This is a genomic window from Shewanella litorisediminis, from assembly GCF_016834455.1.
GTDB lineage: Bacteria > Pseudomonadota > Gammaproteobacteria > Enterobacterales > Shewanellaceae > Shewanella > Shewanella litorisediminis.
Genome location: NZ_CP069213.1, coordinates 2,850,363 through 2,908,033 on the forward strand (window position 1 = coordinate 2,850,363; position 57,671 = coordinate 2,908,033).

The following is a 57,671-nucleotide window of genomic DNA, read 5'->3' on the forward strand; positions in this document are numbered from 1 at the left end:
CCAGTGGCCCTGGGTTTTCAGGGCTCGCCAGAGGTTTTCAAAAAAGTCCGGTTCGTGACGACCTGAATTCAACAGCTTGGGCGTTTTACCTATCACTTCGTCGCGACTGTAACCCGTGATGGTTTCAAAGGCGCCATTTATCTCGGTGATAACCCCGTTGGAGTCGGTGATCATGACCCCTTCAATGGCGTTTTCAAATACCTTGGAGGTCAGCAGTAATTGCTCTTCGGCGGCTTTATACCGTGCAATATCCCGGGTGGTGCCTATGACGCCAAGTAGTCTGCCATCAGTGTCGTACATGGGCGCCTTGATGGTTTCGAGCCAGATATTGCCCTTGTCCAGACTGCGATCGATGCACTCGGCGACGACGATGGGATGCCCTTCCTTCACCGCCTTGTGATCTGTGTCTGTGTACTCGGCAAAACGCTCGGGAAAGATTTCAGCATCTTTGTACGACAGTATCTGCGCCCGGGTTATATCCCAGGACACCAGGGTGCTCTGGTTGATAAATCGGTATCGCCCTTCGGCATCCTTTATCCAGATATGTTCTTCAAAGGCGTCCATAAAGCTTTGGAGCAGCCCGGATTCACCCGCACCGAGCACAGCAGCAACACCTTCCAGCAGCGCTCTGGCCAATGTCTCATGGGGGGCACTGAGGGCTTTCCCATGCAAACAGAGCTTAAGATCGCCAGCAATGCCTCTGAGCGTCAGGGTGGCAATGGGCTCGTCGTCAGTCCCCTGGTGCCACAGGCAAACTCCCCTGCAATCCCAAAGCCCAGCCCCCAGTCGGGTATGGTCAACAAACCATTCAAGCATGGGAGATACGCTTTCCAAGGCAGCCTGATGATTGCTGTGCGACCGACTGTTCAATACCCGCTCCAAATCCGAATAACTACCCAAATAGTGTAGCCGGTACTCGAGAGTCAGAGAACGGAAACTTACGCCTGCCAAGGACTTGTTGCTGCACAGAACCCGCATAGTCGCGGCACAACACCCAAATGCCTGCTTGAAATTTAGACACTCGCTTTACCGGGGGTTTGCCTTAGTCTCCGGGCTATCTTATTGTCGGTAATAGAAATATTAAATTGGTACTCTAAGGGACCCTATGGCCATCACAACACTCGCCACCGACAAGCTGTACCGGGTATCGACCCTGTCCGGACTGGCGCCGGACTGCGTTTCCACGGCCACCTTGCCGCCACTGGATGACATCATTGGTCAGGAGCGCGCCCAGAGCGCGGTCGAGTTTGCCATGTCTATCCATGAAAAGGGCTACAACATCTACGCCATCGGCCAAAATGGCTTGGGTAAACGCACCATGATGTTGAGGTACCTGAAACGCCATCACTTTGATGCCAATCAGCGCTTTGACTGGTGTTATGTGGCCAATTTTGACGACAACCGGGTGCCGCGGGTGCTACGCCTGCCCGCCGGTAAGGGGAATGGCTTTAAAAAAGACATCGAAAAGCTGTCTTTGCGACTCGTTAAGGCCTTGCCGCTCGCCTTTGACAACGAGATGTACTATTCCCGGGCTGACAAGTTGAAGACCGAGCTGTCACGTCAGCAGGAAGCCGCGCTGACAGCACTGACCGAAGAAGCCAAAAGCAAGAGCATCAGCCTGTCGCTGTCGGTACAGGGCGACTACCAGTTGATGGCCATGAACGGTGAAGAGCCCCACACCGAAGAAAGCTACAGCGCCCTTACGGATGAAGAGCGTGAAATCTTTGAAAACAGCATTAAAGGCCTGGAAAAGCGCCTGAGGGGCATCATACGTCAGCTCACCGAGTGGGAAGAAGAGTTCTCACAAAAACAGCAGGAGCACGACGAACAGGTCGCCAAGGAGGTGCTGGCTCATTTCTTTAAACCCCTCAAGGCCAAGTATCGCGATCAGGATGATATCAAAGCCTTTTTGAATGAAATGCAGAGAGACATCCTCGACAATCTGGATATCTTTCTGGAGGAAAGCGAAGAACAGCTGGGGCTCGCCTATGCCGCTCTGGATAAGAAAATGCCCCGCCGCTACCAAATCAATGTGTTGGTATGCCAGGACGAGCACAAGTTTCCGGTGGTGGTGGAAGAAAGCCCCAACTACCACAGTCTCTTTGGCTATATCGAAAATGCCACCTTCAAGGGCACGGTATTTACCGATTTTTCCCTGATCCGTCCGGGTTCGCTGCACAAGGCAAACGGCGGTGTACTGCTGATGGACGCCATCAAGGTGCTGGAACGGCCTTACGTGTGGGATGGCCTGAAAAAAGCGCTGCGTTCCCGCAGCCTGGACTTGAACAGCCTGGAGCGGGAAGTCACCCTGTCCGGCACCATCTCGCTGGCGCCCGAACCCATCCCGCTGGATGTGAAGATCATTCTCTTTGGCGACTACCAAACCTATCAGCTGCTTCAGCAATATGACCCGGACTTCAACGAGCTCTTTCGGGTGACCGCCGATTTTGAAGATGTGATGCCTAGGCACGATGAATCCGAAGCGCTCTACGCACGCTTTATCTCTTCAATTGTGCACGACAACAATATGCTGCACTGCAATCGCTCGGCGCTGGCCCGCATCCTCGAGTACTCCAGCCGTCAGGCAGACGATCAGACCCGTCTGTCGTTGCACTCAGCCAACATCGCCAACCTGCTCAGAGAAACCAACTACTGCGCCAAAAGTGTCGGCGCCAGTGAGATAGGCCGCGAGCACGTGGAGATGGCACTTAAAAATCAGGAACTCCGTGTGTGTCGCCTGAAAGACATGGTGATGCAGCAGTTTCTCAGTGGCCAAACCCTGTTCAGCGCAGAAGGCGCCGTTACCGGCCAGGTCAATGCACTGTCGGTGATTTCCACCACGGATCATGAATTCGGCGCGCCAAACCGCATAACCGCCACCACCGCCTATGGCAAAGGCGAAGTGCTGGATATCGAACACAAGGTTCGCCTGGGTGGCCGCATACACAGCAAGGGCGTGTGGATCCTCACCGCCTATCTGTCGTCTCTGCTTGGCAAGCAAAGGCCCATTCCGCTCACCACCTTCCTGACATTCGAGCAATCCTACAGTGGGGTGGATGGCGACAGCGCCTCCATGGCGGAATGCTGCGCCATCGTATCGGCCATCAGCGGTGTGCCCATTCGCCAGGATTTGGCCATCACAGGCTCCATGAACCAGTTTGGAGAGTCTCAGCCCATAGGCGGCGTGAATGAAAAGATTGAAGGCTTTTATGATGTCTGTGGCATCAAGGGCCGCACCGGCACCCAGGGCGTGATAATTCCATCAAGCAATGTGAAAAACCTGATGCTCAGGAGCGACATTGTGGAGGCAGCGGGTCGCGGCGAATTTCATATTTATGCCGTAGACCATGTCACCGAAGCCATGGCGCTGCTGACCGGCCTCGAAGTGGGCAATGTGGATGACGCCAGCTTCGATACTCTGCTTGGACGGGCCGTGTCCCGCCTCAATGTGCTGGGTAAACATAAACTCGACAACGAGTAACACCGCTGACATAAAAAAGCCCCGCAACGGCGGGGCTTTTGTTTATGGGGCTATCTGAAACTCAGTAGAGCACAGGCAGCAGCTCATCGCTGTAAGGCTTGAGCTCAGCGCCTTCACGCACCCGGGCCACATAATCGTGATTGGCGATAAAAGGCCTGCCAATGGCAATCACATCAAACTTGTTTGAGGCAATGGCGGCAGCCGCTGTTTCGGCATCGTATCCCCCAACACCCACCAGGGTGTGGCGACTGTGGCGACGCAAATACTCGCTGACCCGGCCGTCGAGGTAATCATAATGAACGCTGTCGTCGAATATACCGCCGTGTAAATAGGCAAGCTCACGGGTATCCAATTCAGACAGCAAGAGATCAAACACTGCCCGGTCGCGGGCATCCGGCTGGATATTGAAGTAGGCAGCCGGTGAAATGCGAAGCGCCGTGCGCGCAGCTCCGATGCGTGATGTTACAGCATCTACCACCTGCAGCGGGAAGCGCACCATGTTTTCAGGGCTGCCACCAAATTCATCGTCACGGCGGTTACTGTCGTAATGCAAAAACTCGTCAATCATGTAGCCGTTGGCACCGTGGATTTCGACTCCGTCAAACCCGGCTTCGATGGCATTTTCGGCCGCCTTGGCATAGTCCTCCACCAACTGGGCAATTTCCAACGCCGTGGCTTCACGGGGCACCAAATAGGTGAGCTCACGCATTCTGGGCACAGTGCCCTCTACACCCACAGCCGACGGGGCGATAACTTCTGTGCCCCCCCAAAAGTGAGGATGTGCCACCCGGCCTGTGTGCCACAGCTGGGCAAAAATCTTACCGCCATTTTCATGCACGGCATCGGTGACCTTACGCCATCCGGCAATTTGCGCCTGATTAAAGATACCCGGGGTATTGGGATAGCCCTGACCATCGGGGCGAATAATAGTGGCTTCACTGATAATCAGCCCGGCATCGGCGCGACGGGCATAGTAGTCGACCATTGCCTGGGTTGGCACCAGCGCATCGTCTGCCATACAACGGGTCAGGGGCGCCATCAGGATGCGGTTTTTCAGCTCGATGCGCTCATTCAGCGCCACTGGAGTAAAGAGTATGTCAGTCATGGTGGTTCCTATTTTTGAACAGGCATTCAAAATAATCATTCTTGAACATACATTCAAGAACTATTTTGAACATACATTCAAAAAAGTCTGTTAACCTATTCTTACCCCAACCACAGGAACCCAAAATGCGCAGCGCCGAATTTGATCGCGAGCAAGTGCTCCGCCAAGCCATGCAAGCCTTTATGCAAAAGGGCTACAGCAAAACCAGCATGCAGGATTTAACCCGTGCCACAGGGTTACATCCGGGGTCAATATACTGCGCCTTCGAAAATAAACGAGGCTTGTTGCTGGCGGCCATTGGTCAGTATCAGGCCGATCGCACCGCGCAGTTTCAGGCATTCTTCCCCGAGTCAGGGTCTGTTGTTGCCGGGCTCGATGCTTATCTGGCTAACCTGGTAGCGGAATGTCAGTGCGGCGCTGACAAGGGGTGTTTGCTGACCAAGTCATTGAATGAACTGGCCGAGCAGGACAGCGAGATTAGTGCTCTCCTTTGCAAGAGCCTGGGCAGTTGCCAACAAGGTTTAGCGACTCAGTTTCAGCGCGCCATGGACAGCGGTGAAATCCCCAACACCCAAACGGCAATGGAACGGGCAGAATATCTGGTGATGGGGATCTATGGCCTGCGCACGCTGGCGCAAACTCACCCTTCGGCGCAAACCCTTAAACGTCTGGCCTTGAAACTAAGGATAGACAGCTGCGCCTGAAAAATAGAAGTCACGGTTCATTGGCACCACCGGCCAGGCACAAAAAGGGCTAGCAGTCTCACTGCGTGAAACCGCTGCACCAGAAACACAAAAATCCCGGACCTGCCGGGATTTTTTGTTGGAAGCAAACCATCAGTCCGTGTCGAGGCCGAGGCTCTTTTGGGCATATACCCGCTCGCCGAGGGAGTTGAGTATTTTACACTCCCCTTCCAGCACAACGATGATGGATTTCCCGTTTCTGAAAGACTGAGGGATCATCACCCGCCCCGTTTCACTGACAGGCAACCCAGTCAGCACCGCGTTGTGCATGATAAGGCCAGCCGGTGCATCGTAGTAGAGCACAGTGACAGTGACGCCCTGAGAGGCTTCCAGATCAAGCAAGTCGTTTGCCGAGTCGGCAAGCTGTTGTTCTAATGTACCGCCTTGCATATAGAGTTAATTCCTTCATTCCTGAGCGACGCTTTCCAGTACGCTCAATCGGGCCGAGTATGGCATCAAAGCATCCCGTCTTCGATGGACGGCGGCCAAATTAGCCACCAGCTGAATTAACATATCACTACAATTTTTAACCAAGCGCAATACTTGTACAGCAGACTGATACATCAAATTCCGCATTCGTGATGCAACAAACGTTTAGCGTCACCCGCCTCGTAAGCTTAGCGGGTGCACAACTGTCAACAAAGCTGATAGAATCCGAAAAATTTTTTTGTGCGTTAACGAGAAAACAAGATGGGCAGAGCATATCAAAACCGCAAAGAATCCATGGCGAAAACCGCCACTCAGAAGACCAGGATTTATTCACGCTACGGGAAAGAAATCTACGTGTGCGCCAAGAATGGCGGCGTTGACCCCGATGGCAACCTGTCACTGCGTCGTCTGATCGATCGCGCCAAGAAAGACCAGGTACCGGCACACGTGATTGAGCGTGCCATCGACAAAGCCAAGGGTGGCGGCGGTGAAGACTATGATACTGCCCGCTATGAAGGTTTTGGTCCGGGTAACTGCATGGTGATTGTTGACTGCTTGACCGACAACGGAAAGCGCACCTTTACCGAAGTGCGTCAGGCCTTTGTGAAAAACGATGCCAAGCTCGGCGGTCCGGGTACTGTGGCCCATATGTTCGACCACCAGGCCGTGTTTGTATTTGCCGGTGATAACGACGAAGAAATTCTCGAAATCCTGATGGCCGCCGATGTTGACGTAAGCGACGTGGAAAGCGAAGACGGCATGATCAGCGTCTATGCCCCACACACCGAATTCTTCAAGGCCAAAAACGCCCTCACCGATGCCATGCCCGACATCAACTTTGAAGTCGAAGAAATCAGCTTCGTACCTCAAACACAAACCGATGTCAGCGGTGAAGATGTGGCGACATTCGACAAGTTTATCGCTGCCCTGGAAGATTGTGACGACGTGCAGAACGTTTACCACAACGCCAATATCATCGAGTAAGATCTCAAACATGAAAAACGCAGCCATCTGGCTGCGTTTTTTATTGCCTGTGCCCTACAGAATCGTCAGGTCTTTGATGACTGTGATGGCCCCGCTGGTGTTTAGCTCGTGAGCCTCTTCGCTGAACCCGGCTTTAAAACAAAAAGCCCCTTCGCCACTGGCAGCCGAGTCTTCTTTAAAGGCCGTCAGAGTCTCCGGCTACAGGCGCTTCCAATGGCCGGGCACTTTGCCCCTGGCGCTTAAGCTTAAGCGCTTTATCCAAAGTCAGGCGGTGGAAGGTGCCGCTGCCTCACGGTAATTGTCCTGCATTCGGTAATTTCTGGCGTAAAGGGCAAATACAGCCGCGGCCACCAAAGCAAAACCGGCAAAAAAGAACATCTGAAACGCCGTCACCGACAAGCCTGTACCGGCAATCCAGTCGGTCATACCCGGCCCCTTGACGCTGGCATTGGCCAAAAGCACCCAGAGGTTGCCCACGGTCACCGACAGGGTCCAGAAACTCATGATGGTGCCCTTCATGGTCTTGGGGGCCTGGCTGTAGGCAAACTCAAGCCCGGTAGCCGACACCAGCACCTCACCAAAAGTGAGCAGCGCATAGGGCAATACCTGCCAGACAATGGAAACGGCGCTGCCGCCATCCATCATCAATTGAATGCTACCTATTACCACCCAGGACAAACCGGAAAAGGCGATGCCTGATGCCATCTTGCCCAACGCCGTTAACCTGAAACCCCAGCGCTCGAGCGTGGGGTACAGCACAAAGTTGTTAAAGGGAATGAGGATCATCACCAGCAGTGGATTCAATGCCTGCATCATGGCCGGTTCAAACCACTCGGGTTTGGTCATCTCATTGGCCTGCAAAATCCAGGTTGAGGCTTTTTGATCGAACAGCGACCAGAAGGGAGTGACCAGTGCAAAGAGCACCAGTATCCGCATCACTGCCCTGACCCCTTCCACGGCATCATCCCCATGGCGCGCCCTGGCTCTGTCAAGCTGCATGGTAGCGCCACTGCCCACAAATCCCATCAGCAGCACCAGCGCCAGGCACAGTGAGGTCACCAGCCCGAGCGACGGCATAAACCCAAGGGCAATCACAGCAAGCACTGTCCCCATCAGCGCCAGTGCCAAACCAAAGCGATTTGCCCCCGGGCTCAACAGTGCGGTTTTGATAACCGGCAAAAAACCATTGGGATTTTTGGGCTCAGGTGGCATATGCACGTAGCGGTGGCGTCCGGCCCAGAAGAAGACAGTGGCAATAAACATCAGCACCCCGGGGATACCAAAGGCGACCGAAGCACCGAAATGTTTCAGCAGCAAGGGCATACTCAAAGAGGCGAAGAAGGAGCCAAAATTGATGGTGAAGTAAAACATGTCGAAGGCTTTCTGGGCCAACGACTTGTTACTCTGATCGAATTGATCGCCCATAAAAGAGGATACCAGGGGTTTTATCCCGCCCGAGCCCAGGGCAATCAAAAACAAGCCGGTATAAAAACCGGTTTTACTGTCCTCAAAAATAGCCAGAAAAGCGTGCCCAACGCAGTACAGCAGCGACAGCCACAAAATGGTGTTGTATTTTCCAAAGAGCCTGTCGCCAATCCAGCCACCCAGCAGCGGAAAAAAGTACACGCCAATCACAAAGGAGTGGAACACATCCTTGGCTTCGCCGGCCCGGAGATGTTCCGGCACCGACAGCAGCAGTGCCGTCATCAAAAACGGGGTCAGAATATTGCGCATGCCATAAAAGCTGAACCGCTCGCAGGCTTCAGACGCAATAATGTAGGGGATTTGTTTTGGCCATTGCCCTGTTGTAGTTGTCATCTCTTCCCTTAAAATTGGTCACCAATCGACCAATCCTACAGGGTTTGAAGACGGAATGCACTGGGCTGCCGGTGAGTGTGTGATGCTTAATAAAACCCGATTATTCAACCACAAACCAAGTCTTGTTTGGGTGCAGCGCCGCCAAGGTAAACGCGGAGAAAAAGCGCGTGGCCAAAGGCCACGCGCAATGTGGAGAAGGTGTTGCAATGCAGCTGTTGCAGCGTACCGGGCAGACTGATGCAGCAATCTGGCTATCAGTTACATTGCTTGTTTTTACCTTTGCAGCTGCCACCACTTCCCGAACCTCCGCCACCGGAACCCTGGCCACCGCTGCAGGGGTGAGCAATCAGGTAGTTATGGGCAGCCGATGCGCGCACCAGACCATATCCGTAAGCATCATCACGTCCTGTTGGCCCCAGGTCTTCAGCTGTGACCCTCAATGCCGTGCGAATTTCGGTGTTGCTGCAATTGCTGTGCAGTCCCCAAACCAGCGCAGCCACACCGGCAACGTGTGGCGTTGCCATGGAAGTGCCACTGAACCTGGCGTAGTTCCCCTGCGCCACATTGAGGGTGGCAACCTGACCTATGGTCTGCTGCAAGGCGGCACCTGTGGTATCCGACACCCCGACAGAAGGAATTGTGGTGTTAACGCCTCCAAGGGTGCCGTACAGTTCACCCGGGACATTGTTATAGATGATGGCACCCACCCCACCGCCTGCGGCGCAGTTCTGTACCTTTTCGGCAAAACTGATGCTGCCACGGCTTATGAGGCAAAGCTGCCCTGATGCGTTACAGATACTGTCGCCAAACCCACAGTTAGCGAGCATGGCTGTTTCGCTGCCATAGGGGCTTCCGTCCATCGCGACGGCATCAAAATCATTGCCTCCTGCCATCACGCTGGCCACTTCGGCCTGTCCCATGGGCAGGGTAGAAAGTACGCCCACTCCCGGCGCAGACAATTCCACCTGACTGGTACGCTGGGAAAAATCCGCGACCTGCTTGTTTTCATCGAGGGCCGCAACCGAAACCACGGCATTGTAGGAAGCCGGATAGGAATGCCGCGTGTTGCCGTCGTTTCCGGCGGCAGCCACGCTGAGTACTCCCAGGGTCTCGGCGTCTGCGAATGCCCTGTCTTCGGTGCGGCTTTTAAGGGGACCGCCCAAACTCATATTGACCACATTGGCACCGGCATCGATACATTTATCGAGTGCGGCCACCAAGCTTGACGAATACGCCCAGCCATCGGCATCAAATACTTTTATGATATGAAGATGCAGGGCACTGCCCGGATGCACACCTATCACACCGAGATTATTATTCAGCGCTGCTATGGTGCCTGCCACATGGGTGCCGTGGTGATTTTCATCGCTGTCCCAATCGCCTGTTCCGGCATCATAGCTGCCGGTGAGCCGATTGTTTGGGAGATCTTCATGCCCCATATCGATGCCCGAGTCTATGATGCACACAGTGCGGTTGGCGGCACTGTCTGCATAGGGGCGCAACACATCAGCCTGCACCATGGCGATGCCATAAGGCTCGGTTTGAGACAGGGGGTATCGCAGCGCATCGACTTCGAGATACTCAATATGGGGATTGTGCTGCAACCCCTTCACGGCGCTGGCTGGCAGTAAAAATGCCGCCGCATTGTGACGACCGAGATCCTGCACCAGAATGCCCCCGGCGGCCTTTACACCGGCTTTGGCTTCGGATGCCATCCCGGGTTTAAACTGCACAACAAAGCGAGACTCTTCATCCGACGCCGCATCGGCCCCCAGACTCAGTCCAGACAATAGGCAAACAAGAAGTGAAGACAAAGACAAGTTGGCTGAATCCATACCTGCTCCCGTGAATGTGATAATGCCCTGCCGTCCCCGCTCCCTGACCCCCTGTCGACTTCCACTTTTTCACACAGGCTATAGCTTCACTTATAGGCATAAGCCACGCTGGCACCAACTTTTGACTGACGAATAGATAAAAATCGTCTGAACAGCCACAATTTGCCGCCAAAACCAATCACGAATGGAATAATAATCAAAGCGCTTGGGCGGGCTTGCCCTATTTGCAAAGGTCTGAACACCACAAGGCTTTGCCCCAAACCTCTGGCTCGCGTATCTTTGTGGATACCGATTTGGGCACCTGACCTCAGATAGGGCCGGTATCGACAGAACCGCCGCCAAAGCGGCCTCATCGAATAAGGAGATAACCTTGAGTTTTCGTTTGCAAACCCGCTGGCACACCAGCGATACCCCTGACGGCGAGTTCAGCCGCGATCATCAAATCATCTTTGGCAGCGGCCAGGCTATTGAGGCTTCTTCGGCACCGGAATACAAGGGGAATCCTGCCATGGTGAACCCGGAGGAAATCCTGCTTGCGGCGCTGTCTTCCTGCCATATGCTCACCTTTCTGGCAATTGCGCACCTTAAACGACTGCCGGTAAAAAGCTACGAAGACAGTGCCGTGGCAGAACTTGGGAAACGCGACAATGGCAAGCTGGCCGTGACCTACATGCAGCTCAATCCCAATGTAGAATTTATGGATGGGGTGGAGGTAAGCCGCGAAACCCTGGAAAAGATGCACGAAAAGGCCCATGCCAACTGCTTTATCGCCAACAGCCTCGATTGCGAAGTGGATATCCGCTTTTAAGCATCCATAAATTTAAGCATGCATAAAAAAGGGCCGTACCGACTGGGAACCACCTTGCCGGTACAGCCCTGAATCCGAGGGCGATGACTGTCGCCCTGTGTTTTATCCTCTAGCTGGTTATCCCTTAGCTGGTTATCCCTTAGCTGGTTATCCCTTAGCTGGTTGTCCCTTACTTGATATCGTCGGCCTCGCCCCTGGGGGGCATGGGCTTGGCTTTGAACTCTGGCACCGGCTCGGCGGTAATCTTCGCCTTGAGCAGGCTGATGCCCTTGGCGAGCTGTGCATCTTCCCCCTTGAAGGTAGCTACAGGCAGGTTATCGACTTCGATATCCGGGCTCACACCCCGGCCTTCCAGCACCCAGCGGCCATCCACGGCGTACTGCGGATACTCGGCAACCCTGGCCATTCCCTTGTCGGTCAGGGCATTACGGCCAGAGAGCCACACACCGGCACCGGCAGTTTGCTTGCCCACCAAGGGGGCCAGTCCCAGCGCCTTAATACCGGCAGAGAAGGTTTCACCGTCGGAGTAAGTCAGCTGATCGGTCAGCACCAACAAATGGCCGCGGAAGGCCTGCTGCATGTTGCTGTTCGCATCCCCATGGGTTGGCTGCCAGAACGCCCAGGCTTTACGCAGTAATTTTTCAATCACCCAGCTGTCGATATTGCCGCCACGGTTACGGCGCACGTCGATAATCAGACCTTCTTTATCGAAGTTGGCGTAGAACTCGCGGGCAAAGCTGGCGATGTCGCCGGCGCCCATGGCATAGAGGTGCAGATAACCAATTTTGCCGCTGCTGGCATTGGCCACCAGGGCTGCATTGTGATTCACCCAATCCTGATACCTCAGACCTGCCTCATCCTGCGAAGACACAGGCAGCACCACCGTCTGATGGGTCTTGTTGCCGCGTTTCAGTGTCAGCAGCACCTGTTTGCCCCCCTGATTGCGCAGCAAACTCGCCACATCGGCCACAGTGTCTACCTTGCGGCCATTGATAGCGGTGATAAAGTCACCTGCGCGGGCATCCACACCCGGGCGCGCCAAAGGCGCCGCCATGGCAGGCAACTCAGGGTCGGTCTTCATGATGTGTTCAATCACCACGCCATTGTCGCGCAGGGCAAAGCGGGCGCCAAGACCGGCGGGATTCGGACGGTTTGGATCCTTGGGCATATCGCCGCCACGCACCTGGGAGTGCAGCGCATCCAATTCGCCCATCATCTGCATAAAGATGTCATTGAGTTCGTGACGGTCCGTTACCCGGTCGACCAGCGGCAGATAACGGTCTCGCATGGCTTTCCAGTCCACGCCGCGCATGTTTTTGTCGAAGAAAGAATCCCTGTGCATCAGCCAGGCATCATCAAACATCTGCTGCCATTCGGCTTTGGGATTGAGCTCAAGCTGCCAATCCTGGGTACGCACCTTGGCGTTGGCAAGGTCGCCGGGCAACTTGTCACCGACATCGACTATCAAGAGCTCATTGGGGTTGCTCTTTTTTGACAGCAGCAGCTTTTTGCCATCCACCGACAGAGCATAACTGCCGATATCGTCACCGAAGGTATCCAGCTTGGGTGCCAAGCCATCAAATTTGGCCACCTTCAGTGCTGATTGATTACCGGCAATATCACCATCGAGCAGATAAAGGCGGTCTGTGCCCAGGGTCAGGTTACTGAAGTTGCCTGTGCCCACCGGCACTTGCCACAGGCGCCCTGCCAATCCTTGCCAGTCCACCTTGAGGCTGACCGGCTTGTCCCCCTCTGCGGGCTTGGTGCCGGTGCTCAGTTCAGTAGGACGCTCAAAGGCAAAGCGGGCATCCTGTTTCAGTGCCAGCGCAAACACACCGGTGCGCTTGTCAAACACAGGCCCCATGTTGCGATCGCCCCATGGCGAGCCGGGGGTGGCATTGAATTCACGGTTGGACAGGAAATACAGCCATTCGCCATCTCGGCTGAAGGCAGGCGAGAAGGACTCGTATTTGTCGCTGGTGAGGCTTGCCTGGCGCTTCTCCTCCAGGCTGTAGAGCACTATCTGGCTGCGGTTTTGGCCTATGATGTTCATCCCCAGTGCAAGGAAGCGACTGTCGGGTGACCAAATAATATCGCCGTAAGGCCCCAGGCCCTGATGGCCGGTCACGATGCGGCTGTTTGTGCCTTTTTTAATGTCATACAGGTACAGGTTGCCGTCGTAGTCGTCGTGGGCCAGATAACGGCCGTCAGGCGACAACACCAGACTCATGCGCATGGCACCCGCATCCTGGGTCAGCTGGACGCCGCCATCACTGCCATCGGCAGGGAAACGCCACAGCTCCTGCTCACCACTGGCATCACTGATAGCAAATACCGACTGACCATCGTGGCTGAGCACGGCGTTGCGGATACGACTGTCGGCTGGTACCCCCACCTGCACCAGACGACGCCCGTCGGTGGCGGCAATGGCCACATTACTGCGGGCGGTGATCACCGCCTTGTCGCCGGAGGGTGCCAGTCGCACATCCGACACATAATCCATGGGGTTATTGACCCAGCGTGCACGGCGGGCGGTGAAGTCTGATGTGAGCGTAAGAGGCAAGACCTCGTCTTTGCCGCTGGCAATATCCAGTACACGGATATCGGCGCCCATCTGGAATACCAGCTTGCCGTCATTGATACGGGCAGCACGGATTTGGAAATCCTTGTACTGGCTGTGCTGGCGAAGATCATCGCCATTGGGCGTCACAGAATAGAGGTTATCGTTGCCATCGGCGTCGCTGATAAAGTAAAGACGCCCCTGCCATGGCATGGGCTGGCGCAACGAGCCAGGGTGGCCTTCCAGCAAACGCTCGGCTTCTTTATTACTGCCAAGCTCATAGCGCCACAACTCGCCACGGGCGCCGCCGCGATACACCTTGGCATTATCCCCGGTGGCCTGCAGGCCGAAACGGACAAAATACAGATACTGCCCCTTATCATCCATGGCGCCTTCAATGGCATCGGCCAGCGGCAGATCTTCGGTCTTGAGGCTCTTGGGGTCGACCAGGCGCAGCACCCAATAGTTGGCCGGGCCAAAGGCGTTGTCGGTGGCATAAAGCACCCTGCCATCCTGACTCCAGCCCTGCAACCTCACCCGACTGTTTTCAAAACTGACCCGCTTGGCTTCACCGCCGCCGATGGGCATCAAATACACCTCGTCAGTGCCATCGTAGTTGGCCACAAAGGCAACCTGGGTACCGTCGGGAGAGATTCGGGCCTGGGATTCCTCGGCACTTTGGCTTGTCAGACGGCTGGCCTGTGTCTGGCCGAGACGATTTAGCCAAAGGTCTCCTTCGGCGGTAAACACCAGAGTGTCTTTATGCAGTTCGGGGAAGCGAAAATAACCGTCGCTGCCGTGGGCTGGCAGACCAAAGGTTCCCAGGGCCAGCAGGCAGCCGGCAACAGAGAGGCGAAGTTTCATTGGGTGGTTATCCTGTCGTTTTTATTGATAATGTTGAAAGGAGTCTGTACCGGACATAAAAGCAATCCCAGACACTATCAAAGCGAAGTGGCCCCGTCAGCAGAATTAGGCCACAGAAGTTTTAGCAAATGTGTCCTGTGCTGTGCTGGCCTTACCGTGCAATAACCGCCAATGGCCACGGGGATAAAAAAGGCCGGCTTACGCCGGCCTTCATATCAACTCTTTTTAAACTCACCTTTCTTGTCGAACGGCCAGTCAATGCCAAGCCAGGCCTTAAAGAAGGCCTTTTGTTTGTCGGACACCTTGTTCAGCGGCTTGAGCGCAGCTTTACCCTCGGGCCTTTCACCAAGCACCAAAGCAGTTTGTTTGAGGCTATCGTCGGCAAAGTAGGTCACATTGATGCTGTCGCCCGCCTTGAAGTCGGCCAGACGTTTGTCAAAGCCGTCAGCGGTGACCTTGAGGCCATTGATGGCAACCAGCTCGTTACCGGCAACCAATCCCGCTTCCCATGCCTTGCCGCCCCGATCGAGGGTTTGCAGCTTGAGGCTGCCGGATGCCAGGGTAAAGCCCGGATAGACTTTGGTTTTATTGTCGCTGTCGTCTTTGCCATACACCAGTTTCAACCCGGCGCGGGACAGCAGCTCATCAAAATCCAGCGCCATGGGTGAGTCGATATGACTCTGCCACCAGGGGCCATAGTCCTTGCCGGTCAGCTGGGTCAGTATGCCTTTGACATCCTCAACGCGGTAGCTCTTTGGCACCGCGAAGTCGCGGTACAAGGCCCGGTGCACATCACGATATGAGTGCTTGAGCTTGGTGTCAGAGAGGATAGCCATGTCCAGCGCCAGCGACGCCATGTACCCCTCTGAGTAGATGTTCACACTGTGATTGTGGGCATAATCGCCCCCCTGAGCCACCCACTCCCCGAGACTGGCCTCAGCCACCGACTGGATTTCACGGCCGGGAGTTTGCTGATGGCGTTCGATACGCCCGGCGATATCTTCGAGCAGCTCTTTAGCGGTTATCACACCGGCACGGGCCAGCAGCTGATGCTGGAAATAGCTGGTGGAGCCTTCGGCTATCCACAGCAAGGACGTCAACCCTTCTTGCTGGTAGTCATAGGGCACCAGGCCGGCTGGACGATAGGCTTTGACGTTCCAGGTATGGATAAACTCGTGGGATGCGGTGGAGATAAATCTCAGGTAGTCCTTGCGTTCGCGGAACATGAAACGCGGCAACTGAATGACGGTGGAGTTGAGATGTTCTGTGGCACCCCGGGCACCGCTGGTGGCGTGAACCATATACACATAGCGCTCGAAGGGAAAACCGTCCCAGATAGCACTGGCCTGGTTACCGAGTTTGGTCAAATCGGTGACCATTTTATCTAGGTCATAATTCCCTTCCCCCCACACAACCAATTCATAGTCACGTTCGGCGGACGAAAAACTGCGATGGTGGCTGACACCGGTTTCGATGGGTGAATCCACCAACACATCATAGTTGGGTGCCACAAAACGGTGGGCTCCGTCGCCCTTGTTCATACCCGAATAACTCTGCCAGCCATCGGGCACCTTAAGACTGACACTGAGTTCCTCGTCCCGAAAGTGCGGGCTGTACATAAACACGCTGCTGGCATCCAGATAAGCATGGGTGGCATCAATATGGCGGGTTCTGAGCCCAAGCTCATCTGCATAAAGCTGATAGGATACAGTCACTTCGGACGCCGCCGGCAGGCTCAACACCCACTCGCCGCTGGCGCTGCGACGCCAGGGCAACGCATTGCCACTGGCATCCGTGGCCTGGAAGGCCCGCACGCCGTCGGCAAGCGGTAATACCTGATATTTACCGGTGCGCCACACGGGCAAATTCACCGGAAAGTCACCGGCCTCCACCTTGGGAAAACGTACTTCAACTTTGGCCAGATGATGGGTCGGAGAAGAAAGATCGATATGGTAGTCCACACCGGCGAACGCGGAAGCCGAAAGAAACAGTGACAAGGGTAAAAAGGCAGTTAACTTTTGTTCCACTCTGTTGTCCTTATAGGTATGATGGAATCCAATAAAAGGGCTTGAGTATAACAAGACATTCATCTCCCCTCATCCTGATGTCACAAATGCTGACAATTTCCTGATTTTGCAGGGGCAGACTTGAGTGACGGATAATTTATGCGATTTATTTTATTGGTTTTTTCGCTGTTAATTCTGTTTTTATCCCATTTTGCATTCGCCAGAGACCTCAAGTCGGAAGAAGTCGAGCTTAGAGAATCTCCCCAGCAGGTTTTTGACCGGGTAAATGCGTCGCTGCCTCTGCCTCCCTCACCGCTGGAAACCCGTTCAGCGTTCAGTGCTTACGCCAGAGAACAGGGCTTGTCGGTAGAGGAACTCGCCGAACTCCTTGCCCTGATTGCCCGTGCCAATTTGCAGCCCAACGTTGAAAATGCCAACAAGGCCCAGGACCTTGAGCTGATTGTCAGCTCGCTGGAAAAATCGGCGGCCACCCCTTACGAAAAAGCCATGGCCCTGATGCTCAGAGGCCGGATGCTGGGCAGGCTTGAACTCAAGTTCGAAGAAGCGGCTGGCTATTTCATTCAGGCGCTCACTCAGGATCAGGAAAGCCAGAGTCTGGCCTCGCAGGTGCTGAGGCTCAACCTGCATGAACAACTGGGTGGTATGTATCTGATGATCAATCAGGACGTGACCGCTCTGGTGCATCTGCAAAAATTCCGTGACCAGGCCTATCAGCTGCGGGATGACTATCTGATAGCCAACGCCGAAGCCGAGCTTGGCAAGTATTACAACAAAAAGCAGGAACTGACCAAGGCGCTGCAGCATTACAGCGAAGCCTTGCGGTTGTCAGATCAGGAACACCATCCTTTCCAGCGTGCCTTTTTGCAAATGCAGCTGGCCAAGGTATATCGTGATTTGGGACAACGCAGTGAAGCCTTGAGCCATGCACACGATGCTGCCGAAACCTTTGGACAGTTAGGCAGTGAAAACTACCTGTCTGCCACCCTGACGGCTATCGCCGTGACCCATGCAGGTAATAACGAGTGGAACAAGGCTATCGACTATTACCTGAATGCCGTTCAGGTAGACAGACGCAGTGGCAATTATTCCGCCCTTGCCCGTAACTTCCACAACCTGGGTGAAGCCTACGGTGAACTGGGTGAACTCGAACTGTCGCTGAATTATCTGCAACAGGCCAATCAGATGTTTGCCGAGCGGAAAATGAAGCACTTTTTGGTATATAACGAAGTGTTGATTGCCAAAACCTTCTGTAAGTTATCCCAGTGGCAGCCGTGCCGTGAGCATGCGGACATTGCCTACGACCTCGCCCGGCAGCAGTCCCTCAGTGATGTACTTATCAGCGCGCTCAGCCAAAAGGTGATTGCAGCAAAAGCCCTGGCCGATTTGGCAGGCGCGCTGGAGTTTCAGGAGCAAATCATCGGCCTGCAACAAGAGGAAACCGCCCCTCAGGTTGCAGCCAATCCAAGTACCTCGGCGCTGACAGAGCAAAAACTGAAGCTGGACTTACACCAAAAGAATGAACAACTGCAAGAGAGCCATGCCCAGCTCAGGGAGCGCACTATCCTGCTGGCGGGCACCTTGATGCTGGTACTCACTCTGGCAACCGTGGTGTGGCACTATCGCCGCTCGCGCCTGGATCTCAGGGCCAAAATCAAATCGTTAAAGCATAAACTGCCCCTGGACGGAGCCACCGCACACCCCGGTTTACCAGCCCTTCGCAGTGCGATTAAAAGCCCAAACACCAAGGCGGTGGCATTGCTGCGCATAGCCAGCTTATGTGAGTCTGATATTCAACTTGGCCATAAACGCATGGTGGAAGCGGCCCTGGAAACGGCTAACGCCATTGAAAAGCTGCCCGGCATCAAAGCCTATGTGATACGCCCGGGTCTTTTCGGATTGAGTTTTGATGAACCCATCAAGGCTGCAGATGCGCTGCTCTTTAACCTCAGAAACCAACTTACCCATGTTGACGGTTGGCTGCAGCTCAGCTTTATCAACCTGCCCTTACTGCCTAATCCGGAACTTTTTATTGCGGATAACAATCATATAGAAGTGCTTGAGATGGCAATGGCCGGCGCCTTGTCTCTGGATGCGGATAAAGATCTTTATGTCACCCTGTGGGCGCTGGACTTTACGCCTTCGGCCGTGTTCAGTCACCCCTTGTATCTGCATCTGGAAAAAAGTATCGGCCGCGGCCTTATTCGGGTGGAAACCAATGGCGACAAAGATAAAATAGCCTGGCCTCAATGGCAGACACCCGTACCAGGTAATGATCCATTAATTAATTGATGATTTCAGTCAAATATTCTGCACCGGAATGCGGCTTACGTTTGCACTCTGGGTCGATTGCGATACCATTAATCCAGTGGACAAAATGCCGGTTCAGCATACGAAAACACAGTCAGTTTAGTCAGTCAGGAAAGCATTCTGCATGAAGGACTCCAACGAAGCGATTTCGCAAATCACGTTACTCAAACAGAAACTCCATTCTGCAAAGGTGGCGTTGGATGAGCTCAATGAAGATCGCAACACCAAGTTGCAAACCCTGCTGCAGTTCATTTCCAATCTGAGCCTGGCCTGTAAGGGGCAAAACCTCGAGTTGGATAACCGGCTCGCCAAGTTACGCCACCAACTGACCACCTACGAAAAGCTCGACGATGCCCTGCCGGACATGGTGGAAGTGGAGCGCCTTCTCAAAGGCCAATATCACCATGTAATGGCACAGCTCGAAGACAGCCGCGCCGGCCTTGGCCGCGTGGTGCGCCAAATTCAGCGGGTCGAGTCCGCCCCCGACAAACTTAAAAAAGAAGTCACCTACTTCAAACAGGATCTCTCCAAGCCACTGCACACTGTGTGGGAATATATCCCCAAGGTGGAAAAGTTGATGGCGTTTTACGAAGAGATACTGTCGGCACAGTTTAAGTCCGGTGAACCTCTTACTGTGCTGCCAAAACACCGTCAGCTGGCCCATGAGTTGGCTCAAATTATCTCGGAAATCGAGTTTCGCAAAGACCAGCGGGATCAGGTGCTGGTGATTAAAGAAATGCTGGCAGGAGAGATAGATGTTGAAGGGCTGATGGATGCCTATCAAACCATACTGTCGCTGCTGGTTGATAATATCGCCCGTGAAAAGAGTGCCTCTCAGGAGTTTCTGTACGCCCTGAATGATGCCCTGTCTGCGGTGCGTGAAGTCGTTTCAGACTCATACAACCATGCCCAGCGCAGTCATCAGCTCAAGCACCAACTCAACCGCGAAATCAACTCACGGGTCGACAACGTGGGGGAAGCCATAGTGGATATCGACGATATCACTACCCTCAAGTTTCAAATTACCGAGCAGCTCTCCAGCCTGCGCTCGGCACTGTCCCGCAAAGAAGCCCTGGAGCAAAGGGAACAAGCCTTGCTGCGCAAGTCCATGGAGACCATGCGCAAAGAACTCAATGAACTTGCCGAAGAAGCCAGCAACTATAAAGAACGTTTGTTTGAACAGCAAAAGTTGAACCTGCTGGATACCCTCACCCAACTGCCCAATCGCGCAGCACTGGAGGAGCGCATGGAGCAGGAATTCAGAAACTTCCAGCGCCATAAGCATCCCCTGTGGGTGGCGGTGGCCGACATAGACCACTTCAAGTCCATCAATGACAACTTTGGCCACAGCACCGGCGATAAGACCCTGCAGGTGATTGCCATGGCGCTGAAAAACTCGCTGCGGGATACCGAGTTTGTGGCTCGTTATGGCGGTGAAGAATTTGTGCTGCTCATTCCTGAAGTGTCTGATACTGACATAGTGCAACTTCTGAACCGGGTGCGTGAGAAAGTAAAAAATATTCCATTTAAATTTAAAAATCAGAGAATTACAGTTACAGTATCCATAGGGGCCGCACGGGTCATGGATAATGAGCTCATTCACGAAACCTTCGAGCGAGCTGACGCGGCCCTCTACAAAGCCAAACATGAGAGCAGAGACAGGGTAATTATCGACTGCTAGCCCCTGTGGGGAGTAAGCAACTCCTGTCGACGCTTAAGGAGTTGCTATGATAGTGAAAGTCAGTCCCCGTGGTAGCATGGATCAGCTTTCCCAGCTGGAAGTCGATCGTCTCAAGCAAAGTGCCAAAAGTACCCTCTATCAACTCTATCGCAACTGTTCACTGGCCGTGTTGGCCTCTGGCCTGAAAAGCGACAGTTCGTCAGAGCTGTTCGATAAATATAAAGACTTTGAAATCAACATCCTGCAGCGTGAGCGCGGGGTAAAGCTTGAGCTAATCAATCCCCCCGAACAAGCCTTCGTCGATGGCCAGATCATCGCCGGTATTCAGGAGCATTTGTTTTCAGTGCTCAGAGACATTCTCTACATTGCCGACAAGTACGATAACCTCAAGCACATCAACCTTACCAACGCCAACCATATCACCAATGTGGTGTTTGATATCCTCAGAAACGCCCGTGCCCTGCCCACCAAAAACGATCCCAATGTGGTGGTGTGCTGGGGCGGCCACAGTATCAATGCCATCGAGTACCAGTATACCCGCGAGGTTGGGTATCAGTTGGGGCTCAGAAAGCTGGATATCTGCACCGGCTGTGGCCCCGGCGCCATGGAAGGCCCCATGAAGGGCGCCGCCATCGGTCACGCCAAACAACGCATCTGTAATGCCCGCTATATTGGTCTGACCGAGCCCAGTATTATAGCTGCCGAGCCCCCCAATCAAATCGTCAACGAGCTGGTGATATTGCCGGATATTGAAAAACGGCTGGAGGCCTTTGTGCGCTTGGGGCATGGCATAGTGATTTTCCCCGGCGGCGCAGGTACGGCCGAGGAACTCTTGTACCTGCTGGGTATCTTACTGAACAAGGCCAACGAGCATATCCCCTTCCCGCTGGTGTTGACCGGTCCAAAAGAAAGCGCCGATTACTTCATTAAAATTGATGAATTTATTGCGGCGACTCTGGGAGAGGAAGCCCGAAGCAAGTACCACATCATCATAGATAATCCCGATGAAGTGGCGCGGGTGATGCGCGAAGGCATGGAACAGGTGAAGGTGTTTCGCAAAACCAATGGCGATGCTTACCCCTATCAGTGGTCACTGCGTATCGAGCCGGAATTTCAACTGCCCTTTGTCCCCACTCACGAAGTGATGGCAAACCTGCACCTGTTTTTTCAACACAATAAAGCCGAACTTGCGGCCAACCTGCGCCGGGCATTTTCGGGTATTGTTGCCGGGAACGTGAAAGGCGAGACCATTCGCCTCATCAAACGACACGGTCCCTTTGAGCTCAGGGGCGATCCCCGGCTGATGGAATTAATGGACGAATTGCTGCAGGCCTTTGTCAATCAACAGCGCATGAAGTTGCCGGGCAGCGCCTACGAACCCTGTTACAAGATAGTCAGATGAATCGCCTGCTCATCATAGATGGTTTAAACCTTATCCGCCGTATCCATGCCGCCCTGCCAGACGAGGGCGACATGGATACCCTGTATGAAAGGGTCGCCCAGGCCTGTCGTAAATTACTGCGGGGCCATCAGCCCACCCACTGCGCCATCGTCTGGGATGGCGATGCAGTCTCATGGCGTAAACACCTGTACCAGGACTATAAAAAAGGCCGCAAACCCATGCCTGAAGCCCTCGCCAAAGGCTTGCCGGCATTGAAAATCAAACTCGAAGAGTTGGATGTGCACTCGGTCAATGCCGATTCAGAGGCAGACGATGTCATAGCCACCCTCGCCTGCAAACTGGCCGCCAGTGGCGGCGAGGCCATTATCGTGTCAACTGACAAGGGGCTCTTGCAACTGATGTCACCCCATATCCGGCAGTGGGATCATTTCGCCGGACAGTTTTTCGATATTGAGGCGTTTGAATCCAAGCTTGGCATCGAGCGGCACCAACTGCTCGATTACATCGCTCTGTGCGGTGACAGCGGCAATAAAATTCCCGGTATCCCGGGTATAGGCCCCAAGTCGGCCAGTGAGTTACTGCGCACGTACCGCAGCCTCGCCAACCTCTACCATTCCCTGGGCACCCTCGGCAGCCGACAAGCCAATAAGTTACGCGAAGGCCGCGATATGGCGCGCCTGAGCTACAAGTTGGCCAAACTGCAAACCGACCTGCCGCTGCATCTGAAGCTGAGCGCTCTCAGGGTTGTCCCAGCCTAACCCTGCCGGTTGCTTTAGCGGGCACCGCCCCCCGGAGTCATGCTGGCGTTACAGGCAATTTTGTAACAAATAACACATATTATTTACCGCCTTCGCGCCTTGCAGTATCTTTATTCGCATCTTCGGTGGAAGCCGAAAGCAGTTATGAGGAAAAGGGATATGAAAAGCAAGGCTCCCGTGGTGATTGGCTCTGTATTTGCCGCCTATCTGGCGTTTGTGGCTGTGGTGGCAATAGGGTACGAGCCGACACCAGAGAATATGGATTGGGAAGACAGGCAGGTTTACAACAATAAGGCTCTGGCCGAACTGGTGATAGGGCAGGACATCAGCTCGGTGCGCCAGCTGCTGGGCGCGCCGGATTTCAGTGAAGCCAAGTCAACCAAAGAGAGTGCACTGCAGGTGCTCTTTTATCGCACTCACCATGAGAAGTCCGATGGGGTGACCACCAAGGATGAGTGCACGCCACTGTTATTCAAGGATAATCAGCTGATCGCCTGGGGCTCGGATACTTACGAGCAATATCTGGGTGAAGTCCCATCGGGTATCTGAGTCAACTTTTTAACATCCATGAAAAAGCCGCCCTTGGGCGGCTTTTTGTTGCTAAGCGTTTTCCGACAACGCGGTTCAATCTTCTTTGGCGTATTCGCGATAGGGTTCGCCCTGCTCCAGCCACGCCGGTGCACTGGCACCTTTTAAGTAGTGGTCGAAGTATTCCTTCATGCGAATGCTGTAATCGAGCTTGTTTCCGTATTGTTTGAGGTGATGGGGCTCGCCCTCGTATTGCAGCAATACCACATCCTTACCGGCACGGCGCATGGCCAGATACAGCTCAACACCCTGCTCCCATGGCACCGCATCGTCTTTGTCACCAAACATGATCATCATGGGCGTCTTGATCCGGTCGGCATAAAATACCGGTGAATTTTCCACGTATTTCAGCGGCGCCTGCATCAGACTCTCGCCGATACGGCTCTGGCCGGTTTCATACTGGAATTGACGCGCCAGCCCCGTTCCATGGCGGATGCCACTGTAGGCGCTGGTCATGTTACCCACGGGAGCCCCTGTTACGGCGGCGGCAAAGATGTTGGTCTGGGTCACGGCAAAGGCCGTTTGATAACCGCCCCAGGAGTGGCCCTGAATACCCACCGCCTTGGGATCGGCAATCCCCATTTCAATCAGCTTTTGCACACCGGAAGTCAAGGCCTGCACCGAGCTGTTACCGGGATACCCCACCTCAAAACGAATGTCCGGCAGGAAGATGGCATACCCTTGGTTGGCGTACCAGGCAAAGTTGGGCCTGTGGTTGATGTTCATCCCCGGGAAAGCGTGCAGACGATCGCTCATAAAGCGATAGAAATACACCAGCACAGGGTAACGTTTACCGGCCTCATAGCCCGCTGGCTTGATAAGTACGCCATCAAGCGGTTTACCGTCTGTATTGGTCCATTGCACCAACTCGGCCTTGCCCCAACCAAACTTGCTGCGCTGCGCATCAAGCTCAGTCAAACGGCGTGCATCATCCACGTCCAATACATCGGCGCTGTAAAGGTCCGGGAAACGGTCGTAACGTTCACGGCTGAATACCAGGGTATCTGCGTGCCTGGCGCGGGCCAGTACGCTGAGTTTTTCCTCTTTGGCAAGCAGGGTTTTGAGGCCATCTTTACCCAGGGTCATGCGGTAGAAGCCATCAGCCTTGGTGCGCTCGTTGTAGCCTTTAAGGAGCAGACTCTGACTGGCACTGACAGTGGCAGGCGCCTGGTCTTTGTCTTGATACAGGCCTTCAACCCGGTAGCTGATACCCTTGTCTCTTCCCGAGGTTAACTTAAGCGCCTTGGCATCTGCCGCAGCAAATTGCCAGATATCATACTTGTCGTATACCAGGAGGCCTGACTCATCGACAAGCCAGGGACCAAAACCATAACCCGGCGCATCTGACGGGTAATCGTGGTCTTCATCGGCAAATGGCACTTCCAGTGTGGCATTCAATACCCTCAGCTGCTTTGAAGCCACATCCAGGAGCTGTACCTGCCCTTCCCGGAAATAGGCGGCGTAGCGGCCATATGGCGAAATGCTGGGTTCACTGTTTGACGGCTGGCGCAGCGCCACGGCCGTGCGCTCGCCACTCAGGGTGTCGATAAGGTAAAAATCGCTGTAAAACCCGGCCCAGGTGATCTCTTTCAAATAAGGTTCACTGGAACTGCCCAGCACAAAGCGGCCGTACTCTATGGGTTTGGCTTCCGGCACTTCAGGGGTGGCAAGCTGGACAATCTGATTGCGTCCCAGGTGCCATACGGCCAGCAGGGTTTGCTTTTTCAGCTTGTCATAGGTCTTTATCTCATGGGGCTTAATCCGCGGGTCATCACCGTGCCATAGTTTGAGGCCGCGGCTGTCGCGGATAGTCGCAGTGTCATACAGACTCGTCTCATCGCTGAACTTTTGCAGGCTCAGTACCTTGCTGACCTCAGGTACAGTACCGAAATACAGCCGCTCGCCGTCATCGGAAAATGAGAGCCTGGAATACTGATTAAGAACCCAGGCATCCGGATGCAGGGCAAAGCTTAAGTCACCATTGGCATTCACAAGTCCAAGACGGTACTGGCGCTCATCCACCTTGTCGGCGGCCAAGCCGGTGCTGAAAGCGATTTGGCTGCCATCGTGGTTGATGGCAACAGCGCCCAGTTGCTCAGTCTCAGAGGCGTACTTTTGCTGCAAGCTCAGGTCGCCCAAAGCGACCGACAGCAGCTGGTGCTTAGCCTGCGCCGCATCATTTACCAATATCGCAGCTGTTTTACCTTTTTTGTCAAAGGCATAGGCAGTAACATCTTGCAATTCGAGCTGTTTGCCGCCATCGAGGGCTATCAGCGTCAGTGGCGAGCCCTTGTCGGCCTTATCCACCTTGGGCTTTTTGGCGCTCTCTTCCCCGGATTGAGGCTTGGCTTCGGTCACGGAAGAGGCATCCGCCGCCTTATCGTCGGCCTTGTCCTTTTTGTCTTCCTCGGCATCAAACCATACCGCAAGCACAGTGCCTGCATCGTTGAAGGCGAATTCTTTCACCCGGGTAAAGCGCTGCTCTTTCCCGGTGGCGACTTCCACCAATACCATGCCGTCTTTCAATTTTTTGCGGGTTTTGGCATCGCTGGTTTCTTTCTCAAGCAGCGAAGGTTCCAGCACCATGGCCACAAATCGGCCATCGGCACTGACGACAGGCTTTGATGCACCGGCAATGCTCAACTGGCGCTTTCCACCGGTTGAACGTATTAAAGTGCGGCTATCCCCTCTGTCGGGCGCAGCTTCCACCGCCACCAGCGAGCCATTGTCGGCAATCACAGGTTTTTTGAGGGATTCGAATTTCATGATGTCCTGAACATGCATGTTGCCCGAAGGCGCTGCGAGGGCAGGCAAGCTCAGACTGGCGGCACTTGCCAGAGCGCAAAATAGAGCGGAAGGCTTCAAAGGTCGTCCTCTTTATAAGTTGTTATTCGACTAAAGTAGACTTTTTAAGGCTTAGGCTTTGAATCATCTTTCTTAGCCTTGATTTATGCATGTTAGCCTACAGAAAAAACCGAGTGTTTGCTCACCTTTTCCTGTGAAAAGTGTATAAAAGTGTTTAAACTAATCGAGACATAAATCACATAATTCCAGTCCTGTTTCCGCTCGCGGAAGCCGACAATTGCAGTAACCACCAACCGTGGAAGGAATATCCATGTCTAAAAGAACGATTACCGTAATCCCAGGTGATGGGATCGGCCCAAGCATCATCGACTCCGCTCTGAAAATCCTCGACAAGGCGGGTTGTGACTTCGAATATGAATTTGCCGATGCTGGCCTGACGGCTCTGGAAAAGCATGGTGAACTGCTGCCTCAGCGTACGCTGGATCTTATCGAAAAGAACCGTATTACCCTGAAGGGCCCACTGACCACTCCCGTTGGTGAAGGCTTTACCTCCATCAACGTTACCCTGCGTAAAAAGTTCAGCCTGTACGCCAACGTACGTCCAGTGAACTCTTTCAAGGGAACCCAGGCCAGATACGAAAATATCGACATCATCACTGTCCGTGAAAACACCGAAGGCATGTACTCCGGTTACGGCCAGAAAGTATCAGATGACGGCAGCACTGCCGAAGCCACCAGCATTATCACCCGTCAGGGTGCTGAGCAGATCACCACTTTTGCCTACGAGCTGGCCCGCAAGGAAGGCCGTAAGAAAGTGACCATAGTGCACAAGGCCAACATCATGAAATCCACCTCAGGCCTGTTCCTGAAAGTGGCCCGTGAAGTGAGCCAGCGCTATCCCGACATCACCACCGAAGAAATGATTGTTGACGCCACCTGCATGAAGCTGGTGATGAACCCCGAAAACTTCGACGTGATAGTCACCACCAACCTCTTTGGTGACATTCTGTCAGACCTGTGTGCGGGTCTGGTGGGTGGTCTGGGCATGGCGCCCGGTGCCAACATAGGTGCCAGTGCGGCCATTTTTGAAGCCGTACACGGCAGCGCTCCGGATATCGCCGGCAAAAACCTGGCTAACCCCACGTCCGTTATCCTGGCCTCTGTACAGATGCTGGAGTATCTCGGCATGGCTGATAAAGCCGCGGCTATCCGCAATGCCGTTGCCGCCGTGATTGAAGAAGGCGACCGTACGACCCGCGATCTGGGCGGCACCCACGGTACCACTGACTTCACCCAGGCCGTGCTCGACAGACTGGCCTGAGTGCCCTGCGCCATCAGGCGCAGCACTCACTAACATCTGAAAAGGATGAGCCTGGCTCATCCTTTTTTATTCTCCCCTCAGTGACACGCCAGCCTTATTCATAACTCGACCGCAACGCCATGCATCGATAAGGCGATTTAAAGAATCGCCACAGAAAAGATGCCTTCGATTGGTCCCTTGCCTCTTGCATGTTTGATAGTAAAACAGTTGCGATGCCACTCTCCTGCGCTGCTGAAACCTCCTGTATGCATCACTTGATTCCCGGGATACACATCACCCGGGTTAAATAACCAAGGCCAACCACCTTTATAAACAATCACTTAACCTTGAACGCCAATCAACACCTGCGGGCTACAAACTAAAAACCTCTGTATCTATTTGTATCAATTCAATATTTAGCCCTTATCCGCAATTGCCCGTGATTCGATTTCTGGTCACAATGCCAGCCTGCCATGTGCCCGGCAGAAATCGAAAAAGCAGTCGCACCATGAGGTGCAGAAAGGGATATAAGATGAAAAAAATCATAGGATTGTTAATCGGCATGAACCTGGTTGCCTGTGGCGGAGGCAGTGATGACCCGGCTACGGAAATCCCGGAAACACCAGTCGTCTTTAAGGCCGATGCCTGTTACCTGATGAGCACCAACCTTGGCGACATTGAGATTGCCATCGATATGACCAATACCCCAATCACGGGCAATAATTTCAAACAGTACGTCGACAAAGGCTTTTACGATGGCACCCTGTTCCACCGCGCGGTGAACAACTTTGTTATTCAGGGCGGCGGATACACCAGCGGTCTGGAACCCAAAACCACTGATGCTGCGATTAAAAACGAAGCCAGCGTTGGTTTCAGCAATGACCGCGGCACCCTTGCCATGGCACGTACAGCCGCGCCGGATACGGCTACTTCACAGTTTTTCATCAACGTGCTGGATAACCCCCAGCTGGATTACTCCGCCAGCAGCTATGGCTATGCGGTATTTGGCAAGGTACTTTCCGGAATGGAAGTGGTCGACCAAATCAGTATCGCCCCAGTCCACAACGTAAACGGCTTTACCGATGTGCCTGTGGATGACGTCGTCATTGAGTCAGTGACCGAAATGAGTTGCCCCGCCAGCTGATAAGGTCAGTAGGCAGCAAAGTACGAGCCACCTTCTGGGTGGCTTTTTTATTAAACCTTAAGCACACTCAACCTGAGTTTAAGGAACCTGAGTTTAAGGAACCTGAATAATTCAAGAAACCGGAGTTTAGGGCGAGCATCCTCGTTAAGCATCCTTACCCGATATGAAAAGGCACTGCTGCACCTTGAGTAAAGTCACCCGACAGAGCACACAGGGGAATCTGATATTCACAAAGGACAACGCCTTGATTAAGTTGGCCAAATCGAATGTCACCGAGGTAGACGTATTCGTCACAATGGAAAGCGCCCGGGAGACGGCAATCTGCGTGCTCCCCTGCTCCCGCAAACAGCACCTGGCCGAAATGGCGAAAGAAGACGTTTGCTATCTGACTATCTATCACCAAGAGCAGATTGTCGGCTTTGTTATCCTGGCCATCGAGGGCTCCAGTGTGAAATTCAGGAGAATTGTGGTGCATCCCAAGGGGCTGGGTACAGGACAGCAAGCCATGCAGGCAATAGAGGGTGACTGCTTACGGCATCTTGGCGCTGACAGGATATGGCTGGACGAATTGACTGAAAACAAACGTGGCATACACATCTGCAGAAAACAGGGTTACCGGCAATGTTATGTTCTTGAGCACACAGAGCCTTGCTGCTGTTTGAAAAGAAGCTATAACCGGTGTCTGTAGTTAGCCGAGTTTCAAAACAGCAGATCCCCTGATTAATAAAGGCGCCACTGGGCGCCTTTTTCTATTCATAAGCAAACGGTGAACTGAAAATCAGATCCAGGGCGAGCTGGGTCTCAGCCACAGATGCACTGTCACTTCGTCACGATCGTGGTAGAGGTGCTTACAGGCCAGATGAAACTCGTTGATGCCATTTTCTTTAAGGATGGCATGCATATTGGCGAGGATCTGCGATACCTCTTTGTAGCGACTCTTCATTGGCAGCTTGAGGTTAAAAATCGCCTCTTTAAACCAGCCCTGAATCGCCCAGTATTCCATCAACTCAGCCACACGGGCGGGCTTTTCCACCATGTCACATACCAGCCAATAGATATTGCGGCGGGCCGGCTCAAATTTAAAACCGTCGGCGCGGTGATGAGTTACCTGCCCTGTTTCCATCAGGTCATGGTTCATGGGGCCATTATCAATGGCCTGCACCATCATGCCACGGCGCACTAACTGATAAGTCCAGCCTCCGGGGCAAGCCCCCAAATCCACGGCATTGAGTCCGCTGCGAAGCCGGGTTTCGTGCTCTTCGCGGGGAATAAAGTGGATAAAAGCCTCATCCAGTTTAAGGGTTGAACGACTCGGAGCGTCGGCTGGGAATTTGAGCCGCGGGATCCCCATAAAGTGGGGTGAGCTGTTGTTTGACAACGAATAACCGGTAAAGGCTTTATTGGGCGCCACAAAACACACGTGCACTATGGGACGACGGCTGCTTTCTTTTTCCAGCAACACGCCGCGCTTCTTCAGCGCCTGACGCAAAGGCACGGTAAATTTACGGCAAAAGGCTGATAACTCTTTGGCTTCGTTGGTGTCAGGGGTTTCTACCCGCAGCTCACCTGCGCGCTCAACTTCAGCCAGGCTCTCTGCAATGGGGGTAACCCTGTCTTCCGGAGAAAAGTCGTCGAGCAGTTCGCCACAGGCGAACATCTGGCGGGCAAAAATCAGCGAGTCCAGGGACAGTTCTTTGGCAAGACGGTCGCCATCATCAGGGCTGAAACCCTGAAATACCACATAGGCATCGTCGCGGTTGGCTTTGACGAAACCGCCAATGCCAAGCTCGGCGGCTCGCTGCTGAATTTCAGCCGCACAGTCTTTTTCATAACCGGCACGGCAATATAAGAACAGGTTTTTCATTGCGATTCTTCGTTGGCGCTAACATAAAGCGGCCAAAATGGCCGCAACATCAGAAATTGGCGCCGAGTATACCACAGCGCAGCCACCTATTGGCTATTTGCCGTCTTCGACCCGACTGCGCCATACCGCAGCCCCCAGCAGCAGCCATCCCAGCAACAAACAGGTACCGCCCAAAGGAGTAACAGGCCCCCACCATTTGGCCCCCGTCATCACCAATGCGTACAAAGAGCCAGAGAAAAGCGCCATGCCCGCGATAAAAAACCCGACCGCCCAGCTCAATAAGCGAGAGGCGATAAAGGGCCAGGCGAGCGCGACCGCAAACAAGGCGAAGGTGTGGTAAAACTGGTATTCCACCGCCAACTCAAACACCGAGACCATCTCGGCACTCACCAAATTCTTGAGGCCATGGGCACCAAATGCGCCGAGGGCGACGGCGAGAAAACCGGTCACAGATGCGAATAAAAACAGACCTCTATTCATTTATTTCTCCCATAAATTCAAGGCTGGCTGAGGCAGCTGCCGTCAGATTATCCGCTTCGGTAAGCCCTGACGACTTGCGCGGTGTCAGGCTGTGATCGCCATCGGCAATCCAGCAGAATTTCACGGCTGACGGCACATCCCAGGCCGCGACCTGTGTTTTGGTACCAAAGCTGTCGCGCTCCCCCTGCACTATCAAAAGTGGCAGTTGGCAATTCGCCAAGGGCTCAAGCCGCACCGCTTTCCCTTTAGGCGGTAAAAAGGGATATCCCATACAGATGATGCCCGCAATCTGCTCAGTATCAAACTCGGCGCCAAGGATAGCAGCCATGCGTCCGCCCATGGATTTACCCATCAGAAAGAGTCGCTTTGGTCGGTAGGTCGCCTGCGCTATGGCAATGGCCTTACGAAAACACTCGAGCAGCGCAGGGGCGCGGTTGGGAGGACGGCGCTTACCGTCCAGCTTGCGCTGCTCCATATAGGGAAAGTTAAAACGCACCACAGCCACACCCTCACCTGCAAGCCGTGAAGCCATAGCCGCCATAAAGTCAGAGTCCATATCGGCACCGGCGCCGTGGGCAAAGAGCACCATCACATCCCCGGGCACACCATCGAGTTTAAGCCAGGATGGCAGCTCGGTGTTTGTCTGGTTAAGGGCCTCAGGCGGGCAAGAGTTCACTGCGGGACTCCTCGGCAAACATATCCAACATCCATTCGCGGAAGGCGACGATTTTGCCAAGCTCGGCATGATTTTGCTGGCACACCAGATAGTAGGCATCTTTACTCACCAACACCTCCTGGAAAGGCACCACCAAACGACCGGCCTTGATATCGGGGCGGGCGAGCACACTGTACCCCAGTGCCACACCCTGACCGTGGGCGGCGGCCTGCAATACCAGCGATGAGTGACTGAAAATGGGTCCCTGGTTCACGTTTACATCGGTGACGCCACACTGGCGAAACCAGGCCTGCCAATCGTGACGGCTCATGTCGTGCAGCAGGGTGTGATGCTTAAGATCGGCCGGTTTTTCAAGGGGCTTGGGGCCGCTCAGCAACATGGGTGAACACACGGGGATAAGCACTTCGTTACGCAGTTTGTCGGCCCTGAGCCCCGGCCAACTGCCCTGCCCATAGTAAATAGCCACATCCACGTCATCAGTGAGAGAGCCTTCTTCGCTGTCCACTGCCTTGATGCGCACATCGATGTCCGGGTTCTTCTCGCTGAATTTGGCGAGCCTTGGCACCAACCACTGAATGGCAAAACTGGGCGACATGCTCACAGTCAGCGAGCCAATGGCACTGCGGGCCAGCAAACGGTCGGTGGCGTCGGACAGTTGGGTAAAGATATCCTTGATGTCGAGAAAGTAGCTCTGCCCTTCTTCGGTGAGCAGCAAAGAACGGTTCTTTCGCCGAAATAATTTTAATCCCAGAAAGTCTTCCAGCGCCTTAATTTGATGGCTCACTGCAGCCTGGGTAACAAAGAGTTCTTCGGCTGCGCGGGTAAAACTCAGGTGCCGTGCTGCGGCCTCGAAGGCCTTGACGGCATTCAGTGGAGGAAGTCGTCTTGACATGGTGATCCCACTCTCATTTTTTAATTAGTTTTTCTAATCCACATTGTTACATTTTATCGTTTGTTAATGAAAGGCTTTTTGCGTAAATTTTGCGCCAACAAACGAGATGGTCGGGCGGCTTTAAATCGGAGTAAGCATGCCTGACGAGTGACCCCTGACACGCTGACAATAAGCGAAGGGGTGACCCAACTGATACGCCCGGAGGCGCTTACCATGATGAACCTGAAATCCGCTTTTGCCCTTGTGCTGTTTGCTGCTTTTTGTGCGACCGCCAGTGCCAACCAAGACACCACAACACTGAGCGCTGATGCCATAGTATTTGATACTGACGCCCTGCATGAGTCCATCACCACAGAGCTGACCCTGAGCATGGCCAAAATCCAGGACGAGCTGCGCGCCGACAATCAGGGCGCTACTCTGCTGCTGGCCAATCAGGAAGAAGCCAAAAGCACTGCCACTGCTGCCAAGGCCGAGTAACAAATCGCATTAGCTGCCGGTTAAAACCTGCCGGCTGGTAAATAGAAAAAGCCGCAATTATGCGGCTTTTTTGTTGTCTGCATCTGCCTTAATGCTGTTCAGGCAAGTCGCGCTCAAACAATCATATTAAGGCAGGGCGGCACGCTCTTGGAGACACTTGTGCAGTGCCTTCTGAGTCATGCCGCCTTGTATCTCATTGCGTGCTCAGGGACGATACACCTTCACGTTGCTGTAACCCTGCTCCTGCAGATACAGGGCTTGCAGCTTGCTCATTACGCCACGCTCGCAGTAAAGCAGGTAGGTCTTATCTTTATCAAGCTCGGCAAAGGCGGTAGCCAGCTTGAAGAAGGGGATCACCTTCACTTCAACGCCGTCCACTTCCAATGGTCTGGACTCTTCTTCTTCCGGCGCGCGGATGTCGACGATAACTTCATTTCCGGCCGCGCTGGAGACGGTTTCAGTTTCGGTCACGCGCTCACTGGTAGTCACGGCAATATCACGGATATCGATAACTTCGGCTTTGGCCAGCACCCGGTCGAGCAAGTCTTCGGAGAACTTCTGCTCTTCGGCTTCCACCTTGGACAGCACAGCCTTCACCGTGGGGCGCTGGGAAATCACACCACAATACTCGGGCATGGAGGCCGCAAAATCTTCGGTACCGATACGGCGGGCTTCGCGAATAATGTCCGGTTTATCCATGCTGATGAGCGGACGCAGGATCAAGAGATCGGTGCAGCGGTCAATGACATTCAGGTTGGTCAGGGTCTGGCTCGACACCTGACCCAGGCTCTCACCGGTGACCAGAGCCTGAATGCCCATGCGATCGGCCACGCGGGTGGCTGCGCGCATCATCATGCGCTTAAGCACCACACCCATCTGACCGTTTTCAATGCGCTCGAGGATTTCTGTTACCACTTCTTCGAAGGGCACAGACACAAACTTCACCTTGTGCGACTCGCCGTAGGTCTTCCACAGGTGGTAGGCCACTTGTTTCACGCCGATTTCGTGCTGGGCGCCCCCCAGGTTGAAGAAGCAATAATGGGTACGGGAACCCTTTTTAATAAACTGGAAGCTGGCCACGCCCGAGTCGAAACCGCCGGAAATCAAAGACAGCACGTCTTCCTGAGCAGCAATGGGGAAGCCACCCAAACCCTCAATACGCTGGCTGACCATATAAAGCTTGTCGCGATCGATTTCGAGCTGGATGGTCACATCCGGGTTCTTCAGCTGCACGCCCTTGGCTTCGGTAAACTGGTTCAAACCGCCGCCAACATAGCGCTCAACCTCGATGGAGTTGAAGTCATGCTGACCGGCACGCTTTACCCGCACACAAAAGGTTTTGTCTTTGAGCATATCGCGGTACACAGGCAGCGCGTGCTGATAGATATCGTCCACAGTTTCAAAGTCGTACTCGGCCACCTGCAGCACATGATGAATACCCGGGATATGGGCCAGACGCTCGGCAAAAAGCGCTGTGAGTTCAGGCTTGTCTTTGGGCACCTTGACCATGATCTTGTCCCATTGGCGCTGTACCTTGGCATCCTCATCGATTTTTTTCAGCACGTTACGGATGTTGGACTCGAGCATCTTGGTAAAACGCATTCTTACCGGTTTGCTCTTAATCATGATTTCGGGATACAGCTTAACGATAAACTTCATGGGACTTCCAAAAAACAGGCTTGCGCCGAGGGTTAAAGTTCGAACTAAAAGATAATCGCGGGAGTATATCAAAAAGCAGCCCAGAGGGGCAGTGGCAGCTGCTACTGTCACCTGAGTTGCCCGCCTGGATAGAGTGACTATGGCGCCCGGCATCAACGGCCGCCATCAAAAAGGCACCTCAAGGCAAGACAGAGGCACAAATAAAAAGCCCGGCGCAGTGGCCGGGCCTTAAAGGCGAACGTTAATTACCGCTATCGGTGCCAACCTGTATCTCATCGGATTCTTTGGGCTTGCCTTGCTCGATGGCAATCTCAACCCGGCGGTTTCTGGCGCGATTTTCGGCGGACTCATTGGGCACCAAGGGATTATTGGAACCCATGCCCACTACCTTCATCCGGGATGGGTCAAAGCCTTTTACCTTTACCAACTCGTGGGCAACCGACACAGCGCGCTTACTGGAGAGATCCCAGTTTGAGCTGTACAGCTCGTTGCTGATTTGCATGTCATCGGTGTAACCGGATACGGTAATGATGCCGGGGACATCCTTTAACAGCTCACCCACGGCCTGGATGACGGGTCTGAATCTGGGTTGCAGGAATCCCGAGCCAGAACCAAATGCGCCTTTCTCGCGGATACGAATAATGATTTGCTGACCCAGGGATTCAATTTCAATGGCGCCATCAACAATTTCCTCGTTGAGCTGCTCAGCCATTTTCTTCACCTGCTGATTGATAAGCTCCTGGGATGAAGAGGAATCACTCTGGGTATTTTCAGCAGTTTCCTGTGCGGTGGACGCGGCTTCACCACCACGTTGGGAGCCCTGTTGCTGCTGCACGCCGCCAGCACTCTCACTCTCCCCTTCCTGGAAATCGAGGATGGGTTCGGTCATCTCATTGGTTTGCTGGTTGATGATTTCAATGGGGGTGGGCTCGGGTTTGCCCGGGCGAAATTCCAGGGCAATCACCGAGGTACCCTTGGGAATATCTTTTACCTCAACCTTATTCTGCACCCCGAATGCATACTTCATGGAACCGGCTATCTGCTTGAATTTCATGACGTCCATTTCGGAAAACGCCAGCAGCAGCACGAAGAAACACATCAAGAGTGACATCAGGTCGGCAAAGGTGGCAAGCCACAGGGGCGCGCCCGGTGGGGGGCAATTGCACTTGGCCTTTGCCATGGTGCTATTCCCCGTCCGTGGTATCTATCTTGCGGACCTTTTCCGCCAGATAGTTTTTCAGGAAGCCTTCAATCACCCTTGGGTTTTGACCATCCTGAATCGCCAGTACCGCGTCCATGATAAGGTTGCGGTTAAGCATTTCTTCACTCATACGTAGCGACAGCTTGTCGGCAACCGGAATGGCCACCATGTTGGCCAACATGGCACCATAAAGTGTGGTCAACAGGGCCACCGCCATGGCGGGACCAATGGACTTGGGGTCATCCATGTTGGAGAGCATGGCCACAAGACCAATCAACGTACCTATCATCCCCATCGCCGGGGCGACATCACCAAAGGCCCTGAAGATACCTATGCCGGTTCTGTGTCGCTCTTCGGTGAGGGCAATGTCTTTTTCCAACGCTTCGCGCACCACGTCGCCATCGTGACCATCCACCAGCATGTCGACAGCTTTTTGCATAAAACTGTTGGAAATTTGTGCCTCTTCCAGTGCCAGAAAGCCCCCTTTACGGGCCGCATCGGCCATGGCAACGGACTGCTCAATCAACTCTTCCGGCTTGTCGATTTTGAACATGAATGCCTTGGCGGCTATTTTTACTGCCCCGAAAAATTGCTTGAGGTTGAATTTCATCATCACCACAAACAGGGAACCACCAAATACGATAAATACGGAAGGAACATCCACAAAGATGGCCAGACCGCCGCCGGTCACCATCGCCATCAGCACAAAGGCAAAAGCGCCCAACAGACCAATGAGGGTTGCTAAATCCACAGATGCTCCTTAATTACGCAGTCATGAGAACCGAAGGCAAAGGAAACCAACGGCAAGCCAAAAATCCAGGGTCACTCTCAGGTATTATTCCCAAAACGTATAACGAAGTAGGAACGTTCAAGACCCTGTCGCTATTCTCAGTTATCGGACAGCGCTTCGGCAAGTTTAGCGCCAATTTATTTTTTCTAACAAAAATTCAGCAACAAAGCGTGCTCCACGGCAAATATTCCCCCGCATAATTTGACCCTGTCAGCCTCCTGAGATACCTTGTGCACGCCGACACAGCAGGAAAAAATACCGTGGCCAAAAAACCGGAAAATTTGAGTTTTGAAGCGTCTTTGGCAGAGCTGGAACGCATAGTCACTGAATTGGAACAGGGCGACGTCTCATTGGACGATGCGTTGAAACAATTCGAGCGGGGTATTGGACTGGTAAGAGCCAGTCAGGCCAAACTGGAGCAGGCCCAACAAAAAGTGGCCATCTTGCTGACCCAGGCCCCGGATGCCCCACTCGACGACTTTTTACCCGAGGGAGAATAATGCTCAAACTTGCCCTCGCCGACTGCCAGTCCCGGGTCGACGCTGTCCTTGCCGCACATATAGATGCACTGCCTCAAACCGCCCCTGCCTTGAAGGCCGCCATGCGCCATGGAGCCCTTATCGGTGGCAAGCGCATTCGCCCCTTCCTTGTTTACGCCGTGGGTGAATTACTCGGGGTGGATAAAGCCAAGCTGGACCGACTCGCCGCCGCCGTTGAATGTGTTCACGCCTATTCCCTTATCCATGATGATTTGCCCGCCATGGATGACGACAACCTGCGCCGTGGCAAGCCTACGGTGCACATTGCCTTCGATGAAGCCACGGCAATCCTTGCTGGTGACGCGCTGCAAACCCTGGCCTTTGAAATCATCAGTGAAGCCGACGCAGGGCTTGCCCCTAAAGCACAGGTCGCCATGATTGCGGCCCTGGCAAAGGCGTCAGGATATCTGGGTATGTGTGGCGGGCAGGCACTGGATCTTGCCGGTGAAGGCAAGAGCATCAGTCTCGAAGAGCTGACCCGGCTGCACAACCTGAAAACCGGTGCCCTTATTCGGGCCGCCGTGGAGCTGGCGCTGATTGCCGCCGATGCCTCCGACGCCGACACCGCCGCGCTTCGTGCCTATGCCGATGCCATTGGCCTGGCGTTTCAGGTTCAGGACGACATTCTGGATATCACGGCCACCACTGAAGAAATCGGTAAGCCCCAGGGATCTGATCTGGATGCCAACAAGAGCACGTATCCTAAGTTGCTGGGCCTCGATGGCGCCCGGCAAACTGCCGATGCACTGGTAGCCGACGCACTATCAGCGCTGGCTAAAATGCCATACAATAGTCAGCTACTTGCAGACTTTGCCCGTTATATCGTCGCGCGACGAGTATAAGAAAGAAAAGAATCTCGCTATGAGTTTGGACATTTCGAATTATCCATTGCTTGCCCTGGCGAGCACCCCGGAAGAGCTGCGACAGCTGCCTCAGTCGGCATTGAAACAGCTTTCAGATGAACTCAGGCAGTTTTTGCTGACCTCTGTGGGCATCTCCAGTGGTCATTTCGCCTCTGGCCTCGGCACGGTCGAACTGACCGTTGCGCTGCATTATGTGTACAACACTCCCTTCGACCGACTGATTTGGGACGTGGGCCATCAGGCCTATCCCCATAAAATACTCACAGGTCGCCGTGACAAGATGCACACCATTCGCCAGAAGAATGGCCTTCACCCCTTCCCATGGCGTGAAGAGAGTCCGTACGACACCTTCAGTGTAGGCCACTCCAGCACCTCTATTTCTGCTGCGCTTGGCATGGCGGTCACCGCCGAGAAAGAAGCCATGGGCCGCAAAGTGGTTGCCGTAATTGGTGACGGCGCCATTACCGGTGGCATGGCCTTCGAGGCCTTGAACCACGCAGGCGACCTGCACAAAGACATGCTAGTGGTGCTCAATGACAATGAGATGTCTATCTCTGAAAATGTCGGCGCACTCAATAACCATCTGGCCAAACTCATGTCCGGGCGCCTCTACACCACCATTCGCGAAGGTGGCAAGAAGGTACTCAAGGGCATGCCTGTCATTAAGGAAATGGCCAAGCGTACCGAAGAGCACCTCAAGGGTATGGTAGTACCTGGTACCCTGTTCGAAGAGCTTGGCTTTAACTACATCGGCCCTATCGACGGCCATGATGTTAATGGACTGGTGGAAACCCTGAGTAACATGCGTGACCTCAAAGGCCCGCAGTTCCTGCATATCATGACCAAAAAGGGTAAAGGGTATGAACCCGCCGAGAAAGACCCAATCGGCTGGCACGCAGTGCCCAAGTTCGACCCCACCCAATTCCGTAAGCCGGCGACCAAGCCGGGTTTACCCACCTTCTCCCAGGTGTTCGGCAAGTGGCTGTGCGACATCGCCGCCAAGGACGAGAAAGTACTCGCCATTACCCCGGCCATGCGTGAAGGCTCTGGCATGGTGGAATTTTCACAGCGCTTCCCACAGCAGTATTTCGATGCGGCCATCGCCGAGCAGCATGCCGTAACATTGGGCGCCGGTTTTGCCTGTGAAGGCTACAAAGCCGTGGTGGCCATCTACTCCAGCTTCCTGCAGCGCGGTTACGACCAGCTCATCCACGATGTGGCCTTGCAACGCCTGCCGGTGCTCTTTGCCATCGACCGCGGTGGCATTGTCGGTGCCGATGGTGCCACCCATCAGGGTGCATTCGACTTAAGCTACATGCGCTGCATTCCCAATATGGTGATCATGGCGCCAAGCGATGAAAACGAATGCCGCCAGATGTTCTACACAGGCTACTGCTATAGCGAAGGCCCAAGTGCCGTGCGTTACCCAAGGGGCAGCGCCACAGGTGCCGAGCAGATTGAAGAGATGACTGCCCTGCCCATCGGCAAAGGGGTAGTGCGTCGTCAGGGCGAGAAGATAGCCATCCTGAACTTTGGCACCACCCTGGCCGCCGCTTTGACAGCAGCCGAGTCTCTCAATGCCACAGTGGCCGACATGCGCTTTGTAAAGCCACTGGATGAAGCCTTGCTACTTGAGCTTGCCGCCAGCCACGATGTGCTGGTGACCGTGGAAGAAAACGCCATCATGGGCGGCGCGGGCTCAGGTGTGCTTGAGTTCCTTGCAAGCAAGAACCGCCTGAAGCCCCTGCTGCAAATCGGTATACCCGATGAATTTATCAAGCACGGTGGCCCGGAGGAGATCCTGAGCGAGCTGGGCCTGGACGCTGACGGTATCGAGGGGCAAATTCGCGCCTTTATCGAAAGCTGATCTCAAGTAACGACCATAAAAAAGGACTGCCTGGGCAGTCCTTTTTGTTTTCTGACAGTTAATCAGGCCTGAGTGTCTACACCGCCGCCCTGGGATACCATCACCATGGCAGGACGCAGCAAACGGCCATTGAGCTCATAGCCCTTTTGCAGAACTACCATCACATGGTTGGCTGGCACTTCAGGGTTTGGCTGCATGCCAATGGCCTGGTGCTGCTCAGGGTTGAAAGGCTGGCCGATGGGGTCCACCACCTTCACACCGAATTTTTCCACGGCATTGACCAGGGTCTTCATGGTCAGGGACACACCTTCGTACATGGCCTTGGTTGCCTCGTCTTCGGCGTTGGTGCCCGCCAGAGCGCGCTCCATGTTATCCATAACCGGCAACAGCTCGTTGGCAAATTTTTCGAGGGCAAACTTGTTGGCCTTTTCCACATCCATGGCGGCGCGGCGACGGATGTTATCCACTTCGGCGGCGGCACGGACAACAGAGTCCTTTTGCTCTTCCACCTTGGCTTCGGCAGCGGCCAGAGCCTGCTCCAACTCCTCGATACGGAAGTTTGCCTGGGTCAGCTCATCTACCAGCGCCGCCTCATCAGCGACGACTTCGGTGTCCTGTACCTGTTCCAGGGGCTCTTGTTGGGGGTTGGTCGATTCGTTGCTCATCTCTACTCCAAGCTAAAAATGCTTTGTTTCTGCATACACAGGGCATATTATGGGGATCAATTCTGGCGTTTCAAGGCCTTGAAGGCGCAGTTTCCCCGATATGACATCCCATTTCCACACGATTGGCCTGATTGGCAAACCCCACCACAACGGGACCAACCTGACGCTTAAGCGTTTACATCACTGGCTTGGCAGCCAGGGCTATGAAGTACTTGTGGAAGAGCGGGTCGCCGGCGAGCTGGGCGCCAAGGTAGAAGCGGTCGATTTGTTGGCCATCGGCAATCGCTGTGATTTAGCCATTGTAGTAGGTGGTGATGGCAATATGCTGGGCGCCGCCCGGGTGCTGGCCCGCTTCGATGTGGGCGTGATTGGAGTTAACCGCGGCAACCTCGGATTTTTAACCGACCTGCCCCCCGACGGCTTTGAAGAAAGCCTTGCGGCCGTGCTTGACGGCGAGTTCATCACTGAGCACAGATTTCTGCTGGAAGCCGAAGTGCACCGCCATGGCAGCATCAAGGCCAGCAACACCGCCGTAAACGAGGCCGTATTGCACCCCGGTAAAATAGCCCACATGATTGAGTACGAAGTCTATATCGATAATCAGTTTATGTACTCGCAGCGTGCCGACGGCATGATAGTCTCTACCCCCACAGGCTCAACGGCCTACTCGCTGTCAGCGGGCGGCGCCATTTTGACGCCCAACCTTCAGGCGCTGATCCTGGTGCCCATGTTTCCTCACACCCTCTCCTGCCGCCCGATAGTGGTGGATGCCAACTCCACCATCAAACTGGTGGTCTCACCGGAAAACGGTGAAAACCTCGAAGTAAGCTGCGATGGCCACGTGACCCTGGCGGTACTGCCCGGTGATGAAATTTTTATTCGCCAAAGCAGCGAACGCCTGCGCCTCATCCACCCGAAAAACTACAATTACTTCCACGTATTGCGAAACAAACTGGGTTGGGGCAGCAAACTTTTCTGATTAGCCCCTGAAATAAAACCAGTCGCAGTTTCAAAACAGAAAATTAATAAGAATTTGGCCAGTATTGCCCAGCCCCATGGCTGTGGCGCTGCTCAGCCACACGCCTATTTCTGCACAATAAAATAACAAGCTATATCAGTTGATTAACGGTCGCTGTTGTTTTTTGATTAATTGATCTTACCAAATTTTGTGACCCAAAACTCATTAGCAATGTCTGATTTATGACAAGTTAAACAACAAGACTGAAATAATGGGATCAGTTTTTTACGTTTATACCATCATAACCGGCTTTTTTGCTCATAAATAGATAGCTTCCGAGTTTCTTATTACCGAAAGCGATAAAGGATGCCAAGACAAAGCCAACAAAGATCACATTCCAGCCGAAAGACGACTGGAGCGAACTCCCAATGCCTGATATTGCTCAGGGGTTTGCTGTTACCAATGATCTGTATCAAGTTTTTAATTGGCCAAACAACGTTTATTTAGCCTTACAAATCGCCGCATAAAACAATAATCAGGGCGATGGGCCGGCAGCGATGTCGGCAACAACACGCAACCAAAGAAGAGGCAACCATGACATTCGTTCAACTTCTCGCCAGCCTGTCACCTGTGATCAGCGTCATGCTGTTCCTGGTATTGCTCCGGCTCCCAGCATCCAAGGCCATGCCCATTTCGGCGGTGGTCACGGCGCTCGCCGCCATTCTTGTCTGGCAAATGGATACCCAAATGCTGGCCGCATCCGTGGTGGAGGGCCTGCTGTCTGCCCTGACGCCACTGTCCATCATCTTCGGGGCTGTGTTCTTGCTGAACACCCTCAAGTATTCCGGCGCCATGGATACCATTCGCGCCGGTTTTACCAATATCAGCGCCGATGCGCGGGTGCAGGTCATTATCATCTGCTGGCTGTTCGGTTCCTTTATTGAAGGCTCGGCAGGGTTTGGTACCCCTGCCGCCATCGGTGCGCCTCTGTTGGTGCTGCTGGGAATTCCACCCGTAGCCGCGGCCGTGGTGGCACTGATTGCCGACTCCGCCAGTGTGTCTTTCGGTGCCATCGGCCTTCCCGTGCTCTTTGGGATGGAGCAAGGCCTGATTGAAGGTGGTACCAGCATGGCGGCAGCCCAGATTGCCGAACATGGTGGCCACTTCAGCGACTATGCCCGCTACATCGCCATGCACATGATAACCATCGACCTTGTGACTGGCACGCTTATCCCCCTGGTGATGGTCACTGTGCTCACCGGCTTCTTCGGCCGTAACAAGTCCTTTGCCGAAGGCTTCGCCATCTGGAAATTTGCCATCTTTGCCGGCCTCGCCTTTACTGTGCCTGCATGGGTAATCAACTTTGTTGCCGGCCCGGAGTTCCCGTCAGTGATTGGTGCGCTCATCGGTATGGCGATGGTCATTCCTGTTGCCCGCAAAGGCTGGCTGCTGCCCAAAACCTCATGGCACGATTTTGAAGAAACCGCCGAGAACGGCAACGATGCGCCCCATACAGAGGTGCGTTTCAGCCAGCTGGCAGCCTGGACGCCCTACCTGGTGATGGCCGCCCTTCTGGTTGCCAGCCGCACCATAGCGCCCCTCAAAGTCTGGCTTGGCAGCTTTAACATCAGCTGGACTCACTTGTTGGGCACAGATCTGAAAGCCAGCTTTGCTACCCTCTATGCACCGGGCGCCTTCTTTGTGCTGGTGTGTCTGCTGGGATTTGTGCTGTTCAAAATGCGTTCCGATGCCATGCGTACTTCTGTGACAGTGTCACTCAAGTCCATGATCCCAACAGTGATTTCCCTTGGTGCCTCTGTGCCCATGGTGAAAATCTTCCTGAACTCAGGCGCCAATGAGGCAGGACTCGCCTCCATGCCTGTGGCACTGGCCGATATGCTCGCCGGCTCCATGGGCGCCGTATGGAACTGGATGGCGCCAGTGGTCGGGATCTTCGGTGCTTTCCTGTCCGGTAGCGCCACCTTCTCCAACATGATGTTCTCTGGCCTGCAGTACAGCGTGGCCGACAACATTGGCGCCAACCATGCACTGACCCTGGCGCTGCAAGGCATTGGGGCCAACGCCGGTAACATGATGTGCGTCATGAACGTGGTCGCCGCCGCCACTGTGGTGGGTATGGCCGGACGTGAGTCAGAAATCATCCGCAAGACCATGCCGGTTGCGCTGGGATATGCCCTGCTTGCCGGCACCATTGCAACCCTTTGGGGGGGATTCTAATCCCACTCAAACTATAATGGGCCTGCCCACTTTGGCAGGCCCAAAGGATTGACGACTCCAACGGAGTCACCTGTGTAGAGAGCAAATTATGTCTGTCGATTACACCGCGATTATCGAGGCGCTCAAAAGCCGTTTGGGCACCCAAGCAGTCAGTGACGATCCTGTCAGGCGCTTCGCCTGGTCAACGGACGCCAGCTATTTTCGTATCGTTCCCGAAGTGGTCGTGCATGCCGACTCCCTCGATGAGGTGCAGCAAACCCTGGCCATTGCCAGAGAGCATGGCGCCCCTGTAACCTTCCGCGCCGCCGGCACCAGTCTGTCGGGTCAGGCCATTGGTCCGGGCATCTTGTTGATGCTCGGCCATGATGGCTTTCGCAAGCTGGAAGTCAGCAGCGATGGCACCAAGGTAAGCCTTGGCGCTGCCGTGATTGGCGCCGATGCCAACGCAGCGCTCAAGGCCCTGGACAAGAAAATCGGGCCGGACCCTGCAACCCTGGCGTCGGCCATGATAGGCGGCATTGTCAATAACAACGCCTCCGGCATGTGCTGCGGCACCGCGCAAAACAGCTATCAGACCATAGACTCACTGCGCATGGTGCTGGCAGACGGCACAGTGCTGGACACGGGCTCTGAAGCCTCCAGGCAGGCCTTTGAGCAAAGCCATGGCGCCCTGCTGAGCGACCTGAGTAACCTGGCCGCCATGGTCAAAGCCAACCACAGTCTGGCAGCGCGGATCCGTAAAAAGTACGCCATCAAAAACACCACAGGCTACAGCCTCAATGCCCTGGTGGATTTCAGCTGCCCCTTCGACATCATCAATCACCTGATGGTCGGTAGCGAAGGCACCCTGGGCTTTGTCGAGCAGGTCACCTATCACACTGTGGATGAGGCACGCTTTAAGGCATCGGCCATGGCGGTGTTTTACTCCATGGAAGATGCGGCCAGTGCCATTCCCTTCCTGATTGGTAAGAGTGTGGCGGCAGCCGAGCTGCTGGATTGGGCATCCATTCGCGCCGTAACCGGTAAAAAAGGCATGCCGGACTGGCTCTCAAGCCTGCCGGAAGGCGCGGCCATCTTGCTGATTGAATCCCGCGCTTCAGATGCCGATACCCTTAAGGCCTATACCGAAGACGTCATTGGCAAGATTGCCCATATCCGTACCGAGCGCCCCATAGTGTTCAGTACCGATCCGGCCGTGTACAGCAAGTACTGGGCGATGCGCTCCGGGCTTTTTCCCATCATCGGTGGCGAGCGTCCCAAGGGCAGCTCCGTCATCATTGAAGATGTGGCCTTTGAGGTACAGCATCTGGCCGCCGCCGCCAAGGATCTCACTGCGCTGTTCCACGAGCACGGATATCCCGAAGGCGTGATTTACGGCCATGCATTGGCGGGCAACTTCCACTTTATTATTACCCCCACCTTTGCCAGCCAGGGCGACATCGACCGCTTCCACGGCTTTATGCAGGCGGTGGCAGAGATGGTGATCCACAAGTACGACGGCTCCATGAAGGCCGAGCATGGTACAGGCCGCGCCGTCGCCCCCTTTGTGGAAATGGAATGGGGCAGCGAAGCCTACACCCTGATGAAACGGATTAAGGCGCTGTTCGACCCAAGTGGCCTGTTAAACCCCGGCGTGATCCTTAATGACGATGCCACTGTCCATGTGAAAAACATCAAGCCCTGCCCCGTGGTAGACGACCTGGTGGACAAGTGTATTGAGTGCGGATTCTGTGAAAAGACCTGCCCGACCTCGGCACTGAACCTGACCCCGAGGCAGCGTATCGCTACCCTGCGGGAAATCAGCCGCCTCGAGTCCAGTGGCGATGAGGAAGCCGCCAGCCGCATGCGGGATGCCGCCAAGTACGACGTGGTGGACACCTGCGCCGCCTGTCAGCTGTGTACCATCGCCTGCCCGGTGGATAACAGCATGGGCCAGCTGGTCCGTAAACTCAGAACCCCTTACATCAGCACCACAGAGCAAAAGGTGTTGGATTTCCAGGCCAAGCATTTTGGCGCGGTAAATCAGGTGATAAGCACAGGCTTTGATACCCTGGGCGTTATTCACAAACTCACCGGCGACAAGGTCACCTCCGCGCTGATGAAGGTGGGCCGCATGGTGTCCAAGGAAGTGCCTTATTGGGATCCCAGTTTCCCCAAAGGTGGGGCCTTGCCCAAACTGCCACCCCACAAGGTTGGCCAGGAAACCCTGGTGTACTTCCCTGCCTGTGGAGGACGCACCTTTGGTCCCACTCCCCTGGACAAGGACAAGCGTCCACTGCCGGAGGTCGTGGTGCAGGTGCTCGAGCGTGCCGGCTACAACGTGGTGATCCCCGAACATACCCGCAGCCTCTGCTGTGGCCAGATGTGGGAATCCAAGGGGGATTTCAAAAATGCCGATGGCAAGCGTCTGGAGTTGATTGAGGCCCTCAAGGCCAAGTCGGAAAACGGCAAGCTCAAGGTGGTGGTGGATGCCCTGTCCTGCACCAAGCGTACCCTGGGCGGCGATCCCGACATTGAAATCCTCGACCTGGTGGAGTTTCTGCACGATGAGGTCCTGTCACGGCTGAGTATTCGCCAAAAGCCGCTGGTCACCTTGCACCTGGGTTGCAGTGCCCGCCATCTCAAGGTGGAAGCCAAGATGCAGGCCATTGCCGATACCTGCGCCAAAGAAGTACACAAACCCGCCGGTATCGAGTGTTGCGGCTATGCCGGTGAAAAGGGCCTGTATAAGCCCGAGATCAATGCGTCAGCCCTGAGAAACATCAAAAAGCTGCTGCCCGCCGCTGCCACCGAGGGCTACTATGCCAACCGTATGTGCGAGGTGGGTCTGTCGAAACACAGTGGTATTTCTTACCGTCATCTGGTGTATCTGCTGGAAGAATGCAGCCGCGGATAAACAGCGGTAAACCGACACATCTCCAATACAAAAAGCCGTCAGAAATGACGGCTTTTTATTTAAATAACATGATGTTGCAATATTTGCATTTTTGCAAAAAAGCATCATGGCATTTACTGAATTACCACTATTTTATTAGGGGTTTAAGGCCTATAGTGAAATGCCATAACAGGTATGCCTTCTGGGCATACTATTCTTTGCATGTCGGCACACATGGGACAATCAACGATGAAAATAGCCCTCTTCACGCCTTGCCTGGTGAACCAGATGATGCCCGAGGTGGCCATTGCCACGCTCTCGCTGCTGGAAAAACTCGGCCATCAGGTCATCTTCCCCCAGGGTCAAACCTGCTGCGGCCAGCCTATGACCAACTCTGGTTGCTTTAACGAAGCCAGGAACACCACCCTGAAACTACTCAATGCCTTCAAGGGCGTCGAGTGTGATGCCATTGTCTGCCCGGCCGCCTCCTGCCTGGTGGCGGCCAAGGAAAACTTTCACGAGTTTGACAAGAGCCCCGAGGCCCAGGCCGTTATCGACAAGCTTTATGAACTGACCGAGTTTTTACATGACGTGGCCCCTGTGACGCAATTTAACCGTCCTGTTCCCAAAAAGCTCAGCCTGCAGCTGTCCTGCCACGGGATCCGCATGTTGGATCTGGCGGCGCCAAGTGAATACATGGGTCCCCGCTACAACAAGATGGAAGCCCTGCTGTCACGCATTGACGGCGTGGAGATTTGCTACCCGGAACGCCTGGATGAGTGCTGCGGTTTTGGCGGTACTTTCAGTGTCGATGAAGGCGCTGTGTCGGCCAAGATGGGCAAAGACAAGGCCCAGGCCCACGCCAACACCGGAGCCGACTATGTGGTGGGTTTTGACCCCAGCTGCCTGATGCACCTGGACGGTACCATTCGCCGCAGACAATTGCCCATCGAGACCCGCCATCTGGCGCAAATTCTCAACGACGCTCTGTAACAGGGGAAACCGCATGCAAAAAGTCATTCAGACCCATGCCAAAGCCGCCGACATTTTTTGCCGCGACGAAAGCCGTGTAGATTGGCACTCCAAGGCCCTGTGGGTACTCAGAGAAAAACGCGACAGAGCCGCCTCCAGCCTGCCGGACTGGGAAACCTTACGAGCCCTCGGATCTCAAATAAAACTCCATACCTTAAGAGAACTGCCAAGCTACCTGGAAGCCTTCGAAGCCAAGTGCCTCTCCCAGGGCGTTCAGGTGCACTGGGCCAAAGACGGCGCCGAGCACAATCGTATAGTGCACGACATTCTCTCCCGCCATGGGGTGAAAAAGCTGGTGAAGTCCAAATCCATGCTCACCGAAGAGTGTCACCTCAACCCATTCCTCGAGGGAAAGGGCATAGAGGTGATAGATACGGACCTGGGTGAGCGAATTATTCAGCTCAATCATCAGCCGCCTTCCCACATAGTGGTGCCCGCCATCCACATGAAAAAAGAGGAAGTGGGCGAACTCTTCCACGAAAAGCTCGGTACACCAAAGGGTGAAAGCGACCCGACCCGACTGACCCGTGCCGCCCGTGCACACCTGCGTGAGCAATTCCTCAGCGCCGATGCCGCCATGACAGGGGTTAACATGGCCGTCGCCAGTGAAGGAGCCGTGATAGTTTGTACCAATGAAGGTAACGCCGACATGGGTGCCAACCTGCCCAAGTTGCAGCTGCACTCCATGGGTATAGATAAAATCGTGCCGGATCTCGACAGCGCCGCCGTGCTCCTGCGAATGTTGGCCCGCAACGCCACCGGTCAGCCCATCACCACCTACTCCAGCCTGTACCGCACCCCAAAACCCGGTGGCGAAATGCACGTCATCATAGTGGACAATGGCCGAACCGCCATGATGCGCGACAAGCTGCTGGGAGAAGCCCTCAAATGTATCCGCTGTGGTGGTTGCCTCAATACCTGTCCCGTTTACCGTCGCAGTGGCGGCTACAGCTATGGCCATACCATTCCGGGCCCCATCGGCATTGCCGTGGGCGCCGACGAAGATAGCACCCATTCCAGCCCCTGGGCCTGTACCCTGTGTGGCTCCTGCAGCTTTGTCTGCCCCACCAAGGTGCCGCTGGATAAAATCATCTTCCACCGCCGCAGACTCTACGCCGAGCGCAAGAGTTTGCCCTATGGCAAGTCCGGTTATATGCCACTGGTGGGCCGCTTTATGGCGAGTCCTCTGCTGCTGGATACCGGCATGGCAGCGGCCCGTGTTGCACTGAAAATTCTGCCACACAGCCTGCTCAAACCCATGAGCGGGGCCTGGGGTAAATACCGCGAACTGCCTGCAGCGCCCGGCTCCAGTTTTGAAGGCTGGGTGAAAAAGAACAGACCCGAGCTGTTGGTGAAATCCAAGGGGGAGAAATAAGATGTCCAAACAAGCGATTCTCGAAGCCCTGAAATCCTCCGCCATGGACCCTGTGGCCATGCCAACCATAGACATAGCGCCGGTAACGACTGACCTGAAAGCCTATCTGGCCCAGAGCCTGGCCACCGTTGCCGGACGTTTGGAAGAAGGTGGTATTGACGCGTTGAACGCCCGGGTTGAAGAGCTGATGGCAGGCGGCAACAAGGTGCTATCGAACCTGAAAGAAGTACCGGGTAATCATAAGGGCGCCGACGACCCACACGACCTCGCCGATGTCGACTTTGCCGTGATAAAAGGTGAGTTCGCCGTGGCCGAAAACGGCGCCGTCTGGGTAGCAGAAACGGCGCTGAATCAACGTATCGCTCCCTTCATCTGCGAAAACCTGCTGCTGGTCGTGGAAAAAGATGCCATAGTCGCCAACATGCATGAGGCCATGACCCGCCTTGGCAAATTGGATGCGTCCCTGGGGTTTGGGGTATTTATTGCCGGCCCCTCCAAAACCGCCGACATTGAGCAGGCTTTGGTAGTGGGTGCCCATGGCGCATGCAGCCTGAGCCTGTATCTGGTGTAGCGCTCATCGCTGCTGAAAGCAAAAACGCCGCATTTGTGCGGCGTTTTTATTGATGCTATCGCTCTACCCGAAAGTCCAGCCTGACTGAGCTTTCGGCTTTCACCGGCTTGCCATCTTCAAATTTGGGGGCATAACGCCAGGCGCTGAGAGCCTCCATTGAGGCCCTTTCAAAACCCTTGCCACCTTCAGAGTTCAGCACTTTGGGGTCGCGAACCATACCCATTTCATCTACGGTAAAGCTGATTTCAGCCCAGCCACTCTTGCCTCGTCTGACAAGCTCCATCGGATACTCAGGATTCTTACGGAACAGCGGCGTCTGCTCTTGATTATCATCCCAGGGCTTCATGCTGCCAATGGCAACGCAGTGCTCAGTGGAAAGATCAGATTTCCCCATGCGCTCATACAGCTCAACAAGACGACTGTGGGCGCCCAGGGCATAGGGATGGCTATAGTCGAGTATTTTATACTGCTCAATCACTTCGAGAAACAGTGGCTCAGCTTTTTGGTATTTACCATTGCCCATATGAGCACCGGCCAGTCTATACGTCGCTTCAAGGCGCACGGCACTGTTGGCGGGGTGGTTTTCAGCAAAATATTCATGTGCATCTCGGATATAGCCATAAACAGCTGACGTGTAATACTCAGTTCTCGACAGCCGCTTGTAAGCGTTCATGCGGGTATGGGCCAACAAATCCACCTTGCCGGACGCTTTGGCAAGCTTTAACGCACGCTGATAGGCGTTCTTCGCGGTTTTACTGTCTTCGGTCACATCACCAAGCACGATAAGAGGCTCAATCAGATCTGCGGCATTCTCGCCGAATCGTGCTTCATAGCTCGCCAGGCTGAGTGTCGCAATCTCAGTGGCACGCTGACGATTGAGCTCAAAATCACCCGATTTGTCGCTTCTGAGGGCCTTGGCCAGATTGAGGCCCAGATTGGCGTAATCCACACTGTCTTTGCCAAATTTCGCCTCACCCAACACATAGGCCTTCTCGGCAAAACTGCGCGCATCAATGTTGTTGCCACTTTCCCAAGCCTGTTGGTAACTGCGGTAAACATCAGAAAACTCGTCGGCCGAGACCAGAGGAGATACTGTACTGAGGGCGAGCAGGAGCGGTGCAATTTTCCCTATTGTTTTCATCGTTATAATTTCCTTTTATCGGTTTCACCACGAACAATATTGGAAACTACCACAATCTCCACCAGCAACCAACCAACAACCAGCAATCAACAACCAACCAGCAATCAACAACCAGCAACCAGCAACCACCAGCGTTTCACACTGACTGACGGTCTATTTTGACCAGGCTGTATACCATCCACAAGGTGAGAACGCTGCTGACACAGGCCAGCGACACCCAGACGCCGGGGACACCAAACAGCCAAGCAAAACTGTAAATCACCGCCGCTATCAGCAGTAATTTAGTGCCGGTCAGAATGGAGGCTTCTCTTGGCCTGTTGATGGCCTGGAAAAAGCTCGCGCCCACCAGAATCAGGCCCTCAAAGGGCAGCCCCCAGAAATAGAGTCGCATCCCCTCAATGGCCACTGGGCTTAACGCCGGGTTGTCTCCGGCAAAAATGTACACGGCCCACTCAGGTTTGCAGTAGATAAACAACAGTCCAAGCCCTGCTGTCATCAGGGTCACCATCATTGCCAGATTGCGGGTCTTGCGAACCCTGTCCATACGTCCGGCACCGGCGTTAAAACTGAGTACCGGCTGAGAGCCAAGGGCAATACCTTCAAAAATCAAATAGAAAAATGCCTCTGTGTAACTCACCACCCCGTAAGCGGCCACGTGCAGCGGCGTCCCCACCCACAAAAGTGCAGTATTGTGCAGCGTGAGCACGATAGACAGATACAGGTTCATCAGCAGGCTTGGCAGCCCCACCCGGGCAATATTCAGGCAGTTGTCCAACTTAAGCCGCATCTGTAGCAAGTCGATTCGCAGCGCTGTCTTGCCCCTGAAGAAATGCTGCAGACAAAGAAGACCAGTCACGGCCTGAGACAGCATGGTGGCGATGGACGCCCCCGCCAGGCCAAAGTCCCACACCACAATAAAGAGGTAATCCAGCAGTGTATTTATCACACCTCCGGCTATCAGCACCCAGGTGACAAAGGCAGGCTTGCCGTCGTTTCGCAAAAGCGTGGAAAACGCCATTGAGATCAGCGGGAAAATACACAGGGCAAAGTACCAGAACAGGTAGTCATGGGCACTTTCCAGCACCTCCCCTTCGGCGCCGAGCCAGATAAGGATATGCCTGGCACTGACTGAGCCCACCAGGGTAAAAAACAGCGCCGACAAGAGCACAAGACAGAACGCATTACCGAGGAGTTCCCGGGCCTTGGCCGTTTTGCCTTCACCCAGCTTGATGGACACCAGCGCCCCTGCTCCCATGCCAATCAGGGCGCCAACGGCATACAGCAGGGCGCCAACCGGATAAGCCAGCATAATGCCCGCCAGTCCGGTTTCACCGAGAAAGTGCCCGACAAACATGCCATCGATGGTGACATAAATGCCGGTGACCAGCATGGAGGCAATGGTGGGCAAGGTGTAGCGCCAAAAGAGCCTTGAGACCGGCGCCTCCAGCATAGCTTGGGTATGGTTCATGTTTTATATTCTGAACTTTTGATTGTTATTTTTAACAAAAGAAGGCTGATTGTAGCCAGTTATCCCCTGCCCGGCCAGCGCCCCGTGAGGAGGCGGAATAAAGTCGCTGTCGGCTGACTCAGGATATCTGAGTTTGAAGGGACACTTTGCAAGCCCTGCATTTATCTCAGCAAGCCAGCGCTTTTAAGCAGTGCACCTTCAATGGCATCCCAGTCGAGGGGGGCGGTGGCAATAAATTCGATGCGGGAGTCCATGGCGTCATCGAGCTCCGCCAGACTCAGCTCTGTGTCCAATCGATTGATTGCCAGGATACCATCTGCGGTTATCATCACCGCCTTGAGTCTCAGACTGGGATTGGCCTCGACCACGGCCATCAGGGCATCAAAGTCAAAGCACCACCCGGCGCTGAAACACCAGCCACAGGCAAAAATGCCATCGGCCTGATGGGGTTTACGGATAAAACCCTGGGCGTTGAATTGCAAGGTCTGTGCGCCATCGCCTTCATCAAAGAGGCTCATAGCGCCTGACGGTTTGCTGGCAAAGAGGCCCCGGGGAACTGCCGGAGACATCAGACGCGGCGCCCGGGTCGATGTTTGCATCATGGCCGTCAGCAGGGCCTCGGAGAAAGGCCCTTTGGCAGAAAACGGGAACACCGGGGCGCCTGGATTGATATCGCTGACATAAGCGCCAAGGGTCGCGAGAAAATCGGGCGCCTGGACATCGGCCTTGCAGGCCAGCACCAGATCGGCCACCGCCAGCTGCTGGTTGAAGATGTCGTTTTGGGTATATCGGGCATCACTCAGGTTTCGCGGGTCCACCAAACACAGGGTGCGCTGGATGGATAACACCCCCTGATACTCGGGTGCCATCAGGGTTTTGAGAATATTGGCAGGATGCCCAAGTCCTGTGGGCTCAATCAGGAGACGGCTGGGCCTGGCTTGCCTCAGCAGCTGGGCCACCGCCACCCGGGTGGGTACGCCTGCGGCGCAGCAAATGCAGCCACCGGGTACCTCTCGTATCACTAACCCCTGGCTGCGCCCCAGCAAGGCGGCGTCCAGGCCGACTTCACCAAATTCATTGACCAGCACGGCCCAGGTTTCTTCTTCGGGCTTTTGCGCCAGTAATTGTTTGATAAAACTGGTTTTACCTGCACCTAAAAAACCTGTGATGACATTGACGGGGATGTTTCCAAGCAACATGGCAAGACTCCTTCGGCTCAAATGGCCCCTTTGCCTATTTCGGTGAGCAGCCTTTCTAGAGGCCTCTCTTGGTGAGCGGCACCGCGATGAACCGCCACGCCTTCAAGGCTTGCCAGTGTACCCAAAAGCCCCACGACTGACACCCTCAGCCACGGGAGTGCCGTTTCGGCGCGTTCCCCTGCCGGGCTGGCTTTCCTGATTGTCGCTGTGAGCCATTGCTGCCTGAGCGGCTGTCTGTGCGGCTGCCAGAGCGACCGCTCGTACGATTGCCTGCACCGCGGCCTGAGCGACTGCCACTGTGGCCAGACTTGTTGGCAGGCTTGGTTGCCGGCTTGGTTGCAGTCCCGTCGCGATACCGCTGCGGCAGGGGATCTTTCGCGCTGTAACCCACTGGGGTGATTACCTCGGGCAATGTCGGGCACAGAGCCTCCAGCAGGGGCAAATCGGCGCGCATTTCCGGTGACAGCACTACCACTGCAAGGCCTTCCCGCCCGGCTCTGGCGCTGCGGCCAAGGCGATGTATCAGGTCTTCTTCACCGTGGGGCAGCCCCAGACTTATCACCACGGGCAAGTCTTCGATATCCAGTCCCCGCGCCGCCACATCGGTTGCCACCAGCAATCTCAGCTTGCCGGACTTGAACTCATCCAGCCCGCGTCGTCTGGCGCCCTGGGTTCGCTCGCCATGGAAGGCAGCCGCCTGCAGCCCGTCGAGGGCAAGCTCTGCCACCAACCCATTGGCCTCATCCCGGGATGGCACAAACACCAGCGCCTGGCGCCAGTTGCGCTTGCCCACAAGCTCAGCCACAAACTCAGCCCATCTAGGTTTGTCGAGCATAAAGACCTCAAGGGCAAGCTGCTGGGGAACGCGGCCGGTATCCATGGCGGTAAGGCTCACGGCGTTGGATAGCATGCGTCCTGCCAACTCACGTTCCCGCTCGGCAAAACTCGCTGAAAACATGGCGCTTTGGTGTGGTCCAAGCTGACGGCGAATTTTATCTATGTCGGGGGCAAATCCCATGTCGAGCATGCGGTCTGCTTCATCCAGCACCAGGGTGTTGACCTCAGCCAGCGACAGACCAAACTGGCCGGTCAAATCCAAAAGGCGCCCCGGTGTCGCCACCAGAATATCGACCCCGGCGGCAAGCGCCTGGCGCTGGGGACGAATATTCACCCCACCGTAAACCGCCAGCGTCGTCAGCCCCAGGCCAGCACTGTAGCGCGTAAAGGCATCAGCGACCTGCACCGCAAGCTCCCGGGTTGGCACCAGTACCAGCGCCTGAATACTGCCTCGCGGCTTCCTGGCAGCCAACTGCTGCAAGATGGGCAGAGCAAAGGCCGCCGTCTTCCCGCTGCCGGTTTGCGCCACCGCAATCAAATCGCGGCCACTGAGGAGCACCGGGATACTCTGGGCCTGAATTTCTGTTGGCGCACGATATCCGCACTGTATCAGTGTCTGTAGCAGGGGCGCTGCCAATCCCAGCGAATCGAAGGACATAAGTCTCCTGTGGTGGCGAGTTGCTCAGCACTGCCAGTTAGCAAAAAGGAGCGCAGTATAACGGCGCGCCGGTTAAGGTCAAAAGGGTTTAGTCAGCAAGACAGGCCTTGTATTTTGCAACTCAGGCATCCTGTGCTTTTTTGGACGGATTGGCCTTGGCGGCTATCTTGGTCCTATGATTCTTTGACTGAAGCGCGGCATCATCATCCGTAGCCAGAAAACGCGCCTCAAATTCTTCCCGGGAGACAGGCGCCGAATAGAGGTACCCCTGGGCATAGTCACACCCCATGGCCTTGAGGATCTCTTGCTGCTTTGCGGTTTCAACCCCTTCGGCAATCACCTTCATCCCCAGCTTTTGTGCCATCACAATAATGGCCTCACACAGGGTTCTGTCGCTGGCGTCCTCTTCCAGATGGCGGGTAAAGGATTGGTCGATTTTAAGGTAGTCGATATCAAATTTTTTCAGATACGCCAGCGAGGAATAGCCGGTGCCAAAATCGTCCAAAGACACCTGAATGCCGGCGTCCCTGTAGGTCAGCAGTTTTTCGGCCACCCCGGAGGAGGCATCCAGCAACAGGCCTTCGGTAATTTCGATGCAGATCCCGCCGTTGGTCAGTTCCAGCTCCTGCAACAGGGCGACCCAACGCTCAAAGTTTTCCCCTTCATCACGAAACTGCACCGGCGACTTGTTCACCGACAGTTGAATGGTCGCACCATAGGCATTATGCCAGTCGCGGCATTGCCGTGCGGCATGCTCGAACACCCAGGAACCAATTTCCATAATCAGCCCTGTGTCTTCGGCAACCGGGATAAACTCGGTCGGCGAAATGTAACCCCGCTCAGGATGATGCCAGCGCAGCAGGGCCTCGGCCTTGTGCACCTTGCCGCTTGGCAGGTGCACTATGGGCTGATACACCAGACTGAACTGCTGGTGTTCGATAGCAAAGCGTAAGTCCTGAATAAGCCGCATCCGGTACTTGGCCTGCTCCTGCATCGAGGGGGTAAAGTAATTGAATCGGTTGCGTCCCTGCTCCTTGGCCGCGTACATGGCCTGATCGGCATTTTTGAGCAAGGCTTCCCGGGTAGAAGCATCTTCGGGGAACAGGGTAATGCCGATACTCACACTGATATAGGCAGATTCCGGCCCCAGTTGAAACGGCTCCGCAATGGCCTTGAGGATTTTGCTGGCAGCACGCTCGATCCCACCAACATCCTGGACGTCCCGGATCATCACAGTGAACTCATCTCCGCCAAGGCGAGCCACCACATCCGAGTCACGCACGCAGGCTTTGATTCTGTCAGCGCACTCAATGAGCAGCTTATCCCCCATGTCATGACCCAGGGTATCGTTAACCTCTTTGAAAAAGTCCAAATCCAAAAACATCAGCGCAAACCGCCTTTTTTGCCGGGTTGCCAGCGAAATCTCCCGGTCGAGGTAATCCAGCAACATACGCCTGTTGGGCAACTTGGTGAGGGGGTCGTAGTTGGCCTGCTGCCAAATAAGCTGCTCCTGGGCCTTCTTCTCAGTGATATCAGAAAAGAGCGCCACCCGGCGATGGGGCCTGTGATAAGCATCGTAAATGGTATTCACCGTAAGCCAAATCAGATACTCCTTACCGTTTTTGTGCTCTTGCCACATTTCACCCTGCCAGCGGCCGGTTTCTTTGATGGCAAGATTCACCTCATCATAAAAAGCCGGCTTGTTGCGGGCGCAGTAAAATTGGCTGATATGGCGCCCCAGCACCTCCCTGGCCGAATAACCTGTGATATCCGCAAAAGCGGCGTTAACCGTGATGATGTTGCCCTTGTGGTCCATCACGCTCATGGCTTCACTGGAGTTGTTGTATACCGAGGCCGCCAGTTCCATTTGCTCCTGATTATTGCGGACATTGGTGATATCCAAATGTACACCGCACATCCTGACCGCTTTGCCACTGCTGTCTTTTTGCATCACCCGCCCCGTGTCACGGACCCAGAGTGTCTCGCCATTTTTTCGAATGATGCGATATTCCATGTTGTGGCTTTCGGTATGACCTTGCAGATGCCGATCGATAGACTTGAGCACCGCCATGCGATCATCCGGATGAATGGAGTCCATCCAGATCCTGTGGTTCTGACGCATCTCCTCCACGGAGCACCCCAGCATCTCGGCGCAGCGCTCGTTACGCTCAATCAGGTCGCTTTTCAAATCCCAGTCCCAAAACCCCAGCTCGGCGGAGGCAAGCACCAGGGACAACTGCTCCCGACTGGCGCGCACAGACATTTCTGATTGGGTTTGGGCTGAAATATCCATAAAACCTGCAATCACCAGCTGTACCTTGCCCGCAATGCGCTTACAGGCCACCGTCATATGGGTGTAAACAATGCTGCCGTCTTTGGCATAAAAGCGTTTGTTGAGTTCGTACTGTTCTATGGCCCCCGCCAGCATTTGATTGAAATGGGCAAGATCCACCGAGATATCGTCTTCGTGGGACATCTGCTCCCAGTTCATCGACAGCAGCTCTTTTTCAGAATACTTGAGCATCTGGCACAACCGGGGATTAACCTTAATCCAGCGCTTGTCCACAGAGGTGATGGCAATGCCGATGTTGCCGACATTGAATTGCGAGCGAAACAGGAAGTCATCCTGCAGTTTTATTTTTTCGTCACGTTCTATCTCAAGCCGCCGGGCCAACAGCCGTGCAAGGAGCAAGGTCGCCAGGGGGCA

General features: G+C 54.5%; 43 protein-coding genes (2 of these 43 cut by a window edge). 22 read left to right on the forward strand and 21 right to left on the reverse strand.

The annotated features are described in order from the left end of the window. On the reverse strand, window positions 1–870 hold the start of the coding sequence (locus JQC75_RS12490) for a sensor domain-containing protein (RefSeq protein ID WP_239002004.1). 1,440 nt of this gene lie to the left of the window's left edge; the window shows 870 of its 2,310 coding nt (coding positions 1–870); its start codon is at window positions 868–870; the stop codon falls past the left edge of the window. A 235-nt stretch (window positions 871–1,105) separates the two neighbouring features. Here JQC75_RS12490 and JQC75_RS12495 point away from each other — a divergent pair, with 235 nt between their 5' ends. Continuing rightward, window positions 1,106–3,481 (forward strand): Lon protease family protein, encoded by a 2,376-nt coding sequence (locus JQC75_RS12495; RefSeq protein ID WP_203324408.1) that lies wholly within the window; start codon window positions 1,106–1,108, stop codon window positions 3,479–3,481. Between the two features lie 61 nt (window positions 3,482–3,542). Here JQC75_RS12495 and JQC75_RS12500 read toward each other — a convergent pair whose 3' ends face one another. Beyond that, a complete protein-coding gene (locus JQC75_RS12500) occupies window positions 3,543–4,586 on the reverse strand; it encodes an alkene reductase (RefSeq protein ID WP_203324409.1) in 1,044 nt (347 codons plus the stop codon). A 125-nt stretch (window positions 4,587–4,711) separates the two neighbouring features. Between JQC75_RS12500 and JQC75_RS12505 the strand changes: the two genes are divergently transcribed. Beyond that, entirely contained in the window at window positions 4,712–5,290 is a 579-nt protein-coding gene (locus JQC75_RS12505) for a TetR/AcrR family transcriptional regulator (protein ID WP_203324410.1), read from the forward strand. Between the two features lie 132 nt (window positions 5,291–5,422). Here the strand turns inward: JQC75_RS12505 and JQC75_RS12510 are convergent, their stop codons facing one another. Next, on the reverse strand, window positions 5,423–5,599 hold the full coding sequence (locus JQC75_RS12510; protein ID WP_420832832.1) for a TIGR02922 family protein: 177 nt from the start codon (window positions 5,597–5,599) through the stop codon (window positions 5,423–5,425). A gap of 420 nt (window positions 5,600–6,019) precedes the next feature. On the opposite strand from JQC75_RS12510, the gene JQC75_RS12515 reads away from it, so the two are divergent. Next, window positions 6,020–6,742: a YebC/PmpR family DNA-binding transcriptional regulator gene (locus JQC75_RS12515; RefSeq protein WP_203324411.1), complete on the forward strand. Its 723-nt coding sequence runs from the start codon at window positions 6,020–6,022 to the stop codon at window positions 6,740–6,742. Window positions 6,743–7,006: 264 nt separating this feature from the next. Here the strand turns inward: JQC75_RS12515 and JQC75_RS12520 are convergent, their stop codons facing one another. Both JQC75_RS12520 and JQC75_RS12525 read right to left on the reverse strand, forming a co-directional pair. Next, window positions 7,007–8,560, reverse strand: a complete 1,554-nt coding sequence (locus tag JQC75_RS12520; RefSeq protein ID WP_203324412.1) for a POT-type proton-dependent oligopeptide transporter — start codon at window positions 8,558–8,560, stop codon at window positions 7,007–7,009. Between the two features lie 254 nt (window positions 8,561–8,814). Then, entirely contained in the window at window positions 8,815–10,395 is a 1,581-nt protein-coding gene (locus JQC75_RS12525; RefSeq protein ID WP_203324413.1) for a S8 family serine peptidase, read from the reverse strand. Between the two features lie 370 nt (window positions 10,396–10,765). Here JQC75_RS12525 and JQC75_RS12530 point away from each other — a divergent pair, with 370 nt between their 5' ends. After that, window positions 10,766–11,203: an OsmC family protein gene (locus tag JQC75_RS12530; protein ID WP_203324414.1), complete on the forward strand. Its 438-nt coding sequence runs from the start codon at window positions 10,766–10,768 to the stop codon at window positions 11,201–11,203. A gap of 169 nt (window positions 11,204–11,372) precedes the next feature. Here JQC75_RS12530 and JQC75_RS12535 read toward each other — a convergent pair whose 3' ends face one another. Further along, window positions 11,373–14,627 (reverse strand): S41 family peptidase, encoded by a 3,255-nt coding sequence (locus JQC75_RS12535; protein WP_203324415.1) that lies wholly within the window; start codon window positions 14,625–14,627, stop codon window positions 11,373–11,375. A gap of 215 nt (window positions 14,628–14,842) precedes the next feature. Next, complete coding sequence (locus JQC75_RS12540; RefSeq protein ID WP_203324416.1) at window positions 14,843–16,654, reverse strand: M61 family metallopeptidase; 1,812 nt, start codon at window positions 16,652–16,654, stop codon at window positions 14,843–14,845. A gap of 138 nt (window positions 16,655–16,792) precedes the next feature. Here JQC75_RS12540 and JQC75_RS12545 point away from each other — a divergent pair, with 138 nt between their 5' ends. The 5 genes from JQC75_RS12545 to JQC75_RS12565 all read left to right on the forward strand — a co-directional run bounded on the left by JQC75_RS12545 (window position 16,793) and on the right by JQC75_RS12565 (window position 23,351). Further along, a complete protein-coding gene (locus JQC75_RS12545; protein ID WP_203324417.1) occupies window positions 16,793–18,943 on the forward strand; it encodes a tetratricopeptide repeat protein in 2,151 nt (716 codons plus the stop codon). A 142-nt stretch (window positions 18,944–19,085) separates the two neighbouring features. Next, window positions 19,086–20,642 carry a GGDEF domain-containing protein gene (locus tag JQC75_RS12550; RefSeq protein WP_203324418.1) on the forward strand — a complete coding sequence of 519 codons (1,557 nt, stop codon included), beginning with the start codon at window positions 19,086–19,088 and terminating at the stop codon, window positions 20,640–20,642. A gap of 46 nt (window positions 20,643–20,688) precedes the next feature. Next, window positions 20,689–22,044, forward strand: coding sequence for a nucleotide 5'-monophosphate nucleosidase PpnN (gene ppnN, locus JQC75_RS12555; protein WP_203324419.1), 1,356 nt, complete (start codon window positions 20,689–20,691; stop codon window positions 22,042–22,044). After that, a complete protein-coding gene (gene xni / locus JQC75_RS12560) occupies window positions 22,041–22,802 on the forward strand; it encodes a flap endonuclease Xni (protein WP_203324420.1) in 762 nt (253 codons plus the stop codon). The genes ppnN and xni overlap by 4 nt, the downstream gene beginning before the upstream one ends. A 159-nt stretch (window positions 22,803–22,961) precedes the next feature. After that, a complete protein-coding gene (locus JQC75_RS12565; RefSeq protein WP_203324421.1) occupies window positions 22,962–23,351 on the forward strand; it encodes a DUF3192 domain-containing protein in 390 nt (129 codons plus the stop codon). Window positions 23,352–23,426: 75 nt separating this feature from the next. Here JQC75_RS12565 and JQC75_RS12570 read toward each other — a convergent pair whose 3' ends face one another. After that, the gene (locus tag JQC75_RS12570) at window positions 23,427–26,174 is read right to left on the reverse strand and encodes an alpha/beta hydrolase family protein (protein ID WP_380796539.1); all 2,748 of its coding nucleotides are present in this window, start codon (window positions 26,172–26,174) and stop codon (window positions 23,427–23,429) included. Window positions 26,175–26,505: 331 nt separating this feature from the next. Between JQC75_RS12570 and JQC75_RS12575 the strand changes: the two genes are divergently transcribed. The 3 genes from JQC75_RS12575 (at window position 26,506) to JQC75_RS12585 (ending at window position 29,327) form a co-directional block, all read left to right on the forward strand. Beyond that, complete coding sequence (locus JQC75_RS12575) at window positions 26,506–27,516, forward strand: isocitrate dehydrogenase (RefSeq protein WP_011760534.1); 1,011 nt, start codon at window positions 26,506–26,508, stop codon at window positions 27,514–27,516. 511 nt (window positions 27,517–28,027) lie between these two features. Continuing rightward, complete coding sequence (locus JQC75_RS12580) at window positions 28,028–28,639, forward strand: peptidylprolyl isomerase (RefSeq protein WP_203324423.1); 612 nt, start codon at window positions 28,028–28,030, stop codon at window positions 28,637–28,639. Window positions 28,640–28,883: 244 nt separating this feature from the next. Then, entirely contained in the window at window positions 28,884–29,327 is a 444-nt protein-coding gene (locus tag JQC75_RS12585; protein ID WP_203324424.1) for a GNAT family N-acetyltransferase, read from the forward strand. Between the two features lie 90 nt (window positions 29,328–29,417). On the opposite strand, the gene rlmM is transcribed toward JQC75_RS12585, so the two are convergent. The 4 genes from rlmM to JQC75_RS12605 all read right to left on the reverse strand — a co-directional run bounded on the left by rlmM (window position 29,418) and on the right by JQC75_RS12605 (window position 32,551). Continuing rightward, the gene (gene rlmM / locus JQC75_RS12590; protein ID WP_203324425.1) at window positions 29,418–30,503 is read right to left on the reverse strand and encodes a 23S rRNA (cytidine(2498)-2'-O)-methyltransferase RlmM; all 1,086 of its coding nucleotides are present in this window, start codon (window positions 30,501–30,503) and stop codon (window positions 29,418–29,420) included. A gap of 93 nt (window positions 30,504–30,596) precedes the next feature. After that, window positions 30,597–30,983, reverse strand: coding sequence for a DUF423 domain-containing protein (locus JQC75_RS12595; RefSeq protein ID WP_203324426.1), 387 nt, complete (start codon window positions 30,981–30,983; stop codon window positions 30,597–30,599). Further along, complete coding sequence (locus JQC75_RS12600) at window positions 30,976–31,659, reverse strand: alpha/beta family hydrolase (protein WP_239002007.1); 684 nt, start codon at window positions 31,657–31,659, stop codon at window positions 30,976–30,978. Before JQC75_RS12600 ends, JQC75_RS12595 begins: the two co-directional genes overlap by 8 nt. After that, on the reverse strand, window positions 31,640–32,551 hold the full coding sequence (locus JQC75_RS12605) for a transcriptional regulator GcvA (protein ID WP_203324428.1): 912 nt from the start codon (window positions 32,549–32,551) through the stop codon (window positions 31,640–31,642). The genes JQC75_RS12600 and JQC75_RS12605 overlap by 20 nt, the downstream gene beginning before the upstream one ends. Before the next feature lie 213 nt (window positions 32,552–32,764). On the opposite strand from JQC75_RS12605, the gene JQC75_RS12610 reads away from it, so the two are divergent. Then, window positions 32,765–33,028: a hypothetical protein gene (locus JQC75_RS12610; RefSeq protein WP_203324429.1), complete on the forward strand. Its 264-nt coding sequence runs from the start codon at window positions 32,765–32,767 to the stop codon at window positions 33,026–33,028. Window positions 33,029–33,232: 204 nt separating this feature from the next. Here JQC75_RS12610 and thiI read toward each other — a convergent pair whose 3' ends face one another. The 3 genes from thiI to pomA all read right to left on the reverse strand — a co-directional run bounded on the left by thiI (window position 33,233) and on the right by pomA (window position 36,639). Beyond that, a complete protein-coding gene (thiI, locus tag JQC75_RS12615; protein WP_203324430.1) occupies window positions 33,233–34,687 on the reverse strand; it encodes a tRNA uracil 4-sulfurtransferase ThiI in 1,455 nt (484 codons plus the stop codon). Window positions 34,688–34,928: 241 nt separating this feature from the next. Then, on the reverse strand, window positions 34,929–35,867 hold the full coding sequence (locus tag JQC75_RS12620; RefSeq protein WP_203324431.1) for a flagellar motor protein MotB: 939 nt from the start codon (window positions 35,865–35,867) through the stop codon (window positions 34,929–34,931). Window positions 35,868–35,871: 4 nt separating this feature from the next. Beyond that, window positions 35,872–36,639: a flagellar motor protein PomA gene (pomA, locus tag JQC75_RS12625; RefSeq protein WP_203324432.1), complete on the reverse strand. Its 768-nt coding sequence runs from the start codon at window positions 36,637–36,639 to the stop codon at window positions 35,872–35,874. Window positions 36,640–36,938: 299 nt separating this feature from the next. On the opposite strand from pomA, the gene xseB reads away from it, so the two are divergent. From xseB to dxs, 3 genes are read left to right on the forward strand one after another with little or no spacing between them, the layout of a single operon-like run. Further along, complete coding sequence (xseB, locus tag JQC75_RS12630; protein ID WP_203324433.1) at window positions 36,939–37,178, forward strand: exodeoxyribonuclease VII small subunit; 240 nt, start codon at window positions 36,939–36,941, stop codon at window positions 37,176–37,178. After that, the gene (ispA, locus tag JQC75_RS12635) at window positions 37,178–38,059 is read left to right on the forward strand and encodes a (2E,6E)-farnesyl diphosphate synthase (RefSeq protein WP_203324434.1); all 882 of its coding nucleotides are present in this window, start codon (window positions 37,178–37,180) and stop codon (window positions 38,057–38,059) included. Before xseB ends, ispA begins: the two co-directional genes overlap by 1 nt. A 19-nt stretch (window positions 38,060–38,078) precedes the next feature. Then, window positions 38,079–39,947, forward strand: coding sequence for a 1-deoxy-D-xylulose-5-phosphate synthase (gene dxs / locus JQC75_RS12640; RefSeq protein WP_203324435.1), 1,869 nt, complete (start codon window positions 38,079–38,081; stop codon window positions 39,945–39,947). Between the two features lie 62 nt (window positions 39,948–40,009). Here dxs and grpE read toward each other — a convergent pair whose 3' ends face one another. Further along, window positions 40,010–40,612, reverse strand: coding sequence for a nucleotide exchange factor GrpE (grpE, locus tag JQC75_RS12645; RefSeq protein ID WP_203324436.1), 603 nt, complete (start codon window positions 40,610–40,612; stop codon window positions 40,010–40,012). A 100-nt stretch (window positions 40,613–40,712) separates the two neighbouring features. On the opposite strand from grpE, the gene nadK reads away from it, so the two are divergent. The 6 genes from nadK (at window position 40,713) to JQC75_RS12675 (ending at window position 49,661) form a co-directional block, all read left to right on the forward strand. Continuing rightward, window positions 40,713–41,591 (forward strand): NAD(+) kinase, encoded by an 879-nt coding sequence (nadK, locus tag JQC75_RS12650; RefSeq protein ID WP_203324437.1) that lies wholly within the window; start codon window positions 40,713–40,715, stop codon window positions 41,589–41,591. A gap of 573 nt (window positions 41,592–42,164) precedes the next feature. After that, window positions 42,165–43,808 carry an L-lactate permease gene (locus JQC75_RS12655; protein ID WP_203324438.1) on the forward strand — a complete coding sequence of 548 codons (1,644 nt, stop codon included), beginning with the start codon at window positions 42,165–42,167 and terminating at the stop codon, window positions 43,806–43,808. Between the two features lie 88 nt (window positions 43,809–43,896). Continuing rightward, complete coding sequence (locus JQC75_RS12660; RefSeq protein ID WP_203324439.1) at window positions 43,897–46,704, forward strand: FAD-binding and (Fe-S)-binding domain-containing protein; 2,808 nt, start codon at window positions 43,897–43,899, stop codon at window positions 46,702–46,704. Window positions 46,705–46,932: 228 nt separating this feature from the next. Beyond that, on the forward strand, window positions 46,933–47,676 hold the full coding sequence (locus JQC75_RS12665; RefSeq protein ID WP_203324440.1) for a (Fe-S)-binding protein: 744 nt from the start codon (window positions 46,933–46,935) through the stop codon (window positions 47,674–47,676). A 13-nt stretch (window positions 47,677–47,689) separates the two neighbouring features. Continuing rightward, the gene (locus tag JQC75_RS12670; protein WP_203324441.1) at window positions 47,690–49,090 is read left to right on the forward strand and encodes a lactate utilization protein B; all 1,401 of its coding nucleotides are present in this window, start codon (window positions 47,690–47,692) and stop codon (window positions 49,088–49,090) included. A gap of 1 nt (window position 49,091) precedes the next feature. Further along, complete coding sequence (locus JQC75_RS12675) at window positions 49,092–49,661, forward strand: LutC/YkgG family protein (RefSeq protein ID WP_203324442.1); 570 nt, start codon at window positions 49,092–49,094, stop codon at window positions 49,659–49,661. A gap of 55 nt (window positions 49,662–49,716) precedes the next feature. Here the strand turns inward: JQC75_RS12675 and JQC75_RS12680 are convergent, their stop codons facing one another. The 5 genes from JQC75_RS12680 to JQC75_RS12700 form a co-directional block, all read right to left on the reverse strand. After that, complete coding sequence (locus JQC75_RS12680; RefSeq protein ID WP_203324443.1) at window positions 49,717–50,802, reverse strand: TonB family protein; 1,086 nt, start codon at window positions 50,800–50,802, stop codon at window positions 49,717–49,719. A gap of 136 nt (window positions 50,803–50,938) precedes the next feature. Then, complete coding sequence (locus JQC75_RS12685; protein WP_203324444.1) at window positions 50,939–52,270, reverse strand: MATE family efflux transporter; 1,332 nt, start codon at window positions 52,268–52,270, stop codon at window positions 50,939–50,941. Window positions 52,271–52,431: 161 nt separating this feature from the next. Next, window positions 52,432–53,469: a CobW family GTP-binding protein gene (locus JQC75_RS12690; RefSeq protein ID WP_203324445.1), complete on the reverse strand. Its 1,038-nt coding sequence runs from the start codon at window positions 53,467–53,469 to the stop codon at window positions 52,432–52,434. A 145-nt stretch (window positions 53,470–53,614) separates the two neighbouring features. Continuing rightward, the gene (locus JQC75_RS12695; protein ID WP_203324446.1) at window positions 53,615–54,964 is read right to left on the reverse strand and encodes a DEAD/DEAH box helicase; all 1,350 of its coding nucleotides are present in this window, start codon (window positions 54,962–54,964) and stop codon (window positions 53,615–53,617) included. A 121-nt stretch (window positions 54,965–55,085) separates the two neighbouring features. Then, window positions 55,086–57,671, reverse strand: the 3' portion of a protein-coding gene (locus tag JQC75_RS12700; RefSeq protein WP_239002008.1) for an EAL domain-containing protein. 522 nt of this gene lie beyond the right edge of the window; the window shows 2,586 of its 3,108 coding nt (coding positions 523–3,108); the start codon falls outside the window, past its right edge; its stop codon occupies window positions 55,086–55,088.

Excerpts from the sequence above, each read along its gene's own strand:
- JQC75_RS12495 (WP_203324408.1), top strand. The coding sequence starts at position 1,106 with ATGGCCATCACAACACTCGCCACCGACAAGCTGTACCGGGTATCGACC.
- JQC75_RS12500 (WP_203324409.1), bottom strand. The coding sequence starts at position 4,586 with ATGACTGACATACTCTTTACTCCAGTGGCGCTGAATGAGCGCATCGAG.
- JQC75_RS12505 (WP_203324410.1), top strand. The coding sequence starts at position 4,712 with ATGCGCAGCGCCGAATTTGATCGCGAGCAAGTGCTCCGCCAAGCCATG.
- JQC75_RS12510 (WP_420832832.1), bottom strand. The coding sequence starts at position 5,599 with ATGCACAACGCGGTGCTGACTGGGTTGCCTGTCAGTGAAACGGGGCGG.
- JQC75_RS12515 (WP_203324411.1), top strand. The coding sequence starts at position 6,020 with ATGGGCAGAGCATATCAAAACCGCAAAGAATCCATGGCGAAAACCGCC.
- JQC75_RS12520 (WP_203324412.1), bottom strand. The coding sequence starts at position 8,560 with ATGACAACTACAACAGGGCAATGGCCAAAACAAATCCCCTACATTATT.
- JQC75_RS12525 (WP_203324413.1), bottom strand. The coding sequence starts at position 10,395 with ATGGATTCAGCCAACTTGTCTTTGTCTTCACTTCTTGTTTGCCTATTG.
- JQC75_RS12535 (WP_203324415.1), bottom strand. The coding sequence starts at position 14,627 with ATGAAACTTCGCCTCTCTGTTGCCGGCTGCCTGCTGGCCCTGGGAACC.
- JQC75_RS12545 (WP_203324417.1), top strand. The coding sequence starts at position 16,793 with ATGCGATTTATTTTATTGGTTTTTTCGCTGTTAATTCTGTTTTTATCC.
- JQC75_RS12550 (WP_203324418.1), top strand. The coding sequence starts at position 19,086 with ATGAAGGACTCCAACGAAGCGATTTCGCAAATCACGTTACTCAAACAG.
- ppnN (WP_203324419.1), top strand. The coding sequence starts at position 20,689 with ATGATAGTGAAAGTCAGTCCCCGTGGTAGCATGGATCAGCTTTCCCAG.
- xni (WP_203324420.1), top strand. The coding sequence starts at position 22,041 with ATGAATCGCCTGCTCATCATAGATGGTTTAAACCTTATCCGCCGTATC.
- JQC75_RS12565 (WP_203324421.1), top strand. The coding sequence starts at position 22,962 with ATGAAAAGCAAGGCTCCCGTGGTGATTGGCTCTGTATTTGCCGCCTAT.
- JQC75_RS12570 (WP_380796539.1), bottom strand. The coding sequence starts at position 26,174 with ATGCATGTTCAGGACATCATGAAATTCGAATCCCTCAAAAAACCTGTG.
- JQC75_RS12575 (WP_011760534.1), top strand. The coding sequence starts at position 26,506 with ATGTCTAAAAGAACGATTACCGTAATCCCAGGTGATGGGATCGGCCCA.
- JQC75_RS12580 (WP_203324423.1), top strand. The coding sequence starts at position 28,028 with ATGAAAAAAATCATAGGATTGTTAATCGGCATGAACCTGGTTGCCTGT.
- rlmM (WP_203324425.1), bottom strand. The coding sequence starts at position 30,503 with ATGAAAAACCTGTTCTTATATTGCCGTGCCGGTTATGAAAAAGACTGT.
- JQC75_RS12595 (WP_203324426.1), bottom strand. The coding sequence starts at position 30,983 with ATGAATAGAGGTCTGTTTTTATTCGCATCTGTGACCGGTTTTCTCGCC.
- JQC75_RS12605 (WP_203324428.1), bottom strand. The coding sequence starts at position 32,551 with ATGTCAAGACGACTTCCTCCACTGAATGCCGTCAAGGCCTTCGAGGCC.
- JQC75_RS12610 (WP_203324429.1), top strand. The coding sequence starts at position 32,765 with ATGATGAACCTGAAATCCGCTTTTGCCCTTGTGCTGTTTGCTGCTTTT.
- thiI (WP_203324430.1), bottom strand. The coding sequence starts at position 34,687 with ATGAAGTTTATCGTTAAGCTGTATCCCGAAATCATGATTAAGAGCAAA.
- JQC75_RS12620 (WP_203324431.1), bottom strand. The coding sequence starts at position 35,867 with ATGGCAAAGGCCAAGTGCAATTGCCCCCCACCGGGCGCGCCCCTGTGG.
- ispA (WP_203324434.1), top strand. The coding sequence starts at position 37,178 with ATGCTCAAACTTGCCCTCGCCGACTGCCAGTCCCGGGTCGACGCTGTC.
- dxs (WP_203324435.1), top strand. The coding sequence starts at position 38,079 with ATGAGTTTGGACATTTCGAATTATCCATTGCTTGCCCTGGCGAGCACC.
- grpE (WP_203324436.1), bottom strand. The coding sequence starts at position 40,612 with ATGAGCAACGAATCGACCAACCCCCAACAAGAGCCCCTGGAACAGGTA.
- nadK (WP_203324437.1), top strand. The coding sequence starts at position 40,713 with ATGACATCCCATTTCCACACGATTGGCCTGATTGGCAAACCCCACCAC.
- JQC75_RS12655 (WP_203324438.1), top strand. The coding sequence starts at position 42,165 with ATGACATTCGTTCAACTTCTCGCCAGCCTGTCACCTGTGATCAGCGTC.
- JQC75_RS12660 (WP_203324439.1), top strand. The coding sequence starts at position 43,897 with ATGTCTGTCGATTACACCGCGATTATCGAGGCGCTCAAAAGCCGTTTG.
- JQC75_RS12665 (WP_203324440.1), top strand. The coding sequence starts at position 46,933 with ATGAAAATAGCCCTCTTCACGCCTTGCCTGGTGAACCAGATGATGCCC.
- JQC75_RS12670 (WP_203324441.1), top strand. The coding sequence starts at position 47,690 with ATGCAAAAAGTCATTCAGACCCATGCCAAAGCCGCCGACATTTTTTGC.
- JQC75_RS12675 (WP_203324442.1), top strand. The coding sequence starts at position 49,092 with ATGTCCAAACAAGCGATTCTCGAAGCCCTGAAATCCTCCGCCATGGAC.
- JQC75_RS12680 (WP_203324443.1), bottom strand. The coding sequence starts at position 50,802 with ATGAAAACAATAGGGAAAATTGCACCGCTCCTGCTCGCCCTCAGTACA.
- JQC75_RS12685 (WP_203324444.1), bottom strand. The coding sequence starts at position 52,270 with ATGAACCATACCCAAGCTATGCTGGAGGCGCCGGTCTCAAGGCTCTTT.
- JQC75_RS12690 (WP_203324445.1), bottom strand. The coding sequence starts at position 53,469 with ATGTTGCTTGGAAACATCCCCGTCAATGTCATCACAGGTTTTTTAGGT.
- JQC75_RS12695 (WP_203324446.1), bottom strand. The coding sequence starts at position 54,964 with ATGTCCTTCGATTCGCTGGGATTGGCAGCGCCCCTGCTACAGACACTG.